This is a genomic window from Nocardia sp. NPDC004568, from assembly GCF_040609955.1.
Taxonomy (GTDB): domain Bacteria; phylum Actinomycetota; class Actinomycetes; order Mycobacteriales; family Mycobacteriaceae; genus Nocardia.
Genome location: NZ_JBEXLL010000020.1, coordinates 21,711 through 78,760 on the forward strand (window position 1 = coordinate 21,711; position 57,050 = coordinate 78,760).

General features: G+C 65.9%; 56 protein-coding genes and 3 pseudogenes (1 of these 59 only partly in view). 29 read left to right on the top strand and 30 right to left on the bottom strand.

Annotated elements, in window-relative coordinates; translation table 11 throughout:
* Window positions 1-412 (bottom strand): hypothetical protein (locus ABZV91_RS12150; protein WP_355239398.1); only part of this gene is annotated, 412 nt, incomplete at its 3' end.
* 565 nt (window positions 413-977) lie between these two features.
* The gene (locus ABZV91_RS12155; RefSeq protein WP_355239401.1) at window positions 978-2,675 is read right to left on the bottom strand and encodes a hypothetical protein; all 1,698 of its coding nucleotides are present in this window, start codon (window positions 2,673-2,675) and stop codon (window positions 978-980) included.
* Window positions 2,676-3,665: 990 nt separating this feature from the next.
* Here ABZV91_RS12155 and ABZV91_RS12160 point away from each other — a divergent pair.
* The 4 genes from ABZV91_RS12160 (at window position 3,666) to ABZV91_RS12175 (ending at window position 9,601) form a co-directional block, all read left to right on the top strand.
* Complete coding sequence (locus ABZV91_RS12160) at window positions 3,666-4,511, top strand: 2OG-Fe(II) oxygenase (RefSeq protein ID WP_355239404.1); 846 nt, start codon at window positions 3,666-3,668, stop codon at window positions 4,509-4,511.
* A 190-nt stretch (window positions 4,512-4,701) separates the two neighbouring features.
* Complete coding sequence (locus ABZV91_RS12165; RefSeq protein WP_355239407.1) at window positions 4,702-5,646, top strand: hypothetical protein; 945 nt, start codon at window positions 4,702-4,704, stop codon at window positions 5,644-5,646.
* Window positions 5,647-5,794: 148 nt separating this feature from the next.
* The gene (gene argS / locus ABZV91_RS12170) at window positions 5,795-7,516 is read left to right on the top strand and encodes an arginine--tRNA ligase (RefSeq protein ID WP_355239410.1); all 1,722 of its coding nucleotides are present in this window, start codon (window positions 5,795-5,797) and stop codon (window positions 7,514-7,516) included.
* A gap of 138 nt (window positions 7,517-7,654) precedes the next feature.
* On the top strand, window positions 7,655-9,601 hold the full coding sequence (locus tag ABZV91_RS12175; RefSeq protein WP_355239413.1) for an acyl-CoA dehydrogenase family protein: 1,947 nt from the start codon (window positions 7,655-7,657) through the stop codon (window positions 9,599-9,601).
* Window positions 9,602-9,856: 255 nt separating this feature from the next.
* Here ABZV91_RS12175 and ABZV91_RS12180 read toward each other — a convergent pair whose 3' ends face one another.
* Both ABZV91_RS12180 and ABZV91_RS12185 read right to left on the bottom strand, forming a co-directional pair.
* Complete coding sequence (locus tag ABZV91_RS12180) at window positions 9,857-10,789, bottom strand: alpha/beta hydrolase family protein (RefSeq protein WP_355239415.1); 933 nt, start codon at window positions 10,787-10,789, stop codon at window positions 9,857-9,859.
* Between the two features lie 341 nt (window positions 10,790-11,130).
* A complete protein-coding gene (locus tag ABZV91_RS12185) occupies window positions 11,131-11,925 on the bottom strand; it encodes an IclR family transcriptional regulator (RefSeq protein ID WP_355239418.1) in 795 nt (264 codons plus the stop codon).
* Between the two features lie 152 nt (window positions 11,926-12,077).
* On the opposite strand from ABZV91_RS12185, the gene ABZV91_RS12190 reads away from it, so the two are divergent.
* From ABZV91_RS12190 to ABZV91_RS12210, 5 genes are read left to right on the top strand one after another with little or no spacing between them, the layout of a single operon-like run.
* The gene (locus ABZV91_RS12190) at window positions 12,078-12,944 is read left to right on the top strand and encodes an isocitrate lyase/PEP mutase family protein (RefSeq protein ID WP_355239421.1); all 867 of its coding nucleotides are present in this window, start codon (window positions 12,078-12,080) and stop codon (window positions 12,942-12,944) included.
* Window positions 12,945-12,961: 17 nt separating this feature from the next.
* The gene (locus ABZV91_RS12195; protein ID WP_355239555.1) at window positions 12,962-14,206 is read left to right on the top strand and encodes an aconitase family protein; all 1,245 of its coding nucleotides are present in this window, start codon (window positions 12,962-12,964) and stop codon (window positions 14,204-14,206) included.
* Window positions 14,203-14,736 carry a 3-isopropylmalate dehydratase gene (locus tag ABZV91_RS12200; protein ID WP_355239424.1) on the top strand — a complete coding sequence of 178 codons (534 nt, stop codon included), beginning with the start codon at window positions 14,203-14,205 and terminating at the stop codon, window positions 14,734-14,736. Before ABZV91_RS12195 ends, ABZV91_RS12200 begins: the two co-directional genes overlap by 4 nt.
* Window positions 14,733-16,082 (top strand): MFS transporter, encoded by a 1,350-nt coding sequence (locus ABZV91_RS12205; RefSeq protein WP_063060880.1) that lies wholly within the window; start codon window positions 14,733-14,735, stop codon window positions 16,080-16,082. Before ABZV91_RS12200 ends, ABZV91_RS12205 begins: the two co-directional genes overlap by 4 nt.
* Entirely contained in the window at window positions 16,079-17,764 is a 1,686-nt protein-coding gene (locus ABZV91_RS12210; RefSeq protein ID WP_355239428.1) for an AMP-binding protein, read from the top strand. Before ABZV91_RS12205 ends, ABZV91_RS12210 begins: the two co-directional genes overlap by 4 nt.
* A gap of 234 nt (window positions 17,765-17,998) precedes the next feature.
* On the opposite strand, the gene ABZV91_RS12215 is transcribed toward ABZV91_RS12210, so the two are convergent.
* The 3 genes from ABZV91_RS12215 to ABZV91_RS12225 all read right to left on the bottom strand — a co-directional run bounded on the left by ABZV91_RS12215 (window position 17,999) and on the right by ABZV91_RS12225 (window position 21,923).
* Entirely contained in the window at window positions 17,999-19,957 is a 1,959-nt protein-coding gene (locus tag ABZV91_RS12215; RefSeq protein WP_355239431.1) for a hypothetical protein, read from the bottom strand.
* A gap of 132 nt (window positions 19,958-20,089) precedes the next feature.
* Complete coding sequence (locus tag ABZV91_RS12220; RefSeq protein ID WP_355239434.1) at window positions 20,090-20,635, bottom strand: GNAT family N-acetyltransferase; 546 nt, start codon at window positions 20,633-20,635, stop codon at window positions 20,090-20,092.
* Complete coding sequence (locus ABZV91_RS12225) at window positions 20,628-21,923, bottom strand: helix-turn-helix domain-containing protein (RefSeq protein ID WP_355239437.1); 1,296 nt, start codon at window positions 21,921-21,923, stop codon at window positions 20,628-20,630. Before ABZV91_RS12225 ends, ABZV91_RS12220 begins: the two co-directional genes overlap by 8 nt.
* A 207-nt stretch (window positions 21,924-22,130) precedes the next feature.
* On the opposite strand from ABZV91_RS12225, the gene ABZV91_RS12230 reads away from it, so the two are divergent.
* Both ABZV91_RS12230 and ABZV91_RS12235 read left to right on the top strand, forming a co-directional pair.
* Window positions 22,131-22,310 (top strand): hypothetical protein, encoded by a 180-nt coding sequence (locus ABZV91_RS12230; RefSeq protein ID WP_355239440.1) that lies wholly within the window; start codon window positions 22,131-22,133, stop codon window positions 22,308-22,310.
* Window positions 22,307-22,609, top strand: coding sequence for a hypothetical protein (locus tag ABZV91_RS12235; RefSeq protein ID WP_355239442.1), 303 nt, complete (start codon window positions 22,307-22,309; stop codon window positions 22,607-22,609). The genes ABZV91_RS12230 and ABZV91_RS12235 overlap by 4 nt, the downstream gene beginning before the upstream one ends.
* 153 nt (window positions 22,610-22,762) lie before the next feature.
* On the opposite strand, the gene ABZV91_RS12240 is transcribed toward ABZV91_RS12235, so the two are convergent.
* Window positions 22,763-23,083: a helix-turn-helix domain-containing protein gene (locus tag ABZV91_RS12240; RefSeq protein WP_033247721.1), complete on the bottom strand. Its 321-nt coding sequence runs from the start codon at window positions 23,081-23,083 to the stop codon at window positions 22,763-22,765.
* Window positions 23,080-23,448: a type II toxin-antitoxin system RelE/ParE family toxin gene (locus ABZV91_RS12245; RefSeq protein WP_355239445.1), complete on the bottom strand. Its 369-nt coding sequence runs from the start codon at window positions 23,446-23,448 to the stop codon at window positions 23,080-23,082. The genes ABZV91_RS12240 and ABZV91_RS12245 overlap by 4 nt, the downstream gene beginning before the upstream one ends.
* Before the next feature lie 142 nt (window positions 23,449-23,590).
* Here ABZV91_RS12245 and ABZV91_RS12250 point away from each other — a divergent pair, with 142 nt between their 5' ends.
* Together ABZV91_RS12250 and ABZV91_RS12255 are read left to right on the top strand one after the other, a co-directional pair.
* On the top strand, window positions 23,591-24,391 hold the full coding sequence (locus tag ABZV91_RS12250) for a helix-turn-helix transcriptional regulator (RefSeq protein WP_355239447.1): 801 nt from the start codon (window positions 23,591-23,593) through the stop codon (window positions 24,389-24,391).
* 397 nt (window positions 24,392-24,788) lie between these two features.
* Entirely contained in the window at window positions 24,789-25,205 is a 417-nt protein-coding gene (locus tag ABZV91_RS12255) for a hypothetical protein (protein WP_355239450.1), read from the top strand.
* Window positions 25,206-25,258: 53 nt separating this feature from the next.
* Here ABZV91_RS12255 and ABZV91_RS12260 read toward each other — a convergent pair whose 3' ends face one another.
* Window positions 25,259-25,546 carry a helix-turn-helix domain-containing protein gene (locus ABZV91_RS12260; protein ID WP_355239453.1) on the bottom strand — a complete coding sequence of 96 codons (288 nt, stop codon included), beginning with the start codon at window positions 25,544-25,546 and terminating at the stop codon, window positions 25,259-25,261.
* 359 nt (window positions 25,547-25,905) lie between these two features.
* On the opposite strand from ABZV91_RS12260, the gene ABZV91_RS12265 reads away from it, so the two are divergent.
* Window positions 25,906-26,208 (top strand): hypothetical protein, encoded by a 303-nt coding sequence (locus ABZV91_RS12265; RefSeq protein ID WP_355239456.1) that lies wholly within the window; start codon window positions 25,906-25,908, stop codon window positions 26,206-26,208.
* A 159-nt stretch (window positions 26,209-26,367) separates the two neighbouring features.
* The gene (locus ABZV91_RS12270) at window positions 26,368-26,901 is read left to right on the top strand and encodes an NUDIX domain-containing protein (protein WP_355239459.1); all 534 of its coding nucleotides are present in this window, start codon (window positions 26,368-26,370) and stop codon (window positions 26,899-26,901) included.
* A gap of 6 nt (window positions 26,902-26,907) precedes the next feature.
* Here ABZV91_RS12270 and ABZV91_RS12275 read toward each other — a convergent pair whose 3' ends face one another.
* The 4 genes from ABZV91_RS12275 to arfB all read right to left on the bottom strand — a co-directional run bounded on the left by ABZV91_RS12275 (window position 26,908) and on the right by arfB (window position 29,345).
* A complete protein-coding gene (locus ABZV91_RS12275; RefSeq protein WP_355239462.1) occupies window positions 26,908-27,354 on the bottom strand; it encodes a hypothetical protein in 447 nt (148 codons plus the stop codon).
* 75 nt (window positions 27,355-27,429) lie between these two features.
* Entirely contained in the window at window positions 27,430-27,921 is a 492-nt protein-coding gene (locus ABZV91_RS12280) for a hypothetical protein (RefSeq protein WP_355239464.1), read from the bottom strand.
* 347 nt (window positions 27,922-28,268) lie between these two features.
* On the bottom strand, window positions 28,269-28,634 hold the full coding sequence (locus tag ABZV91_RS12285) for a hypothetical protein (protein WP_355239467.1): 366 nt from the start codon (window positions 28,632-28,634) through the stop codon (window positions 28,269-28,271).
* Window positions 28,635-28,916: 282 nt separating this feature from the next.
* Window positions 28,917-29,345: an alternative ribosome rescue aminoacyl-tRNA hydrolase ArfB gene (gene arfB, locus ABZV91_RS12290; RefSeq protein WP_355239470.1), complete on the bottom strand. Its 429-nt coding sequence runs from the start codon at window positions 29,343-29,345 to the stop codon at window positions 28,917-28,919.
* 309 nt (window positions 29,346-29,654) lie between these two features.
* Here arfB and ABZV91_RS12295 point away from each other — a divergent pair, with 309 nt between their 5' ends.
* Complete coding sequence (locus ABZV91_RS12295; protein ID WP_355239473.1) at window positions 29,655-30,476, top strand: CPBP family intramembrane glutamic endopeptidase; 822 nt, start codon at window positions 29,655-29,657, stop codon at window positions 30,474-30,476.
* A gap of 28 nt (window positions 30,477-30,504) precedes the next feature.
* On the opposite strand, the gene ABZV91_RS12300 is transcribed toward ABZV91_RS12295, so the two are convergent.
* The 3 genes and pseudogenes from ABZV91_RS12300 to ABZV91_RS12310 form a co-directional block, all read right to left on the bottom strand.
* Window positions 30,505-30,954: a phosphotransferase gene (locus ABZV91_RS12300; protein WP_355239557.1), complete on the bottom strand. Its 450-nt coding sequence runs from the start codon at window positions 30,952-30,954 to the stop codon at window positions 30,505-30,507.
* Between the two features lie 92 nt (window positions 30,955-31,046).
* Window positions 31,047-31,400, bottom strand: a pseudogene (locus ABZV91_RS12305) (phosphotransferase); the annotation flags it as partial.
* Window positions 31,401-31,464: 64 nt separating this feature from the next.
* Window positions 31,465-31,887, bottom strand: a pseudogene (locus tag ABZV91_RS12310) (dihydrofolate reductase family protein); the annotation flags it as partial.
* Between the two features lie 312 nt (window positions 31,888-32,199).
* On the opposite strand from ABZV91_RS12310, the gene ABZV91_RS12315 reads away from it, so the two are divergent.
* Window positions 32,200-32,589 (top strand): hypothetical protein, encoded by a 390-nt coding sequence (locus ABZV91_RS12315; RefSeq protein WP_355239476.1) that lies wholly within the window; start codon window positions 32,200-32,202, stop codon window positions 32,587-32,589.
* Window positions 32,590-32,755: 166 nt separating this feature from the next.
* Here ABZV91_RS12315 and ABZV91_RS12320 read toward each other — a convergent pair whose 3' ends face one another.
* The 5 genes from ABZV91_RS12320 to ABZV91_RS12340 form a co-directional block, all read right to left on the bottom strand.
* Complete coding sequence (locus ABZV91_RS12320) at window positions 32,756-34,237, bottom strand: serine hydrolase domain-containing protein (protein WP_355239479.1); 1,482 nt, start codon at window positions 34,235-34,237, stop codon at window positions 32,756-32,758.
* Window positions 34,238-34,469: 232 nt separating this feature from the next.
* On the bottom strand, window positions 34,470-35,075 hold the full coding sequence (locus ABZV91_RS12325) for a dihydrofolate reductase family protein (protein ID WP_355239482.1): 606 nt from the start codon (window positions 35,073-35,075) through the stop codon (window positions 34,470-34,472).
* A 337-nt stretch (window positions 35,076-35,412) separates the two neighbouring features.
* Complete coding sequence (locus ABZV91_RS12330; RefSeq protein ID WP_355239484.1) at window positions 35,413-35,877, bottom strand: hypothetical protein; 465 nt, start codon at window positions 35,875-35,877, stop codon at window positions 35,413-35,415.
* A 22-nt stretch (window positions 35,878-35,899) separates the two neighbouring features.
* Window positions 35,900-36,640, bottom strand: coding sequence for a hypothetical protein (locus ABZV91_RS12335; RefSeq protein ID WP_355239487.1), 741 nt, complete (start codon window positions 36,638-36,640; stop codon window positions 35,900-35,902).
* 33 nt (window positions 36,641-36,673) lie between these two features.
* Window positions 36,674-37,804 (bottom strand): hypothetical protein, encoded by a 1,131-nt coding sequence (locus tag ABZV91_RS12340; protein ID WP_355239490.1) that lies wholly within the window; start codon window positions 37,802-37,804, stop codon window positions 36,674-36,676.
* A 306-nt stretch (window positions 37,805-38,110) separates the two neighbouring features.
* On the opposite strand from ABZV91_RS12340, the gene ABZV91_RS12345 reads away from it, so the two are divergent.
* On the top strand, window positions 38,111-38,542 hold the full coding sequence (locus ABZV91_RS12345; RefSeq protein WP_355239493.1) for a pyridoxamine 5'-phosphate oxidase family protein: 432 nt from the start codon (window positions 38,111-38,113) through the stop codon (window positions 38,540-38,542).
* A gap of 221 nt (window positions 38,543-38,763) precedes the next feature.
* Window positions 38,764-39,351, top strand: a complete 588-nt coding sequence (locus tag ABZV91_RS12350; RefSeq protein WP_355239496.1) for a DUF3558 domain-containing protein — start codon at window positions 38,764-38,766, stop codon at window positions 39,349-39,351.
* Between the two features lie 94 nt (window positions 39,352-39,445).
* On the opposite strand, the gene ABZV91_RS12355 is transcribed toward ABZV91_RS12350, so the two are convergent.
* Entirely contained in the window at window positions 39,446-39,874 is a 429-nt protein-coding gene (locus ABZV91_RS12355; RefSeq protein WP_355239499.1) for a nitroreductase family deazaflavin-dependent oxidoreductase, read from the bottom strand.
* 86 nt (window positions 39,875-39,960) lie between these two features.
* On the opposite strand from ABZV91_RS12355, the gene ABZV91_RS12360 reads away from it, so the two are divergent.
* The 4 genes from ABZV91_RS12360 to ABZV91_RS12375 all read left to right on the top strand — a co-directional run bounded on the left by ABZV91_RS12360 (window position 39,961) and on the right by ABZV91_RS12375 (window position 45,296).
* Complete coding sequence (locus ABZV91_RS12360) at window positions 39,961-40,923, top strand: AraC family transcriptional regulator (RefSeq protein WP_355239502.1); 963 nt, start codon at window positions 39,961-39,963, stop codon at window positions 40,921-40,923.
* Window positions 40,920-41,483, top strand: a complete 564-nt coding sequence (locus ABZV91_RS12365) for a DUF1707 domain-containing protein (protein WP_355239505.1) — start codon at window positions 40,920-40,922, stop codon at window positions 41,481-41,483. The genes ABZV91_RS12360 and ABZV91_RS12365 overlap by 4 nt, the downstream gene beginning before the upstream one ends.
* A 384-nt stretch (window positions 41,484-41,867) precedes the next feature.
* Window positions 41,868-43,319, top strand: coding sequence for an amidase (locus tag ABZV91_RS12370; RefSeq protein WP_355239508.1), 1,452 nt, complete (start codon window positions 41,868-41,870; stop codon window positions 43,317-43,319).
* 333 nt (window positions 43,320-43,652) lie between these two features.
* The gene (locus ABZV91_RS12375) at window positions 43,653-45,296 is read left to right on the top strand and encodes an NAD(P)/FAD-dependent oxidoreductase (protein WP_355239510.1); all 1,644 of its coding nucleotides are present in this window, start codon (window positions 43,653-43,655) and stop codon (window positions 45,294-45,296) included.
* A 66-nt stretch (window positions 45,297-45,362) separates the two neighbouring features.
* On the opposite strand, the gene ABZV91_RS12380 is transcribed toward ABZV91_RS12375, so the two are convergent.
* On the bottom strand, window positions 45,363-46,610 hold the full coding sequence (locus ABZV91_RS12380) for a cytochrome P450 (RefSeq protein ID WP_355239513.1): 1,248 nt from the start codon (window positions 46,608-46,610) through the stop codon (window positions 45,363-45,365).
* A 638-nt stretch (window positions 46,611-47,248) separates the two neighbouring features.
* Here ABZV91_RS12380 and ABZV91_RS12385 point away from each other — a divergent pair.
* From ABZV91_RS12385 to ABZV91_RS12395, 3 genes are read left to right on the top strand one after another with little or no spacing between them, the layout of a single operon-like run.
* Window positions 47,249-47,590, top strand: a complete 342-nt coding sequence (locus tag ABZV91_RS12385) for a hypothetical protein (RefSeq protein WP_355239516.1) — start codon at window positions 47,249-47,251, stop codon at window positions 47,588-47,590.
* A gap of 47 nt (window positions 47,591-47,637) precedes the next feature.
* A complete protein-coding gene (locus ABZV91_RS12390; RefSeq protein WP_355239518.1) occupies window positions 47,638-48,540 on the top strand; it encodes an SGNH/GDSL hydrolase family protein in 903 nt (300 codons plus the stop codon).
* Window positions 48,537-49,808, top strand: a complete 1,272-nt coding sequence (locus tag ABZV91_RS12395; protein WP_355239521.1) for an acyltransferase — start codon at window positions 48,537-48,539, stop codon at window positions 49,806-49,808. Before ABZV91_RS12390 ends, ABZV91_RS12395 begins: the two co-directional genes overlap by 4 nt.
* Before the next feature lie 94 nt (window positions 49,809-49,902).
* Here ABZV91_RS12395 and ABZV91_RS12400 read toward each other — a convergent pair whose 3' ends face one another.
* Window positions 49,903-50,712, bottom strand: coding sequence for an LLM class flavin-dependent oxidoreductase (locus ABZV91_RS12400; protein WP_355239524.1), 810 nt, complete (start codon window positions 50,710-50,712; stop codon window positions 49,903-49,905).
* Window positions 50,713-50,842: 130 nt separating this feature from the next.
* Window positions 50,843-52,048, bottom strand: coding sequence for an MFS transporter (locus ABZV91_RS12405; protein ID WP_355239527.1), 1,206 nt, complete (start codon window positions 52,046-52,048; stop codon window positions 50,843-50,845).
* Between the two features lie 96 nt (window positions 52,049-52,144).
* On the opposite strand from ABZV91_RS12405, the gene ABZV91_RS12410 reads away from it, so the two are divergent.
* Window positions 52,145-53,062: a LysR family transcriptional regulator gene (locus tag ABZV91_RS12410; protein WP_355239530.1), complete on the top strand. Its 918-nt coding sequence runs from the start codon at window positions 52,145-52,147 to the stop codon at window positions 53,060-53,062.
* Between the two features lie 57 nt (window positions 53,063-53,119).
* Here ABZV91_RS12410 and ABZV91_RS12415 read toward each other — a convergent pair whose 3' ends face one another.
* From ABZV91_RS12415 to ABZV91_RS12430, 4 genes and pseudogenes are all read right to left on the bottom strand, one after another.
* Window positions 53,120-54,214 carry an alpha/beta hydrolase gene (locus ABZV91_RS12415; protein WP_355239533.1) on the bottom strand — a complete coding sequence of 365 codons (1,095 nt, stop codon included), beginning with the start codon at window positions 54,212-54,214 and terminating at the stop codon, window positions 53,120-53,122.
* A gap of 343 nt (window positions 54,215-54,557) precedes the next feature.
* Window positions 54,558-54,725 (bottom strand): annotated as a pseudogene (locus ABZV91_RS12420) (MerR family DNA-binding transcriptional regulator); the annotation flags it as partial.
* 243 nt (window positions 54,726-54,968) lie between these two features.
* Window positions 54,969-55,502, bottom strand: a complete 534-nt coding sequence (locus tag ABZV91_RS12425; RefSeq protein ID WP_355239536.1) for a hypothetical protein — start codon at window positions 55,500-55,502, stop codon at window positions 54,969-54,971.
* A 205-nt stretch (window positions 55,503-55,707) separates the two neighbouring features.
* Window positions 55,708-55,785 (bottom strand): hypothetical protein, encoded by a 78-nt coding sequence (locus ABZV91_RS12430; RefSeq protein ID WP_355239559.1) that lies wholly within the window; start codon window positions 55,783-55,785, stop codon window positions 55,708-55,710.
* 218 nt (window positions 55,786-56,003) lie between these two features.
* Between ABZV91_RS12430 and ABZV91_RS12435 the strand changes: the two genes are divergently transcribed.
* Together ABZV91_RS12435 and ABZV91_RS12440 are read left to right on the top strand one after the other, a co-directional pair.
* Window positions 56,004-56,444, top strand: a complete 441-nt coding sequence (locus ABZV91_RS12435; protein WP_355239539.1) for a DUF2267 domain-containing protein — start codon at window positions 56,004-56,006, stop codon at window positions 56,442-56,444.
* A gap of 39 nt (window positions 56,445-56,483) precedes the next feature.
* On the top strand, window positions 56,484-57,050 hold the 5' portion of the coding sequence (locus ABZV91_RS12440; protein ID WP_355239542.1) for a DUF5996 family protein. 360 nt of this gene lie beyond the right edge of the window; the window shows 567 of its 927 coding nt (coding positions 1-567); it begins with the start codon at window positions 56,484-56,486; its stop codon lies beyond the right edge, outside the window.

The following is a 57,050-nucleotide window of genomic DNA, read 5'->3' on the forward strand; positions in this document are numbered from 1 at the left end:
GCCGGACCACTCGCCGGGCCATCACCCGCGGCCGGTTGCGGCGGATGCGCAGGCTGCGGCGGATGCGCAGGCTGCGGCGGATGCGCAGGCTGCGGCGGATGCGCAGGCTGCGGCGGATGCGCAGGCTGCGGCGGATGCGCAGGCTGCGGCGGATGCGCCGGTCGCGGCGGATGCGCCGGTCGCGGCGGATGCGCCGGTCGCGGCGGATGCGCAGGCTGCGGCGGATGCGCAGGCTGCGGCGGATGCGCCGGTCGCGGGGGATGCGCAGGCTGCGGCGGCCCGCCCGCAACCCGCACATCGCCAGGATGCGGAACCGCCTGCGCAGGCTGCGGCGGATGCGCAGGCTGCGCCGGTACACCCTGCCGGGCCTGCAAATCCGCGTCACGCCCCGCGTCGAGTGCCCGTTGGGCACGTTCGGAACCGTTGCGCCGCATCCAGGGCGGGATTCGATCGGAAACCATGCGCGCGGCCGACCCGAGCGCGTCGCCGACCGCTGACATCAGACCCCGTCTAGCCACTACATCCTCCAGCCCCTGAGAGGGCCCCTCCGCGCGCCCGTTTGCACATCACGCCCAAGCTGTATCCACACCGCCCGATGCCCGGGGGGTGGTGCGCCGCAATATCTCGTCGTCGGTGATATCGGTACCCAACCGGCGGGCTCGATCGAGTGAGAGCATTTCGACAACCGGCAGGACCGCGAATTTTGTACGACAGAGGCGCGGTCGACCACCGAGTTGCTGGTCGGCTCGCCCCATTTTCAACTATCCCCAAGGTCGGGAAGGTCACCTGAAATCGGGGACTGCGGGGCATCGAGTCAACAGCGCGTACTGCGTCGACCGAACCGTTCCAGCCGATGGCGTTCTCGAGTGGGTCGAGCGCGGTCGCGGACGTGTTGACCGGTGCGGGAGATGCTCCTGTATCCGCCAGAACCGACCCACCATCGAATACGGAGTGGCGTCCTCCGCGTCGAGGTCGTGTCATCCCGATCGAGGCCGACCGGTAACCGCGGATGGGTCGGGCTCCTTCTGTGGAGGATCGGCCGAGACTTCGCGATCCTGGCCGACCGGCTCGCCGCTGGACGATTGGGTCGGTGGCCCCCCGGTAGCCGGCGCGAACACCTGTGGCCCAGCACTCTGCGAATTTTCTGATCCCGACTGTGCTGTCTGGTTCGCCTCTCCACGGTCCCCGGTTTCTCCCACAGAAATCGCCGACGTTTTCTCGTCGGAGCCTTTCGCGGATGCCGCCACGCGGGCCGCCTTGCCGCCCGCACGTGACCAGGGTGTCCGCGATCCCTTGCCGACAGACGGCGGCTTGCTATCGGAAGCAGCGGTGGCCGCGGACCGGGCGGCCGCCCCTTGCGTCGGTCCAGCGCCGGCCGCGGATCGGGCGGCGCCCGCCTGCCCTTTGTTCGCCGCGTTGTTCGCCGCGGCGTCGGCGGGACGCTGTTGCCCACCCGAAGTGGACGACGTCTGCGACTGCGTCGTCGACGGAGTCGACTGTGTAATCCCCGTAGGAGCCATTCCCACGGTTTCGCCGACTCTGCTCTGCGCAGCATCCGATTCGGCGCGTTCCGGGCTGTTTTCCGCACTACCGGGAGCGATCGACACGCGATCTCCACCTTGCGCGACGGAATCGAGACCCTCAGCTTGGGTGTTCATCGAGGAGACGGAAGACCCTGGCGCGCCCGGCTGGACCGATTCAGAGGCGCCGGCCTCCGGCCCATTCGCTTGGTGGCCGGGCGAGGCCGTAGCCGGCGAACGGGTGTCGCCACCCGCAAGTCCCTCTCCAGGCGCCACAGAGTCGGCGCCCGGAGCGGAGTCCGCCTTCGGAGCACTCTGGGAAGACGTTTCGGCAGAAGGCTGTGGGCTTTCCGGGAACCCACCGGGGAACAACACGTTCAGAAGCGGATCAGGTCGAGTTTGCGTGAACGGTTGTTCTCCGGAAGGGTCCGACCAATCGGCAGGTGTCACGGGTAGGCCGGGAGTGGCGAAATCGAAGCCGTCCACCTTCTCGGCGAACTTCTCGCCGTGGGACTTCATATCATCGGCCTGACTGTCCAGGATCTTGATATAGCGCTCGACTTCATCAGGGTCGAGGCTGTAGGTCGATCCGGTGCCGGATGAAGGGACTTCGCCGGGTGGACGTAGCGCATCGCGAAGAAAGAGGTCGAACTTGTCCAGGAGCGGCTGAATGGCTTTCAACATGACCTCGGCCGCGATATACCACATCAACGCCTTGGTCACTTCTTTGAGCAGATAGCGTGTTGTGGCCGCGATCGCGGGACCGGTAACCGGTCCAGCCGGAGTCCCTATGCTCGCAATGAAACTCGCCGCGAGTGCTGCCAGTTCGATGAGCACGGCGATCTGTATCGCCTCGATGACATCTGCTGCGATATCGAGCGCTGTCGATGCAATACCGAATGCGGTATCCAGCTCCGACATCATTCCTTTGTTCTGCGCCCACATCACCAGAATTGCCTGGTAGGAATCCCCGGAAATAGCCGATCCCAAGGCTTCGACAGTGTTGGTCGACTCGTCATAGGTTTCTCTGACCTCGGTGGCGAGTTCCTCGACGGTCCGGCTCAGCTCGCGCACTTGATCCACATCGACATCCGGATAGGGGATACCCAGGATATTGAGAAAGAACACAACCTCGCTCGGTATGTGGATACTCAACTGTCGAACCTTCTCACAGCGGCGTGAACCGATCCGCCCGACCGCGATCTATACGCAGAGGGCAATGCACGGCAGCGACCGGTGCAACGGGACGGACTGACAATCGACATCAGCAGCACACTGCCAGGCCGGCCGCAGAGAGCATCGGCGCGGAGCATAGCCAGAGCTGCAGCTGCATTCGACCTCACGCACCTCGCTTCATACTGCCCGTACAGATCGCGCCGATGTACGCTACCGAATCGACGCCCGGATAGACTACCGAACTTCGAAAACCGACAGCTCGCTTCGTCTGCCATCCGGCGCCGACCGGACCGGTTCGAACTCGGATCCGCAACGCTCGGGCGGGATCGACACCGCGTGACCGAAGGATGTGTTGTACGACATCCGGCACCTGGGTGACCGACTCGGCCCGACACCGGCACCGCTCGGAACCGACCCGTCTCGAAGCACCGCACAGCACCATGACTTCGCAGGTCGACAGCGCTCGGCTCAATACTTGACAGGGAATCGATTCGGGCTGCCGGATCAATACGAAAGCAGGCAGCGCCTGCGACCGCATCTCTCCACGGGAGCACGGAGAGAGGAACCGCGAATGCCGAAGAGGTAACGCGCGACCCTCCCTCCGGGCCGTCCACTATCACCAACACAGGGAATAGACAGGTTCCCCGGCCGGACTCGTCACGCCATCCGGCAACCGGCCGAGGCGGCCCGGCCTTGGGCGCCGGCCACCCCCTCGGCTTACATCAACAGACGCCAGGAACCGGGAACCGGTAGCAAACCCACAGGTCAGGAACCGGTACCTCAGAAGATCCGCGGACCGGGACCAATACTCGGAAATCATATGCGCCGCGAGACGGGCCTTCGGGCGGCAACGAGGGCCGATCAGGTACGACACCGCGCTCTCGATCACTATCGATGACAGACCCCCAGGACGTTCGGTCACCCTCCGCACCGAGGCGGGAAGTGAAAAGTCAGTGTTAGTCTGCGAACATGACGGCGGCACTGGATGATTCGACGCAAAACAGAATCAATGCCTGGATCAATGGGAAACTCGAACAGGGACATTCGCCCGAGTCGGTCATCGAATACATCGCAGACCAAGGCTTCGACAAGAATGCGGCCATGACAGCAGTGCACGCATTGCTGCGGGGAGAAATGTCCGGCGCCGTGCCGTATGAATACGACCCCGGCCCCATTTCAACGGACCGGGTCGTTCACACTCACGATCGCACGGTCCGCGTACTGATGCGAGTAGAGCGGCCGCAAATAGCCTTGTTCGACAACGCGCTTTCCGCCGAGGAGTGCGACCGGATAATCGAGATAGCCGAGAACCGATTACGACCTTCCGCGACCATCGACCCCACCACCGGCCTCTTCGAGGAAGCGGAGACCCGGACCAGCGAGAGCCTTACGCTCGGAATTTCCGAGAATCCGGTTATCGATTCGGTCGAGCGACGGATCTCTGTACTGATGAACTGCCCGGTGGAGTACGGAGAGGGTCTACAGGTCGTACGATATCGAACGGGGGGCCAGTACATGCGCCATTTCGATTTCTATTCACCGAACGATCCCGGCAGTATCGCCCACCTCAGCGGCGGCGGCCAGCGGGCCGCGACACTCATAATATATTTGAACGATGTCGAAGCCGGCGGCGAGACATTTTTTCCCGACCCCGGTATATCATTTTCCCCCCGCAAGGGTCAGGCACTCTACTTCCGATACTTCAACAAGAGAGGTCAGCTCGATCCGGCTACCATACACGCCGGACTTCCGGTGCTCGCCGGCGAAAAATGGATTATGAACAAATGGATGCGCCGCTATCCTGTCCCGCGGTAGGCCACCGCGAGCCGGATCGGCCAGGGACAGCAGAGCGACAGACACAACAGGCGGGTCGATTCTCCGCAATACAATAGTTCCCACGCCGAGCATCCCTCCGATTCATGAGCATTTGCGGAGGGCTCATGCTCCTTCCCACCGAAGAAGGCAACCTTCCAACCGGAGAGCTTCGAATTGCTAGACTTCGGCCGTGAACACGAATTGCTCGGCCTCGATTCAGCAAGGCCTGCTCATCTGTTCGACGATTATGGATCCGGGCCCGAGCCTTCACTACTGGATCGAGTATCACCTGCGCCGTGCGGATATCATCATGATCTTCATGGATGACCCCGGCCAACGACCGCTCTTCGAACCGTTCACAGAGGATGATCGAGTTCTGCTGGTGCCCGGTGTCACACCTCGCACCGACCTGACGCCGTCCGGGCTTTTCAACCGCGAAGTCGCCAACTACAGGGAGGCCGTCTCCTACGCACTCACCGAAGGAATCTCGTGGCTCATTCCCCTTGACGGCGACGAGATCTTCTACGACAGAGGTGATCACAGTTGGCAGACGATGGACCACGTGGGACACATCACCTTCATGAACCATGAGGCGGTTCCGCTGAACCACGATGTCACCAATTGCTTCACCCAATGCACCCTCTTCCGGGTCAACGGCCGGGCCGATTTCATGGCGTACGGCAACGGCAAGAGCGCTGTCCGCGTGTCACCCGGAGTGAAAGCAGGAGTGCATTCGTTCAGCGGTTACGAGGGTGAGCAACGCACCGTCGACCACCCGGTCATCCTGCACTATCCGAATCCGTCATTCGACAGCTGGGTTGCCAAATTCGGTAAGTTCGAAGCATTCTCGGATTTCTGGTGGGACAACCCGGACTGTCCCATCGTCATACAGTTCATGCTGCGGTCCAGGGATTTGCTGCGCGCGGCCAGGGAAACCGGAAGCTGGGACGAGGCGCGTGAATACTTCACCTCATGGAGTCTCGATGCCGCGACCCGCGAGGAGCTGGTGCAGGCAGAGGTGTTGCGACGCTACGACCCCATGGCGGAGCTGCGCGCCAGCCGGGGAGCCGACGTGGTCAACAGCCCGGAGTGCCGAGAGACGCCTTCGCGTCCGTCGACCAGCAGGTCGCTGTAGGTCGTACAGGAGAGTCGTCGAACCGGTGTAGGTAATGGAACCGGCGCAGTGGCGAGCCACGCTGGTCCACACCCGATCAGCGCGATCGGCAAGTCCGGAAATGGTTCCCATCGATCCCGCGGTGCGGCGTTCGCTAGGGTTCTGCTCCGTGGGTACCCCCGAGCAGATTCTGTCCGATCGCCTCGCGCACGCGTTCGAGGCCGTGGTCGGTGAACCCGTCGACCCGCTGGTCCAGCGGTCACAGTTCGCCGATTATCAGTCGAATGCCGCCCTGGGATCGGCCAAGCGCCTGGGTCGCAAACCTCGCGATGTCGCCGCCGCGATGCTGGCGGCCGCCGACCTCGATGATCTGGTGGAGCACACCGAGATCTCGGGGCCGGGGTTCATCAATATGACACTGCGAGCGCAGGTTCTCGGCAGCATGGCCGGCGCGGTCGGCGCCGACGACCGCCTGGGTGTCCCGCCCGTGGAACCGGAAACCGTGGTGGTCGACTATTCGGCACCGAACACCGCCAAGGAGATGCACGTCGGACACCTCCGCAGCACGATCATCGGGGATGCCGCGGTGCGGATCACCGAGTGGCTGGGTCATCGGGTGATCAAGCGGAATCATTTGGGCGACTGGGGGACTCCGTTCGGCATGCTCATCGAGCATCTGCTCGATATCGGCGAGGCGGAGGCCGCCGCCGAGCTCTCCGTCGGCGACCTGAACACCTTCTACACCGCGGCCCGGCGCAAATTCGACGGCTCCGACGAGTTCAAGGAGCGGTCGCGGCGGCGGGTGGTCCTGCTCCAGGGCGGTGACGAGGCCACGCTGCGGCTGTGGCGGCTGCTGGTGGCCGAATCGAAGCGGTACTTCATGAAGGTGTACGACAGCCTCGGCGTCCGGTTGGTCGAAGCCGATTTCGTCGGCGAGAGCGCCTATAACGATGAACTCGTCTCGGTGATAGCGGAATTGGACCGGCTCGGGCTGTTGCGCAGCAGTGAGGGTGCCGACTGTGTGTTCCCCGCGGGGTTCACCGGCCGCGACGGCGAACCGCTGCCGCTGATCGTCCGCAAGAGCGACGGCGGATACGGCTACGCCACCACCGATCTCGCCGCGATCCGCGACCGGCTTCTCACCCTGGGCGCCACCCGGCTGCTGTATGTGGTGGGGATGCCGCAGCAGCAGCATTTCGCGATGGTGTTCACGACTGCCCGGGAGGCGGGCTGGCTCGCCCCACCGGCGCGGGCCACGCATATCGGGTTCGGGTCCGTGCTCGGCGCCGACGGCAAGGTGCTGCGCAGCCGGGCCGGGGGAACGATCAAACTCGTCGACCTGCTCGACGAGGCGGTCGACCGGGCCACCCGGGCGATCGCGGAGAAGAATCCCGAGCTCGGCGCAGCGGCCCGCGCCGAGGTCGCCCGCGCGGTGGGTATCGGGGCGATCAAATACGCGGACCTGTCCACCGACCGGCTCCGCGACTACACCTTCGACTTCGACCGCATGCTCTCCTTCGAGGGCAACACCGCCCCCTACCTCCAGTACGCGCACGCCCGCATCCGGTCGATCTTCCGGCGCGGCGGCGTGGCCCCTGTCCGCGACGGCGCCCCCGTGCGGATCGGGGAGCCGGCGGAACGCGCGCTGGCGCTCGAACTCCTCGCCTTCCCCGATATCGTCGCCGCGGTATCGGAGAGTATGGAATTCCATCGGCTCGCGAACTATCTCTACGGGCTGGCGTCGGCGTTCACCACGTTCTACGAGCGCTGCCAGGTCCTGAAGGCCGAGGAACCGAGCCGCGGCAGTCGCCTGGCCCTGTGCGATCTCACGGCCCGAACCCTGGCGACCGGCCTGGGCCTGCTCGGCATCTCCGCCCCCGACGAGATGTAGGGCATTCCGACTCGGCGACAGTGGCCGGCTGCTCGGGCTCCGGTCGACACAAATCCTTCACCATTCGAGGGCTACCGACGGGTAACAAAGGCTCCTACACTCGGCTGTGACCGCCATCACTTCCGAGGAGGGCATGCCATGTCCACTGCCGCGAAAGTCGACGCCACCGAGGAGCAGGCCCGGCAACTGGTCGAGGAATCACGCGAGGTCACCTGGACCAAACCGTCCTTCGCCAAGGAGATGTTCCTCGGCCGCTACCGGGTGGACCTCATCCATCCGTTCCCGAAGCCGAGCGCGGAGGACACCGCCCGCACCGAGGCGTATCTGGCGCGGCTCCGGGCCTACTGCGAGACCCTCGACGGCAGCGTGATCGAGGAGCAGGGCCGGATTCCGGAGCATTTCGTGCGCGGCCTCGCCGAACTCGGCTGCTTCGGTCTGAAGATTCCCGAAGAGTACGGCGGGCAGGGCCTGTCCCAGGTCGGCTACAACAAGGCGTTGATGCTGGTCGGCTCGGTACACGCCAGTTTGGGCGCACTGCTGTCCGCACATCAGTCGATCGGCGTTCCCGAACCGCTGAAGCTGGCGGGGACCCCGGAGCAGAAGCAACGATTCCTCCCGCGCTGCGCCCGGGGCGCGATCAGCGCGTTCCTGCTCACCGAGCCCGATGTCGGCTCCGACCCGGCCCGTATCGCCAGCACCGCGACCCCCACGGCCGACGGCGCGGCCTACGAGCTGAACGGCGTCAAGCTGTGGACCACCAACGGTGTGGTCGCGGAACTGCTGGTGGTGATGGCGCGGGTGCCCAAGGGCGACGGGCACCGCGGCGGTATCTCCGCCTTCGTCGTCGAAGCCGACAGCGAGGGCATCACCGTGGAGCGGCGCAACGCGTTCATGGGGCTGCGCGGTCTCGAGAACGGCGTCACCCGCATGTACAACGTCAGGGTGCCCAGGGAGAATCTCATCGGCCGCGAAGGCGACGGATTGAAGATCGCCCTCACCACGCTCAACGCGGGACGGCTCGCGATTCCGGCGCTGTGCACCGCGGCGGCCAAGTGGTCGGTGAAGATCGCCCGCGAGTGGAGCACCGCCCGGGTGCAATGGGGACGGCCGGTCGGAGAGCATGCCGCGGTGGGCGCCAAGGTGTCGTTCATCGCCGCGACGACCTACGCCCTGGAAGCGGTACTCGATCTCTCGGCGACCATGGCCGACGAGAACCGCAACGACATCCGTATCGAGGCGGCGCTCGCCAAACTGTGGGCCTCGGAGATGGGCTGCCGGATCGCCGACGAGCTCGTGCAGATCCGGGGTGGCCGCGGCTACGAGACGGCGGCGTCGTTGCGGGCCCGCGGCGAGCGCGCGGTCGGCGCCGAACAGCTGGTCCGCGATCTGCGGATCAACCGCATCTTCGAAGGCTCCAGTGAGATCATGCGCCTGCTCGTCGCCCGCGAGATGGCCGACGCGCATATGGCCGCCGCCGGGGCACTGGTGGACAAGAACGCGGAGTTCAAGGAGAAGGCCAAGGCGGCGGCGGGCGCCGGCGGCTTCTACGCCAAATGGTTCCCGCAGTTGGCCGTCGGCCCTGGCACGGCACCGGCCGGGTTCGCCGACTTCGGGCCGCTGGCGCGGCATATGCGCTTCGTCGAGCGGATGGCGCGGAAGCAGGCCCGCGCCCTGATGTACGGCATGGCGCGCTGGCAGGCCAAGCTCGAGTACCGGCAGGTGTTCCTGGGGCGCCTGGTCGATATCGGGGCGGAGCTGTTCGCGATGTCGGCAGCCTGTGTGCGCGCCCAGGCCGAACGCGCCGACGGCACCGCGGAAGGGGAAGCCGCCGCGCAACTGGCCGACGTGTTCTGCCGGCAGGCCCGGATCCGGGTACGGCAGCTGTTCGACTCGCTGTGGGAGAACACCGACGACGAAGACGTGCGCCTGGCCCGCAACCTGTTCGACGGCCGCTACCGGTGGGTGGAGCAGGGCGCGCTCGACCCGAGTGAGGGCACCGGTCCGTGGATCGCCGAATGGCAGATGGGCCCCTCCACCGAGGAGAACCTGCTGCGACCGTGGCTCCGGGTGGGCGCGTCGCACTGACCGGTCCCGGCGACGACTCGGGGCGGGGCCGGCAACGCGGATCGCCGGCGCGCGGTGGCACTCCGACGCACCACCGGCCGGCGAGATGACCGAGCTCGAGCGGTGTGACTCCGCCGCACCGGGCCCGGTGCCGCGACGTCGAGCGGCGGTGCGCATTCGCGGTCCATCTCTGTCACGGACTTGGCGTGATGCGCATGGTCGCGGAGACGCTGACCTACGGTGGGCATACTGGTCCCAACGCTCGCGTCACCGTCGTCAGCCCGCGCCGAGTGCGTCCAGGATCATCGGGCGGGCGGTGGTGATCGCCTGCTCCCAGTAGGGCCAGGTGTGGGTGCCGGCGACGAGGTCGACGCGGGCCTGGATCCCCAGCGCGGCGAGCCGGTCGCGGAAGATCTGCGCGGCCACTGTCGCCAAGGCCTCCAGACCCATCGCGTTCACGGTGTTACCGACGCCGTGGGGCAGGTCGGGCGCACCGGGCACACCGTTACCGGCCCAGATGTACATCGGCAGGCCGCGCAGCCGTTCGGCCTGCACGGTGGGATCGTTGCGGTGCCACGCCGGGTCACCGGCCGGACCCCACATATCGTCCACATTGAACCGGCCCTCGTCCCACAGCGCGGCGCGGACCGCTTCGTTCCACATCGGGAACGTCGGATTGAGGAATCCGGAGAAGGATCCGGCGAACTTGAACTGGTCGCGGTGATGCGCGGCGAGGGCCAGCGCCGCCCCACCGCCCATGGAAGCGCCGACGATGGCGTTATTACTGCGTGAGACACCGTATCTCGCGAGGAAGGCCGGCAATTCCTCGGTGAGGAAGGTCTCCCATTTGTATGTCGTGGCCTGGCCGTTCGTACTACTCGGCCGGTACCAGTCGGCATAGAAACTCGAATGCCCGCCGACCGGGAACACCAGCGTCACATCGTCTCCGGCGAACCGCCGCAGCACATCGGTATCGCTGGTCCACTGATTGTGGTCGTGCGGTGCGCGCAGACCGTCGAGCACATAGAGTGCCGCCCGCCCGCCGCGCGCCGCCCACTGCACCTGGACCTTGATCGGACCCATATCGGACGGCACCACGAGTTCCTGGTACCCCCCGGCCGGGGCCCGGAGTGCCGGCGCGGCGATCGGGGCCGCACCCGCCACCGCCCCGCCTGCACCGGCGGCCAGCACCACCGCCGTAACGAACACACCGAGTTTCCGCAGCCGCCCCAAAGCCGCTCGCCACTTTTCCACTGCCACCCCGTACTCAGTCGTCGATCGCGAATCGTCCGCAGAGCACGCTACCGACGAACTCCGCACCGCGCCCGCACGGGACTTCCCAAGAATCGTAAGAGTCAATGGACTGAAGCGTCCTGTGACGAATCGTCCCTCACGCAGCCCCCGGTGCAGGGGTAGCGCCTGCACGGTCCGTGTGATTCGCGGCGCCGGTTTCATGGTGCCGCGGCGACGGTGGCGGGCACTCGAGTGGGTGACTTGTCCACGAGTCCCAGTCCGGTTGGGCGGTACCCGCTTTCGTGGGCCGCGTGACCTCAGCCCCGCGGCAGGGCTTGCACTATCCGCGAGATCCGCGCTCCCGCGTCGCACACCTTCTCGATCTTCGCGGCCAGGGCGTCGCCCTCGAATTCCTCCGCACGCCCGCCCACGCTGATGGACGCGACCACCGATCCGTCCCGGCCCAGGATCGGCGCCGCGACCGCGGCGACCCCGGGCAGATAGTCCGCATTGCTCACCGAGTAACCGGCTTCCCTGATCGCGTCGAGGTGTGCGACGAGCCGGTCCGCATCGGTGATGGTCCGCTCGGTGATCGCCGGCAGATCGGCGCTTATCCATCTGTCCCGCAACGCTTCCGAATGCGCGAGCATGACGACCGGCCCCGCCGCGGCGTGATAGGGCATCACCGATCCGATATTGATACCGGCGACGACGAGTGAGTTGCGACCCTCGAGCAGGTCGATGCACACCGCGCCCTGTTCGGCGGGAACCATCAGATAGGCCGTGTTACCGAAGGTGGTCGCCAGATCGGACATGAAAGGTTGTGCCGCGGAACGGATATCGAGCTTGGACAGTGCCGCGGAGCCGATTTCGAAGACCGGCATCGCGATGCGGTAAGCGCCTTCTTCGGTGCGATCCACCCACCCCGCCTGGATCAGCGTGGCCATCAGGCGGAACACCGTCGTCTTGTTCATCCCGCTCGCCACGGTGAGGTCGTTCAGCGTCCAGGCGGGACGGTCCGCACTGAAGTGGCCGAGCAGCGTGCACGCCTTGAGGACGGCGCCCACGACATCGCGCCCGCCCGGCGCCTCGGACTCTACGGGCACAGCCACTGCTACTCACTCGCTTCCACAGGTCGTGCGATCGATGTCGCCACCATACGAACACATCTCTCACTCGGGGTTGACTTTGTGACCTGAGCCACCTTACCGTCTCATATCGATATACGAAACGCATTCCGCATTGCGAAACGGAGAGTGGACTGGTGCGCAGCCCGACCTTGAAAGACCTCACGTCGAACGGACTCGTCTACGCCCCCGGCGTATGGGACGGCCTGACCGCCCGCCTCGCCGAACAGGCCGGTTTCAGCGCCCTGTGCGCCTCGGGCTTCGCCGTCTCAGCGGCGCTGGGCCTCCCCGACGCCGAGCTCTACACCCAGACCGAGAACCTGCAGGCGGTCCGCACGATCCGGGAATCCTCCAAGCTGCCGCTGGTCGCCGATATAGACACCGGCTACGGCAATGCCGTCAATGCCGCCCGCACCGCCACCAAGTTCGCCGACGCCGGCGTCGGCGGAATGTTCATGGAGGACCAGGTCTCCCCCAAGTCCTGCCCCATCTGCGTCGGCGACCCTGTCGACCTGATCAGCACCGCCGAGGCCACCGGCAAGATCCGCGCCGTCCGCGACTCCATCCCCGACGACGTCCTGCTCATCGCCCGCACCGACGCCCGCGGCGACGACGCCATCCGCCGCGCCCAGGCCTACGTCGAGGCGGGCGCCGACATGATCATGCCGGTCACCAAGACCTTCGAGACCGTCGAGCAGTGGCAGCGCTGCCACGAGGAGGTCGGGGTCCCGCTCATGGCCACCCTCACCGCCTCGACCTGGACCGAACGCGATTTCACTCCCGAGATCCTCGACCAGATCGGCGTCCGGCTCGCCCTGCTGCCCACCCAGGTGCTGATGGCGGTGGCCGGCGCAGCCCGGGAGACACTGAAGCGGCTGGCCGCGGGCGAGGCCCCCGCCCAGGTGAGCGCCAACGCGCTCCAGCACCACGAGTTCGTCGAACTGATCGGTTTCCCCGAGGTCGAGGCCATGCAGAACAAGTACCTACCCGCGAAGGAGCAGTGACCGCCGTGGGTTACACGATGACGGAGAAGATCCTGGGCCGCGCCTCGGATCAGCACACGGTCCACGCCGGTGAGAACCACGCCGTGCACCCCGCGCGCATGATCGCCTACGACTTCCCCGGCTACACCGATGTGATGTTCCGGCAGATGCGCGAGGACTTCGGGATCACCGAACTCGCGGACCCCAGCCGCTACATCGTCTTCATCGACCACATGCTCACCAAGGGCAACGACAAGGAAACCGAAGTCCACCAGGTCACCCGCGACTGGTGCGAGTTCTACGGCATCGAACTGCACGAGGGCCGCGGTATCGGCCACCAGCTCACCGCCGAGCTGGGCTTGGCGATCCCCGGCGAATTCCTGGTCCATTTCGACGGCCATATCAGCGGTATCGGCGCGTTCGGCGCCCTCGGCTGGGGTATCCGGCGCGACCTCATCGAAGCCTGGGTCACCGGCCGCGTCTTCGTCGATATCCCCGCCACCACCCGTTTCGACCTCGTCGGCGAATTCCCGCCCGGCGTCGACAGCCGCGACCTCGTGCACACCATCATCGATATGGTCGGCGCCGACGGTTGCGCCCATCAGGTGATGGAATTCGGCGGCCCCGGCGCCCGCGCCATGACCATCGACCACCGCCAGGGCCTGTGCGGAATGGCCATGTTCACCGGCGCGGTCTCCGCTCTCTTCGAACCCGACGAGACGTCCCTCGCCTACGCGAAGTATGTCGCCCGCCGCGATTTCGACCCGGTCTACCCCGACCCCGACGCCACCTACGCGGCCCGCCACACCGTCGACCTCTCCACCCTGACTCCCCGGGTGGTGCTCCCCGGCTCGGCCCGCGCCGTCAACACCAAAACCGCCCAGGAACTCGCCGGCACCCCCATCACCAAAGCCTTCATCGGCTCCTGCGCCAGCGGCCGCATCGAAGACCTACGCGCCGCCGCACTGGTCCTGGACGGCCGCAAGGTCGCCCCCGGCGTCGAACTCAATGTCGTCCCCACCTCACAGAAGGTGTACGAGCAGGCCGAGAAAGAAGGAATCCTCGATGTGCTCCGCGCCGCAGGTGCGCATATCAATATATCGAGCTGCGATTTCTGCTTCGGCTATCAGAAACCCCTGCAAGCCGGCGAGAACTGCATCTCCACCGGCGTCCTGAACATCTCCGGCCGCATGGGCAGCCCCGACGCCAATATCTACATGGGCTCCCCCTACACCGTCGCCGCCAGCGCCCTGGCCGGCACGATCCAGGAGTCGGTCCAGTGAGCGCCTATCCCCCACCACCGGACATCATCGAAGGCAAGGTCGCCTGGATCTTCGGCGACGATTTCGATATCGACCTCGTCGTCGGCGTCGCCAATATCAAGTCCTACGACCCCGACCACCTGCGCTCGGTATGTATGCAGGCCTACGACCCCACCTTCACCGACCGCGTCCGCCCCGGCGATATCATCGTCGGCGGCCGTAACTTTGGCTACGGTCATCCGCACTATCCACCGATGGTCGCCCTCCGCAACGCGGGTATCGCGGCCATCGTCGCGGAATCCTTCTCGCCCGGCTTCTGGCGCGGCGAGACCTTCAACGGCATGCCGTTGATCACGATCCCCGGCGTCTCGACCGCAGTCCGGGTCGACGACGCCGTGGCCCTCGACTGGCGCACCGCCACCCTGCGCCTGCCCGAGGGAACCGACCTGGTCGGAACCCCACCGAACCCGCGGACCGTTCAGGTCATCGAGGCCGGTGGTTCGTATGAACTCCTGCTCGCCGAGCACGCACGCCAAGGACAACCGCAATGACCAATGTCGATCATCGCGTCGAGAACCCTGACAGCCGGCCCGCCGGGCAGCTGCCGGTGACCGCCCCGAAGAAGTCGAACTCCGTGGCCCGCCGCGCCGCCATCGCCGGCGGCGTCGGCACCCTCATCGAGTACTACGACTTCGCGGTCTACGGCTTCCTCGCCGTCACCATCGCCCCCCTGTTCTTCCCGTCGGACAATTCCGGGGTGTCGATCCTGTCGACCCTCGCCGTCTTCGGCGTCGCCTACGTCGCCCGCCCCCTCGGCGGCATCTTCTTCGGCCGCCTCGGCGACCGCCGCGGCCGTCGCCACGCCCTCGTCATCACCGTCGTCAGCATGGGCGTGGCCTGCGGCATCCTCGGTCTGCTCCCCACCCATTCGACCGTCGGCGTCCTCGCCCCGATCCTGCTGGTGCTGGTCCGCCTCGCCCAGGGCTTCTCCGCGGGCGGCGAAGTCGGCGGCGCCGCGACCTATATCGCCGAATCCGCCCCGCCCCGCAAACGCGGCTTCTTCGGCTCCTTCACCCCCGTCGGCTCCACCCTCGGCTTCGCCGTAGCCGCGGCCGTGGTGGGTGTGGTCGCGCTGATCACCACCGACGAGCAGATGGAGTCGTGGGGTTGGCGTATCCCGTTCCTGCTCGCCCTCCCCCTCGCCTACGTCTGCCTCCGCGTCCGGATGAAACTCGAGGACACCCCCGAATTCGAGGAGATGGCCGAGAAGCAGCAGGTCACCAAGAGCCCGCTGCTCGACACGGTCACCAAGAACCCGTGGTCGGTCCTGCGCGTCGTCGGTGTCGCCATCGCGATGAACGGCTCCGGCTACATCGGACTGACCTACTTCAGCGTCTACCTGATCAAAGACCTCGGCTTCTCCAAGGACGCCGTCTACTGGACCTCCGCGATCGCCATCGCGCTGGCCTGCGCCACCTTCCCGATCAGCGGCATGCTCACCGACAGGTTCGGACGTAAACCGGTACTCGTCGGCGGGTACCTCGCCTATGTCGTGATCGCGCTTCCGGCGTTCATGATCATGGGTGCGACCGAGAGCATCCTCGTTATCGGGATCGTGTACTTCCTCTACATGGTGCTCAACGGGGTTGTGCAGGTTCCGGCGTTCCCCCTGTTCACGGAACTCTTTCCGCGGACGGTTCGCTACACCGGCGTCTCGCTGGGCTTCAATATCGGCACCATCGCCGCCGGCGGCACCGCCCCCTACGTCGCCGCCCAGCTCGTCGAATCGACCGGTAACGCGATGTCACCCGCCTACTGGGTGATGGGCGTCTGCGCCATCGGCCTCCTCACCGTCGCCACCATCCGCGAAACCAGCCGCAAGGAACTGCCTGCATGACCACCGGTAATACCGGGAAGGCCCCGTCCGCCGCATTTGATGAGGGTGCGGCGGACGGGGCGTCCCGCCCGCAAGAAGAGCTCGGCACCCTCGTGGCGGCCTGGCACGACCGCGTCCGGCACGAACCCGACGCCCCCGCCCTCGTCTACTTCGACACCACTTTCACCGTCCGCGAGACCGACGACCTCGCCACCGCCCTCGCGGCCGCCTTCGCAGACCGCGGCGTGGGCCACGGTGAACGGGTGGGCATCCACCTCCAGAACATCCCGCAATACGCACTCGTCCTGCTCGCCATCTGGAAACTCGGCGCGATCGCCCTCCTACTCAACCCGATGTATCGCGGCCGCGAACTCCGCGAACTGGTCACCGATGCCGAACCGGTCGGGATCATCACCACCGACCGCGATGTGCGGCAGGTCCGGGCGGACGTCGAGGGCACCACAGTCGGCTGGGTACTCGGCACCGCGGAGTCGGACCTCCAGTCCCGCAACGACTCCCGCGTCTTCAAACCCGAAACCACCCCTGCCGAAGAGAGTTCCGCAGACCTACTCACTTTGGCCCACGAGTACACCGGCCGGAAACCTCCGACGATCCAGGTACACGGCGACGACCTCGCTTTCCTCGCCTACACCTCCGGCACCACCGGCCCGCCCAAGGGCGCCATGAACTCGCACGCCAACGTCCGCGCGGTAACCACCAGCTTCGCCGAACTCGCCGGCATCACCCCCGGCGACGTCGTCTACGCCCTGGCCCCGCTGTTCCACATCACCGGAGCGGTCGTCATCGGCGCCCTCGCTCTCACCGAACGCACCTCCCTGGTCTTCACCGGCCGCTTCACCACCGAGGTGGCCGTCGACGCCCTCCGCGAACACGGCGTCACCTACACCATCGGCTCCATCACAGCCTTCAACGCGATGATGAACTCGGAATACGTTACGGCCGAACACTTCTCCACCATCAAAACGCTGTACAGCGGGGGTTCGCCGGTACCCCCGAGCACGGTCACCCGCTTCCAAGAACGGTTCGGCCACTACATCCACAACGCCTACGGGATGACCGAAACCTCCTCGGCCGTCACCGCGGTCCCGCCGGGAACGAGCGCACCAGTCGACCCGGACAGCGGCACTCTGTCGATCGGGCTACCACTGCCGGGAGTGAAGGTCGAGGTGGTCGACCCCGAAGGTCAGCCCCTACCATCCGGCAGCCAAGGCGAACTCATCGTGACTGGTCCCCAGGTCATCGGCGGATACTGGCGCAAACCAGAAGAATCCGAGACCGCCCTACCCGATGGTCGCCTCCGAACCGGCGACAGCGCGATCGTGGACGTAGAGGGCTGGGTCTACCTGGTCGACCGGATCAAGGACCAGATCAACGTTTCCGGGTACAAGGTCTGGCCACGCGAAGTCGAGGACGTCCTCTACGAGCACCCGGCGGTCCTCGAAGCAGCCGTCGTGGGCGTCCCCAATGAATATCAGGGTGAGTCGGTCGCCGCCTACGTTTCCTTGAGGGACGGATACACCGTCCAAGCCGACGAACTGGTTTCGTTCACTCGAGATCGCCTTGCGGCCTATAAGCGCCCCAGCGTGGTTAATATCATTGCGAATCTGCCGAAAACACAGACCGGTAAGATTCGCAGACGAGCGCTGCGTGATCAAAGCAGAAAATCTGAAACCACAGCATGAGCTCTGCGCCGCCGACATCGCTTCGCCTCTGCGAAACTGCATGAAGAGTCACACTGACTGGCCCGTAAACGTTGACTCCAGTCAACTGCATGCGAAATTACTTGATAACCAGATGTCACATTATTCAATCAAATCCTGACCTAAAGAAGGTCCACCCAACCAATCAAACGCACATTTCACTCCACCAGAAGGAAAGCAGACACACACAATTTTCCAAGCGCTAAATCATGGCCATCAAAACAAATGGCTATAATGCCCAGTTTCCCTCAAGAGACTGAGAGCTTGAGCGTTCCGAATCCGACGCTCCTGCATATACTCGGAAACAGGAACCCCTTCCACCTTTGCACGAAGAACTTGGACGAGCGCGTTCTCCGCCACCAAACGTGCAAATCCCGCTATAGAATCACACGCCGCGTACGATAGCGGGCCACCATGCACTGCAGCATTACGTGCTCGAGTCAACCGATCTACACGCGCAAGCACTCTTGTCTGAATATGGTTTATCGTAGCGCCAATCGCCTTCCCTCGCTTGAGGGTAGAGTCCAACTCGGCCAGAGGCCGAAATAGTGGGTGTCTAGAATACTTTTCCTTCAAGACCGATACATTTTTCAATGCCACGTCAAGGTTGAAACTATGCTCCCAGTACTCACCCGTTGCTTCGTCCCTGATCTTTGCCAACTCCGGATCCTCGGGCGAGCTGGGGGAGATATCTGGACGAGTCACGACAATCGCTTTGAATAAGTAGTCCGAAGCAGAAGAGATTAGCTCGAACCGTGTGATCCCGTCGAGCAAGTACGCGCGAATAAACCCTGCCCAGTCCTTTCGGCCAGCCGTAGCCCAGCTGTTGCAATGCTCGATTGCACGAACAGCAGCCATCACAAGCGCTTCCGAATCGGGCACATCTCGGAGATCCCGTAGTAGGTTTAGCGCCGCATCCATCTCATCAGACACAGCGCTTGACACCATGAAGCCGCTTTCACGAATATCCTTAAGCTGCCGGTAAACTGTGTCATTGTCAGGATAAACCGGCATTTGCAACGGATATTTTGGTCCCCAATCGTAGGAAAATTGCGACCATGGGGCAGAATCCGGCTGGAATTTTAGCTCACCCCTAAGTATCTCCCAAGTTTCAGGCTCGACGTCGAGGTAAGCAAGGAGATTTCCGAGAAACTTACGGGCATGATTCCCGGCAAGATGCTCCTCCACGCCTCTCAGAACAATACGCGCATAGACCATCCCGGGCTTGTGTTCGAAACCCAGATTCTTCGTACCTTCATCGTGGCTGGACTGAGCTTCCTGAGCAGCCTCGTTTATCAACTCCGTTGGGACGATGCTGAATTCTTCACGGATTCGCTCAGGGCTTCTGATCACCCCAGCGAGAACTACTGCCGGATACAGCGTGATATCTCCAAACTCGACGTTTCCAATCGACGGAATGTACGCCTTATCCACTCTGAGCCAGACAATATAATCCCCCACTAGAGGAGGAGAGACAATAAGCCTTTCAGCCAAATCGATACGATTGTCCAAGCTGAGGCCCGATGGTAAATTACCGTTTCCTGCTTGAACCTCTATGGGCTGATCTCCGACTATGCGCTGCCCCCGCGCCACACCTGCCCTACTGTCGAACAGTACAGAACACGCAGTATCAAGTATGCCGAAGTAGTCGTGGCGGTGTCGACGATGTTTTTGTAGCTCAACAACAGTGTCGCGCAGAAAAGAAACTCGATCACACGGATACTTCGTAAAGTCGTCCGTCTGACAAGCAGTTACAAAATCGCGCCATGCCGCAACGACCGTGCCATCCAGGACGAGTTTCGAAAGTAACTGATCCGCATTTGCTTGCAGCACGCCCCTTCTGGCCTCATCGAAGTAGGGCTTCCGAGTGCCGTCTGACATGGTCTTCGTCTGCATTACATCATCCAATGCCGTGATCAGCGCACCGATACACGCACCTACTTCTCTATGAAGTTCAGGGCCGAAGTACGATAGAGAATCAGTAAGGTCTCTGCGCAACGACTTCCAATTCGGAATATGCAAAGATGTCTGCTTCCGCTCATCCGATGCAGCATTGACAATTTCTGACGTAATCGAAACCAAATCCATATATCCTAAATGACTGGTGACAGACTCCTTGCGTTGAAGTTGCTCCCGCATCTCCTCGAGCCAACGGTCATGTTGCTCAAATATCATCAGCATCACCTTCCATCACCGAGCGCCCCGAATTTTCTGTGCCTAAATTCTGCGCCTGATCATTCCGACTTGATCGCACCCATTTAATACAGCACGAATTCCTAACCATATGGCCGGCTCGTCGCACCCTAGTTACAACAGAGGTAGGAGCAATACATCGAATATGGGCGCTCCCTCCCAATCAGGCCGCTGGACGCCGACCTTGTACCAGCCCCAACGCCGATACCGCTCGTACGCATGTTCATTGCGTGGATCCACCAACAGCGTCGCCCGCTGCTCTTGCCGAGCACCCAGCAGTTCATCATGCAGCGCCCCGGCGTAGCCCCGGCCAGTGTGCTCAGGGACCACCATGATCTCCGAGAGCCCAAATGTCCGAGTCCCGTTCTCGCGGGTGAACTCCGGATCATCTTCATCGAGCTGCAAGCCATCCCAGCCAGCAGTGTCCTTGCCGAGTGGCCACCCCCATGCCTGTCCTGTCGGTTCTCCGTCCAAGTACAGCACCACCAGGTCGAAGCCCGGCGCACGGAGGTAGGCGTCGAACCGATTCATTGACGCCTCCAGCGACTCGAAGGGATCGCGGGTCGCGATGGCCTCCGCGTAGGCGCGCGCATACACGTCCTGGACGGTGCCGTGTATTTCGCGCGCACCGATGTGATCGAAACGGCGGAATTCAATCAATCGAAGATCCTTTCGTGGTGGCGAGTGCATCGAACCGAGTTCGGAAATTCTCACCTTCGGAAACAGTGACGGCCAGCCGTCGCACCGGTTCCAGCGCTCTGAGTGCCCGCGGCGATGCAAGCCACCCTTCCAGCGCATCAAGCACCGGTGCTCCCGCTTCGATCGCTGACCTCGTGTCGCCGGTACGGGCGAGCGCCGCCGACCACCAGGCCGACGCGTGCACGGAATTGCCAGCGCTTGCCGGCTCGCCCGCCACAACCTCGTGCAGAACGAGTGCTCGGCTGTGGTTGCCGGTGTCAGTGCAGGCCCGCGCCTCATGGAATCGAATTTCGGAATGGTCGACGAACCGCAGCCATGGGGGGCACTCGCCCACCGGCTCGTGCTCGGCTGCATTGTCCATTTCCCGCCATGCCGCTGACATGGCTCGCTCCACACTTCGCCGATCACCGGCTGTGCCGTACGCCGCGGCTTCGCGGGCTGCGATCAGCGCGTGTATCCGTCCTGCGGGTCGCCTCCTTACCAGGTCCGCAGCCCGTCGTATCAGCGCGAGTGCGTAGGAAGGTGACGCATGACCGCTGCGTGCCAAGCTGATGGATTGCAGCGCAGCATTCATACAGGCGTGAACAGCCAGATCGTCGTCTTCGGCCATGGACGCCAGCGAGAGCGCATCGGAGTAGCACCTCCGCGCCAATTGAACTCGATCCGCGTCGTATGCGAGCCACCCGGTTTCCACGGCCAGCGCCCCTACGGCGGACATCCACGCCCGGCCTGTTGCAGCGTCGAACACGCTGCTGTGCAGCAAGCTTTGGCTACGTTCCAACGTGTCAACGGCGGAGGACAGTAGGCCCGCTCCACCGACAGCCTGATCGGCGGCTTCCAGTTCCGCCGTGAATGCGTTCAGACGTTCGACGTCGGCCATACCGATCCGGGAGTGGCTGACCGTCGGCAATGTCGCGGCGGTAAGCGCTGCGGCTTTACCGAATTCGCGGCGGTTCACGTCTGCCTCATCGTCAATACTTCCAGGGGTTGGATGTCCTTGCGCTGATGGCCGCGCGGACGATACAGCGAGCGCAAATCGGCGCATCGCCTCCGGGCTCAGCTTGGCGAGCCAACTATCGAGGTCGGCAGCACGTTGCCCGCGCACCGGCCGCGATTCGGTGGCACGTTCCCATTTTCGCACGGTCGCAACGGACCACCCGATCTGTTCGGCGAACTGCTCCTGCGTCATCCGCAACGCCGCGTCACGCAGCGCCCGCACCTCGACCCTTGTCCAAACCTCCACGATCACGCGAAACCCCCTGTCGCTGCGGACTTAGCGGAAGCGTAGCGGTTCTCTATGACTGCTGTCCCTGGGACCGCGAACACCGGTCGATGAGGCTTGAACCAGCCCCGGCGCCGGGTCGAACCACCAGGCCGGCCAGCACCTTACAAGGCCGCCGACCACGGAAATCCTCGGCGCCGGGTGCACGCCATGACACCCCACCCAGGAGGCACTGTGCGCGAACGACCACCTCTGCCCAAGCGACCGGCGCGAAACCGGGCAATGGAAGCGACCGTCCGGCTGTTGCGCGACCAATACCGCATCGATATAGCAACGTTGGAACGAGTGGCGGCCGGGCTCCGCGCCACTCACGATGTCCCGGAACCCGCCACCGACGCCGATATCGCGCCATGAGCCACTCGATCGCGTTCGGCTGGATCAACCACGACATCAGCCGAGCACCCGAGACCGACCGCGACCGCGTACACCGCCTCGCCGACCGACTCGGCTACCACCTCGTATGGCCCGGCGAACACTCGGTGCTACGCGTGGCCGACCAGGCACGCAACGTCGGCGCCGACCTGGTGATCCTGCCGGCACCCGACCACCTCGGCCCGCACGAACTCGACGCCGTACTGGACGTCTGCGATGTGGAGACCGTGCTACCGCGTCTCAGCTTCCCACGCTGGACCTCCACGCAGGGCACACCATGAGCGCCCTGGTAGTGGTCGGCTTCGCCACCGCGATCGGCCTACCGCTGCTGGTGATCGCGGCAGCGATTTGGTGGCCCTGATCGTCACATCGTGAATGGGCCACCGGCAGTATCACTCGTGCAACGGTGCAGCCCGCTGTCGGAAACAGTCACCTCACGCCGCGGGGTCGGTCGGCATCTTCAACAGATGTCCACCGATGTCCGCCAGCAGTTCCAGCTTCCCGCCCAACGCGGAAACATACGCGGCGAGAGCTTCGACCGTCGCGACCTCGCCATGCTCGATCTGCGACACCCGCCCGGGGCTGACTCCCATGATCTCGGCCAAACCCGCCTGCGTGAATCCCAGCCGCTTCCGCTCCTCGGCAAGCTGGTAGCCCCACTGCTCGGCCATGATCGACCGACGACGGCGCGCGGCCTCCTCCTCACCCACGCGGCGGCGATAGCCTTCACGATCCCATTTGGAGAAGCTACTCATCGCCCTTCCTCCTCTGCCCGTTCCTTCAGATACACCCGGTACAGCTCTTCTGCGCGAGGAATCGCCTGCTCATACCAGCTCTTCCAGTGCCCGGTCTTGTCGCCGCCGGTCAACAGGATCGCCGAACGCCATGGGTCGAACGCGAACAGCACACGGATCATCGTCTGCCTTGGCCGTAACTCCTTCAAGTTCGCAAGTTGCGAACCGGTCAGCGTGTCGACCAGGGGTCGCCCCAGCGTCGGCCCGTACTCAGCGAGCACATCAACGGCCGCCTCGACCCGTTCAGCAGCTCCGGGGTCGGAGCCCCGCAGATTGATCATCCACGCGGCCACTTCATCGGTCTGGTAGATCTCCCATTGACCCACCACTGGACTATAGCAAATCCTATAGTCCAGCTCGCTGGCCATAGCGTGAAGAACCGCGACGCCGGCCCACCGTCGACATCCGCCTTCTCTATTCTCGCGGCACCAGGTAGGGTACGTACCCGGTACTGACCGGCCACTAGGAGTGTCCGATGCCCCCGCGCACGAAGAACGCAGCCTCGAGCTCGGATCAGCAATCCGGGATCGACGATTAGCCCTCGACCTCAGCATCGAAGAAGCCGCAGCCAAAGCCGCTATCGGTACGAAGTCGTGGAGTCGCTACGAGTCCGGGGGAGCAATTCGAGCGGACAAGGTTCGGGGCATTTGCAAGGCGTTGGGATGGAGCCGGCTCCCTGAGGCAGAGCAGGACTATCAGAAGTCCGATGACGAAGACTTCCTCGGCACAGTCGATCGAGATCACCGCGCGTGGTCTGCCGTATTGGAAGAGAAGTTCGGGCAGGAATGCGCGGTGACATTCGCGGTGGGAAGCGATGTGCTCAGCGACCAGGTCCGCGATGACCTTGCGAAACTGGCCGAGCAACCCCGGGGAGCACATTTGGGCCAGCTCTCGACATCGTGGCTCGATGGCCATCTTCCGCCTCAGTTCGTGCCCCGATACGACTACGAACTCGTCTACGCTCTGCAGGCCGCAGTAAATACGCTTCGCGCGCGTTTCTCCGCCGGCCACTTGGTCGCGCACACGGTGCTGGAGGAGTTGGCTCTGTACCTCATTCTCAGCCAAGCCGAACTATTCGACGACCTCTACCCCGAGTTCGAAGGTGGGACCGAATGGCGCGAATGGCTGGGCGACATACTCGATGATCTCGACGTCGAGTTCTACCTGTTCACCTCGGGCTGGGCATTGACGCCCGGCCACACCTACCACTTCGATCGCTGGAGCGAAGGGCAGTTCCACACTGGCAAAGATCAGCCCGAGGAGGAGTAATCCACGCGCGGAGCAGGTTCGGCAAGCATGAGCAGCACAGCGCAAGCCGAGGCAGGAATGGCCACGTGCAAAGGTGTACTCGCAGATTCTCACCGGGCCTGCGTCCTGGAGACCAGGCCACGTGGTTTGACGTTGACGCGCTGAACACGCTTGTGCCCGGCGCTGCGCCACCAGCCGACAGCTTCGTCGCTCTGTCCCCCGGAGACGGAGGCGAATCGCCAGGTTGTGCATCGCATCTGTGTGGCCGGATTCGGCCGCCCGCTGATATCAGGTGATGGCATGACCGGACGCGCTGACAGGCCACCAGCAACGGGCGGCACCAAACCTCCACCGACCGATACGGAGTTCACCTCGGGCGGATACATCCCGGGAAGCGACGGCGAAAGTTAAGGCACCTATGACAGCTGAGAAGGTCCTGCTCGCGGTGCTGGTGTGCGCTGTGATGTCGCTGACCGCATGTTCTGACCACGGAGTCGTTACTTTGGAAAAAGATCAAGCCCTTTCGGCCGAACTCGCCGAACTGCGCCAGAACGGTGGATCGGTCAGCCTGCACGAGCTGACCGGCGGCGACTGGGACTCCGTTCATGTGTCGCACCAGCCTGTCTCCCGCGACTACATCGAGCGCGAGGTCGGGGGGAAAATCGACATGGACGAGACGTTCATGCAACAAGGCAATATCCTCGTCTTCCTCAAGAACGGCGAGGTTGCTCGGGCAACCTACATCATTCCTGATCTCCTTCAGCCTGGTGAACACTCCAGCAGTGTTCGAATCACGGCCGATGGATACCCCGCGCTGCTCCAGATGTCCGATTAGGGCATTCGACCCCCGTACGATTTCGAATGTGGGAACGGCGCCGCTGGCTGGCATCAAGCGGCGAGTGTTGCGGTGCTGCAGCCGACGCGGTGGAAACGACGAGCGAAGCGACGCATCTGCTCCGGACTGAGCCTGGCGAGCCAGCTGTCCAAGTCGGCGGCTCGCTGCGCACGCACCGGCCGTAATTTGGTAGTGCGCTCCCATTTTCGCACGGTCGCGACGGACCAACCGATTTCTTCTGCGAACTGCTCCTGCGTCATCCGTAGGGCGGCGTCACGCAGCGCCCGTACCTCAACTCTTGTCCAAAGCTCCACGATCATCAGCGCCCCCTGTTCGTGCATACCTAGCGGAAGGGTAACGGTTCTTTATCACTGCTGTCCCTGGGATGGCGATCGCCGGTCGATGACGCTTGAGCCGGCCCCGGCGCCGGGTCGAACCGGCTGTTGGACGGCACATTACGTCGCCACTGACTGCGGAATTCCCCGGCGCCGGGTGCATGCCATGACACCCGACCAGGAGGCACTGTGCGCGATAGACCACCTCTGCCCAAGCGACCGGCACGGAACCGAGCGATGGAAGCGACGATCCGGCTGTGGCGCGACCAATACTGCACCGACCCGGTGGTATTGGAGCGAGTCGCGACCAAACTCCGAACCCCCCTTGGTGTCGCAGGGTCGGCCGCCGACACCGACGTCACGCCATGAGCCATTCGATTGCGCTCGGCTGGATCGACCACGACATCAGCCGCGCACCCGAACACGATCGCGACCGGATACAGCGCCTCGCCGACAAACTCGGGTACCACCTCGTATGGCCCAGCGAACGGTCGGTACTACGGGTGGTCGACCACGTACGCAACGCCGGGGCCGACCTGGTGATCCTGCCGGCACCCGACCACCTCGGCCCGATCGAACTCAACGCGGTAATGGACCTCGCCGACGTGGAGACCGTGGTGCCGCGGCTCAGCTTCGCACGCTGGTCGTCCGTGCCGGCGAAACCATGATCGACCTCGTAGCGGCCGGTTACGTGATCGCGGTCGGGCTACCGCTGCTGGTGATCGCGGCGACGATCTGGTGGCCCTGATGATCGGCATACTGAACCGCCCCGACAGCTCCGTCGAATGCATACCGGGTGCAGAGTCGGCCCCACTACCGTCAGGGGTGTGAGCGATACCCAGTGGACGATCCTCGGTGAGCGCTTGGTCGACGAGAACCGGCACATCCGGTTGTCGACAGCGGATATCCGTCTCCCGGATGGGGTGGAGTTCACCCAGTATGTCGCCCGAATGCCGCGATGCGCGATGACGCTGGTACTCGACGACAACCGCGAAGTACTGCTGATGTACCGGCATCGGTGGGTCATCGACCAGTGGGTGTGGGAGCTGCCCGGTGGCTACGTCGACCACGCCGAAGACGTCGCCGCCGCGGCAGCCCGAGAGGTCGAAGAAGAGACCGGCTGGCGCCCACACACGATGCAGCATCTAGTGACCTATCAGCCCGCAGTCGGCACCCTCGATCATCCACAGGAGGTCTACCTCTCCCGCGGCGCCGACCTCACCGATACCCGACCGGACGTCAACGAGGCCGAGACGATCCGCTGGGTACCGCTCGACGAAGCGATGCAGATGATCGACTGCGGCGAGATCATCGGCGCCGCGACCGTGGTCGGCATATACCGCGCGCTCACCCTGTATTAGCAGTGGTCAAGCACGTGCGGCGCCCTCAGGCCACACCACGTCCACGGCCACCCCGCGCTCCCGTGCCAGCTTCACCACGCTGCCGGTGCCGCCGGCCTCGCCGCCTTTTCCGTCCCATACCGCGACCAGCCGGTCGGCCGACTCGAGCAGTGCCTCGTTCGCCGCCTCATACGCCTCCCGGCCGGCCTCCTCGAAGCCCATCACCCGAACCTCGGACGCTCGCGCGACCAGCTCATCGAATACGGGAGCGTGATCGGGCTTCACCTTGGCTGCACGGTAATTGCGGGAGGGCAACACCACCTCGAGCCGGCCATCGGCGTCGAGCACCGCTTGCGCGAATATTGAATCGGCTCCTCGCGCGATACAGCTCACCCCCACCAGATCGGGAAACTCGGCGAGGCGACGAGCAATTTCCGCACGCACCAACACCGCGGTCTCCTCGGTGATGTTCATGTGCCCGGTCACAGCGACCCGCATAGTTCACTCCCGTCCGTTGACCAGCGGGCGCCTCCGAGGGGAGAACAGCCGTCAGGGTCCTGAGTCCTCTGGATCTGCCAGCAGCACGACACGGTCGGCTGCCGGGTCGAACCCGAGGTGTGGATAACCGTATTGCCCTTCGGCGCACATGAACACCGGCTTGCCCAGTCGACGGCCGATCGCACGCATGAAGTCGCACAGGGTGTCCACTCCCGCCTGACCTTGCAGCTCGCGAAGGTCGACGTCGAAATCGAGCTCTGTGGCGGACATCGGCCAAAAATTCACCTGCACGCCCGGGACGGGCCTGACCCGCAGCAGAACAGGCTCCGCTTCGGCAGGGCGTGGCAGCACCTCCGCCGCAGCCGGTAGCGGTCGTGTGGTCCCGTCTACCTCGTACTCCCATGCCCACCCATTGGACCGGATCAGATCGAACACCGCCTGCCAGTCCTCGACCGAGGCGTCCGGCACCCACAGATCCGGCAGCCGGCCCATCCGGTTGGGGTCGAAGAAGTTCTCGACCTCGCTCCACAGCAGATCCGGCATCCGGCCATGCTGCCAGAGCGGCCCGGCGGACTGCAGCCGGATTTCTCGCTCCATCAATGCGGGTGCGGCGACAACTCTTCCCCCAGAGATGTCGATTTTCCATCCGGCTCGGGCTGGGGTTCACCCAACGAGGCCGAAATGATCCGGTGGGTTCCGCTCGACGAAGCGGTGCGGATGATCGACCGCGGCGAGATCGTCCGCGCCGCGACCGTAGCCGGTGTGTATCGGGCGCTGCCGGAGGACCGCGGGTCGGTGGCCGGGCGCACGCCCGGATCGGCGGACCTTCGTTCACCGAATGGCTCGACGCCACCTACCCCGTCAAGGGCTGACCCCGCGGCCCCGTCCGATCAGCAGCCCTTCGGAGCCCGCCAGGCGTCCTGCGCGTAGGTGGTCGAGCCGACCATGGCGCCGATCACGCCGCCGATGATCCCCAGCGGGATGGCCCCGACAAAGGCGAGGGGCAGCCCTGCGATCGCGCCGCTCCCGGTCCCGAGCAGGGCGCCCAGGCCGGCCCGGAGTTCGATGGAGTCGCCGGGCGCCATGCACGCCGCGATGGGCGCCACCGCCCCGGACCCCGGGGCATCGGGTGCTTGCACCGGCGCGACCGGCGCGGGCGCCGGGGCGGGCTCGGCCGCCGCGACGCCCACTGAACCGACAATGAGTTGCACGGCAATGACGCTGCCGAGCATGGTGCGGGTCGATATCTTCAACATATGCACGCAGATCCCTGATCAGTCGAAAAACGCAGTGTGCGACCTGAGTAGTCAGATCTGCGACCATGATGTCGTATCGGCCGGTGCAATGCTCGCTTTCGAGATCTGGGTCGGAGCGGGCCAGAAACCGTGCTCGCCGATGATCCGGCCTACCCGCCTGCCCGTCCTGCGCAGGTAGACCCGGTTTCCGGCCTCCCCCATGTCGTCGGCTCGGAGGAGTTGCCGTCCGATTCTCGAATCGGCCGCCGGCACCTCGCAGGGTCGGGTCGAGCCGAAGTGTTGCTAGTCGTCGGGAAAGGCGCGGCGGTTTCGCTTGGTGACGCCGCGCCGCTTCTTCGCGGCGATGCGACGCTCCTTCGCGCCGCGCGAGGGCTTGGTGGCGCGGCGAACGGGCGGCGGAGCGGCAGCGGCGTCGCGCAGTAACGCGGCCAGGCGTTCGCGGGCGGCTGCGCGGTTCTGCAGCTGTGCGCGGTGCTCCGAAGCGGCGATCGTGAGCACGCCGTCGACCAGGCGGGTCGCCAGGCGGTCGAGCATCCGGGTGCGCAGCGACTCCGGCACGGAGGGCGAGTTGGCGAGGTCGAACGACAGCTCGACCCGGCTGTCGGTGGTGTTGACGTGCTGCCCGCCCGGGCCGGACGAGCGTGAGAACCGCTCGCGTAACTCGGCGGCGGGTATCACCAGCGTCCGAGTCACGGTCAGGTCTTCTGCCATGATCCGATGCCGTCTTTCCGATTCGCGAGGCCACTATCCCGAGTGGCTGAATGGTGGACTCTCTCGTTCACGATAGTGACGACCTTGTGTACGGGTGACAGGCAGCACGCGGTCGTCGCGTTCTCGCCGATGTCGCCGACGCCGGACTCGCACGCCTCGCGAAGCCTCGCCTCGAGGGCCTGACCGAAGAGCGAGCGGACAGTACGGTGTCCCCCTCGAGTACTACCGGGCGGTCTCCCGTGGAGTGATGCGACGCGGCTCGGCTCGTTCATAGTCTCGCCGTACTGCACAACGGCGAGAGGACTTTCGATGACCGCCCCCACCGAGCGGAAACTGCCGATGCAGCGGTTGCGGGTGCCGATTCTGCTCGTCGGAACGGTCGTGTTGCTCATCGCCGCCCGGGGTCTGGACGCGCTCGTTTCGAGTGTGCCTGTGCTGCGTTTCTCCTTCGGGATCGGCGCGGCCGCCGGGGCGATCTTCGCCTACACATGGCTGTCCCGGCGTGTCGAGAACCGGCCGGCGGTCACCGAGCTGGCCGCCGCGGGGCGGTGGAGCGGGCTCGGGCGTGGCGCTCTCATCGGCGCCGGGGCTTTCCTCGCGACGATGCTGCTCGCGGTCCTGTTCACCGACGCCGACATCACCGGTGGCTCGTTCGGGGCCTGCCTGGGCGTGGCCGGCGCGATGGCCTCGGTGGCGGTCACCGAGGAACTGCTGTTCCGTGGCGTGGTGCACCGCATCCTGGAGGAGCGGACCGGCAGTATCGTCGCGATCGCGGTCTCGTCCCTGATCTTCGGTCTGACGCACTCGGTCAACAGCAACGCCACGCTATGGGGCGCCCTGGCCATCGCGGTCGAAGGCGGCGCGCTGCCGGCCATTGCCTATACCGCCACGCGGTCGCTGTGGCTGCCGATCGGCCTGCATTTCGCCTGGAACTTCACCGAGTCCGGCGTGTTCGGCACTGCGGTATCCGGCGCCGACGGCGAACCCGGCCTGCTGCGCACCGTCCTTACCGGACCGGAGGTACTCACCGGTGGGACGTTCGGTCCGGAAGCGAGCCTCTTCGCGCTGCTGTCCTGCCTGGTCCCGGCGGTGTGGCTCCTCCGCAGGGCGAAGCTCGTCACCCTGCGCTGACCGGTTCACCTCCGGACCTCGTCGTGTGTCACAGGCCCTTCAGAACACGCTCGAGTGCCGCTCGGCCTACCGGTCCCCAGTGCGGTTTTCCGCCCGGAAGGCCCCGATCTCCGTTCTGCCCCATGAGCATCAGGAACAAACTCTTCATGGCCGCCAGTCCGCGGGCCCGCCGGATCGCCGCCTCGTCCGCGAGCGCGTAGCTGTCGAAGAACCGTGCGGCCATGTCCGCGGGCAGCAGGACCCAGGCGGCGGCGAGATCCCACGCCGGGTCACCGGCGAACAGGTCACCGAAGTCGACTATGCCCGAGAGCGTTCCGTCCGAGACGACGACGTTCGCGGGATGGAGGTCGCCGTGCACCCACACCGGCGGGCCCTCCCACCCGCCGGCGGCGACGGCATCGTCCCAGACCGCCCGGATGTCGGCGGCGCGGTCGGCAGGGTCGACGGCTCGGAGGAAGGCTTCGAAGCCATCTGGCAGTCACCGGGATGGGCGCCGCGGTCGGTGGCGATCGGCGCCTCGGCGGGTGCGGGAACGTGCAGCGCCCGGAGGAATGCTGCCAGCGTATCGGCCGCATGGGCGCCGCGGCTGATCGTGGCGTGGTCGAGCGGCTCGCCGGGAACCCACGTCATCACGGTCCAGTGCTTGGGGAAACGCTCGGACGGTTCACCGAATCGCACCGGGATCGGCACCGGCAGCGGCAGGTGCGGGGCCAGCGCGGGTAGCCACCGCCGCTCCTTCAGCTGCAGGTCCGGGGTGAGGTCCATGCGCTGCATACGTACGGCCAACTCGTCCCCGAGACGCCACATCTGGTTGCCCCAGCCACCCGACACCTCGCGGATGGTCAGGCCCGCGAGGTCGGAATGCTGCTCACGCAGCAGGTCGCGGACCAGGTCCGTGGTGATCTCCAGCTCGGTCCCGGTCATACGAAGTCACTGTACCGAGGCAGCATGCAACGTGAGTGTGGGCCGGACCGGCGGACAGGAGTCGTCACGCGGGGCTGCCGAGCGGCGGGTGCTCGAGCACGCGGGGCCGGTACTCGACCAGCTGGATGCCGCCGTCGAAGGTGCGGTGCTCGATCATATCGAGAGCGACGTCCGGATAGCCGTCGTAGATGCGTTCCTCGCCGGTCGCCCCGGTGATCACCGGGAACATCACCACTCGGAAGCGGTCGACGAGTCCGGCTCGCAGCAGGGACCGGCACAGGCCGAGACTGCCGATCGTGCTGAGCAGCCCCGAACCACTCGACTTCATGGCACCGACCACCTCGACGGCGTCGTCCCGGACCAGCGTGGAGTCGGCCCACGTCAACGGCTCCTCCAGCGAGGAGGAGAACACCACCTTGGACGCTTGCGTGAGCTCATCGACGGACGCCTCTTCCTCCGACCTGAACTCGTCTTGGCCCTCCGGGACCACACCGGCCGCTCCACGAGTGTATTCGCCGTGCATAGACCCCGAATATAAGGCTTGCAGCCGAATGCTCCGATACGTATCGTCGGATGTCTTCGACGAGACAGGATCTCGCACGTCGACCATCGGGGGAAGACGGCTGTGAACATGAGCCATCCGGACGCACACCGAGCCGGACATTCAGGAGACGTTCCGCTGCACGTCACATTCACCTGTGGCAGGTGGACCCGGCGCAGAGTCAGCCGCATTGCCACGCTGATGATGTGTCGGAAGCCTGCTCTGTGGCTACCTATCGCCGGCACCGGGGTTCTGGCGGTGGGCTACAAGTTCGTCAGAGACGACGAGTCGACCATTCGTGATGTCCCGCTCGCGTTCGCCTTGGGTGCGGGGTTCGCATTGAGCCTCGTACTCGCTCTGGTCGTCTGGAGGTTGCTGATCGGCCGCTTCCCGTTCGTGAGCGAATACACCAAGCGCGGTACGGTTCTCTCCGCCGAATTCGGCTACGAGGCGGTCGATCTGAAGCTACCTCCACGTGTTCACGGTATTCCGGATTCCCTGTCGTACAGTCGGATCGAACGCGTCAGCCGATTCCGGCATGTTGTCTATCTGAACACGGGCAGCCATGACGATATGTTCGTGTTGCCGCGTGCGCTGTTTCCGGAATCAGCGCTCGACCTGATGCGCCGCGCCGGAGTACGGACGTAGCCGCGCAATGTCCGAGGATGCAGGGGCTTTCGGCGTGCGCGGCGGCCATTCGGTGGCCCTGAACCATCACCGCGGTCCGGCGCGTGCGGCGCCTTGGGCACCGAACGCATCGGGACCGGCCGGGCGAGCCCATCGGCTCCATAGCCGGCGACCTACCGCCGGAATATCACGGTAGGACCCTCGGGGCAGCGCGCATGCCGGCGTAGCAGCATTCGGTGCCGTCGTTGAGGGTGGCGAAGACGATGGGCATGTAGCCTTCGGCGAAGGAGGGCCCGGCGCCGGAGGCGGCGAAGATGTTCTCGGAGTATGGGAGCAGGTCCATTTCCAGCGGCGGGGACAGGTCCGCCATATCGTCGACGAATGCGTAACGCATGTGGGCGTTTCCGTCGTCGTCGCGGCTGACCGTGATGACGACGCCTTCTCGCTTGTAGGTGCCCAGGAACGGTGTGATGTCCACCTCGATGGGCGGATCCGCCGGTGCGAACGGCTCGGGCATCCGCACGCCGGCGAGCTCGGCCAGCAGTTCCCGGTACACGTCGCCGTAGAGCTGGCGGGCGCTGCCGCCGTTGGTCATCAGCGCGACCACGACCCCCGCGTCGGGAACCACCCGCAGGTACGCGTACTGGCCCACGGCCGCACCGTCATGGCCGTAGCCGCGGATTCCGTCCCAGTCGTAGAGCGTCCAGCCCAGCCCCCAGGCATCGGAGAAGACGCTCCACTTGTCGGGCGTGTCGATCTCGTGGCGCTGCATAGCGGTCACCGCGTCGGCGGCCAGCACGCGAGTGCCGTCCGCCGCGACTCCGCCGTCGAGATGCATCTTCGCGAACCGGACCATATCGCCCGCGGACGTGATCACCCGCCCGGCCGGGCCCACCGACCGCGGCATGAGATCCCAGGCCGGCGCCGGATCCGGATAGGCGCCCGGCTCTCCCAGATGCGACATGGCGACACGGAAACTCAGCGCTTCCTCGGGCAGAGTCATCAGGCGCTCGAGGCCGAGCGGGGTGGCCAGGTGATCGCGGATCGCCTGATCCCAGGACATACCGCGCAATACCTCGACGATGCGGGCGAGCACGACGTAGCCGACGCCCGCGTAGGACAGAGCATTGCCGGGCGGGCAGTCCAGCGCCACCTCGCCCGCCGCGGCGACGAATTTCTCGAGGCAGTCGTCGCCGCGCCCGGTGTCGCGGTTGAAATCGTTGGTCAGGCCGCCGGTATGGCTGAGCAGCTGACGCACGGTGATGACCCGTGTCGCCTCCGGGTCCGGCGTTCCGAACTCGGGCAGCACGTCGACCACTCGCGCGTCCAGGTCCAACAGGCCCTCGCCCACCAGCTGCAGAATCAGAGTCGCGGTGTAGACCTGGGCGATCGAGCCGGACAGGAACACCGAGTCGGTGGTGACCTCGACTCCGGTACCGCGGTGCAGCACACCGCTGGCCAGTTCGTAGACTTCACCGTCGACCAGCACCGCCAGCTGCGCGCCGGGCACATGATGCGCCGCGCGCAGATCGTCCAGGCGTTTCTGCCAGCGGTCGACGGAGAAGCCGCCGCCCTGTGAATCGGCCCTTCCCCAGACACCTTTCGCCGTCCAGTCGCCCTTGTCATCCCAAGTAACCGTGTCGGACACCGGCTTCGTTTTCTCGTTCATGCCCACCATGCTCGAACCTTGTCCCAGGGGCAAGGTCAAGCCCGAACTCGGGACGAAACTGCCGTAGACCGCCGACTCCGACCCGACGGCGGGCGTTCGGATTGCTCAACGATCCGGACACACCGGCCGATGGCGGCGTCGGCGAGAGCGATGAGGGCATTGCCAACGCGGGCGCGTCGTCCGATGATGGCGCACCTGCGGAACCGGCCGGGACCGGCAGACAGGAGCGACGTCACGCGGGGGCGCCGAGCGGCGGGTGCTCGAGCACGCGGGGCCTGTACTCGACCAGCTGGATGCGGCCGTCGAAGGTGCGGTGCTCGATCATCTCGAGAGCCACGTCCGGATAGCCGTCGTAGATACGTTCTGCACCCGTGGCCCCAGTGATCACCGGGAACATCACGACCCGGAAGCGGTCGACGAGTCCGGCCCGCAGCAGGGATCGGCACAGGCCGAGACTGCCGATCGTGCTGAGGAGCCCCGAACCACTCGACTTCATGGCGCGGACCGCCTCGACGGCGTCGTCGCGGACCAGCGTGGAGTTGGCCCACGTCAGTGGCTCCTCGAGCGAAGAGGAGAACACCACCTTGGATGCTTGCGTGAGCTCATCGACCGACGCCTCTTCTTCGGGCCGGAACTCGTCTTGGCCCTCCGGGACCTCGCCGGCGGCGAAGCCCGACATCAGGCGGTAGGTGTTCGCTCCCATCAGGTAGGTGACCTCGGGCTGCTCGCCGAGCCACGCGAGGTACTCCGGGCCCTCCAGGCCCCAGAACCCGGGCCATCCCTCTCCCGATGCGTAGCCGTCGAGAGAGGTGATGAAGTCGACGAGAAGCTCCGACATGGCGATGTCCTTTCCTGAGGTGTCACGAGCTTGGACCGGCCGGGTGTCACAAACTCATCGGCCGCGCTGTTGGGTAACGAGAACACCTGCGCTCACGAGCGAGCCGAACTACGGCGGCATGGCTTCCTCACGTCGAGGGGCTATCCATGCCGACCGGCTGTGTCCGCGACATGCAGAACTGGATCGGCGGCAGCAGTTACTGGCCACTCGGCGCCGCGAACCTCCTCCATATGCGCCGGCAGTTTTGGTGTCCTGGTTCTCGGCGAACTGGACGCGCTCGGGGCGCGCATCGAGAAGACGGCAACCCCGAGCCGTGCCCGGCGGCGGATCCCGTAGTTCAGATGTTCAAGAACTCGAGATGGACGATACGAGTCTGCGCGTCACGCTCATCGACCAGTACCTTACGGAAAACGAGGTTCCCCGACGGAGACGTGATGTTGTCGCGAGCGTAGAGAAGCTTCGGCGAAGAGTTCGGATCAGGACCGGCGATCGTCGAAATGGACAACGCGTGTCCGGGCCCGAGAGGAGTGGAGTAACGGGACTCCTCCAGCATCCACACCAGATCCGGCGGCGACATCTCGACGGCCAGACGGAACCGGGGCTCGCGACCGGCTTCCTTCTTCACCAGCAGAACCTTCCCGTTCGCCGGAAGAGTCCAATCGCCGTATTCGGTCGCCTCACGGATCAGGTCCGGGCCGGTTCCGGTTTCGGTATCCGCCGCACGGTCAACGGACTCGGCGCATCCCACGCCGGCCAGCGAAACGAACATGAGTAGACCGACGAACAGGACGCGCAGCGACACCCGGACCCTCGGCGACCCGCTGTCATCGGGTCGGATCGGTGCGGTCGCCCTTCCTGCTGTCCGGTGGGTCCGGAAAATCGATAGCGCCATGGGTGGGTACAACCCCCTCGTAGTGTTGGACCGACGAAGTTCCGAACATATTGAATTCCTTGGCGTAGCCCGCCGTGTGCAAGCCGCCCATCCGCTTGTCACTGATGTCGAAGCCGAGCAGTTCGACGCCTTTCGGGCTGGGCCCGGAGCTGTCCCAGTTGTAGCGATCGAAGACATAGCACTTGTAGTCGACCACGACGGAGGGCTGCCCGCCGTCGGTTTCCGGGGCCCGGACCGTGACCACGCCACTCGCGGTGAAGTGCACTGCGTTCACCGCGAAGTACCAGTCCCCCTGCGTGTCCTGATCGAAGGTGTGGTCCTCGGTCCACGGCTGTTGGAATGTGACGGTTCTTCCGTGGTTCGCGGGATCGAAAGCGATTTGCTGCACAGTGAGGGTGACGAAACTGTCGACGCGTCGCTTCATGATGGGATCGTCGGTCATCATCTCGTCCGGGCTGATCGTCAGATCTTTGCCGCTGTTGCCCAGGTAGTGGCGGAGGTGCCGTGCCGCGTTCGTCCATCCCGCGGCATCTGCCGCTACTGCTCCTCCGAGGGCGACCTTCGCGAATGCGGCGTCGTCCGCCCGGCTGTACCAGGGCTGCGACCCATGTGCCCCCTGCCCGGGATCTGTCGGCGGCAACGGCGTCGGCATTCCGGGGATCTCCGGCGCCATCAGAACACCGCCCCCATCCCTACCACCAGGTGCTCAACCTGCGGATGCATTACTTTCCTCCCACCACACGTTGTCACCGAACCCATATTTCGCGACACCCGGGTCGACCACGATTTTCTCCGGCACCTCGAAATCGTCCGGGCTGTATACCGGAGCCTTCCGCTCAGGGGCGTAGTCCACGGCGGCGGAGATCTTCTCCAGCATCGTTGTGATGGTCGTATGCCGGGATTCGGCAGCGCTTCGCAATCCGTCGAGCGCCGACCGGATCTCTGTCCTCAGCGATTCCGGCATCGGATTGTTGATCAGTGACGCCCACACACCGAGCGGAAACGACGCCTCTTGGTGGCTGATCGACTTCAGCACCAGATCGCTCAAGCCGACCGCCTGGTTGTAGACCAGCCGGGTCAGTACGAGCCCGCCGTTCTCGACGATCTTCGCGACGGCATCGAGATCGATACTTCGGTCGGCCATCGTCCGCGCCGCGGTGCCGGTGCCGGTGCCGAACGACTGCGCGGCCTCACCGGTCCAACTGCTCTGTAACCATCTCGTGCCGTTGACCAGGTTCTCCGAGGTGACATAGTCGTTGATACCGAGCCGGCCGATCCGCTGGCCGATGGCTTGTAAAGCCTCCCAGTCCGCAGCCAGCGGTACAAGGTAGTCCGCGACCGGTTTCAGCCCGATCGCCGCGGCGAAGTCGTCGTCGTAGACCTGTATCTGATCGATCGCCGCGGTCAGCACGTGGCGGACGGCGTACTCCATCTCCGGAACGTCTGGAAAGCTGGGCAGTTGCAGGCCACTGAATCTGTTGACTTCCTGCCCCGCACCGACCGGGTCGGCGGCGCCCGAACCGCCGAGGAGACCATTCGATGCGGTGGAGACCGCGTTCGCCGTGGCACCATCTGTCGCCCGATAAGAGGCCATTGTCGCAGAAAGGTTCGTTCGGAACGTCTCGATGGTGGTCGAGTCTGTTTGCTGGGCAGTAGAGATCGCTGCCTGGAACTTCTCGAATGACGGCGTCAGCGTAGCCATCAGTCCCGTCGCTCCGACTGGAAGGGCCGTCCCGGGGAGAAACCGGGAAGCGTTCGAGACGAGGTTCGCTCCCATATCGGTGAGATCCAATTCGAACCCGGCGAGGGCTGCCGGATCGACCGTCACATCGGTCACAATGTGTCCCCCGTACTTTCACACGAACTGATGCAGACCCATCGCCTTCGACCGGAACAGCCGTATGACATGCGGGACATGCTGCTGCACATATACATCGAATCCCCCGTTCGAGCCTGGAGCCGAGGATACCTCGCCTACAGGAGAAGGGAACGGCGCAGCGCGACTTTCTGACCGGCGATCTGTCCGTGCCGCTCGTAAACGCCATCGTGACGAGAACGACGGTCGAGCCGGCAAAGCAGGGGGAGGGGCCGCACCGATGGGCCATACGGGAAGAGAGCCATCGACCGGCCGGTTACATGCTGTATGCCGAAACCTTTCACCGAAGCCGAACGCCAAGAATTCCTCGCGGGCAAGCACATCGCGGTGCTGTCGGTCGCGGCGACCGATGGACGGCCGCCTGCCTCGGTCCCGATCTGGTACGACTACGTCCCGGGCGGTGACATCAGGGTCAATACCGGCGCGAACCGGCGTAAGGCCAGGCTCATCCAGGAGGCCGGTGTAGTGACCTTGGTCGTCCAGCGCGAAGAGCTCCCGTATCAGTACGTCATCGTCGAGGGCACCGTCGTCGGTGCCGAGACCCCGTCACCTCATGCGGCGCGGGAAGACATCGCCGTCCGCTATCTCGGTCCCGAGGGTGGACGCGAATTCGCCGACAAGATGGACGGCAGCCAATCCGTCCTGTTCACCATCCGCCCCGATCGCTGGATCAGCCAGGACTACTCGAGCGACTTCTGACCGGTATTGCCGGCTCACGCCGCGGGATCGGTCGGCATCTGCGGAAGATGACCACCGATACCCGCCGGCGGAACTACTGCCTCGCCGGCCAGGTCATGCCGACCGCACTACGCCCGGCTGCAACGGCAACAGGTCTGCCTCAGACCTCGAGTACTCGCCTCCGACTGGCACGGAGTATGGAACTGAGGACGGTTTCGGCTGTCGGCTGTCTGGTGGCGACTGTGCTGACACTGACGGCGTGTTCCGGTGGTTCCGCCGACCAGGAGGCGACGGTGGGGGTCTCGGGGGTGACCGCCTCGCCGACAGCGTCCACTGGAGCAACCGTCTCCGTGCAGGTGAGCGTCCCACCGGCGCCGGTGCAGCCCGGCGCGAAGCCGGTCCGGTTCGACCCGTGTGTGAGTGTGGGCGACGACCTGGTGATCAGAGCCGGATTCGACCCCGGGACCCGCAAAAGAGCTACCACCGAAGGCGTCGGCGTCTTCACCGAGATCGGCTGCCAGTTCTGGCGCGAAACCCTGGTCGACGGCGAGAAGTACCCCACCGGCGCGGTGTCGGTGACATCGAGCGATCCGACTCTCGACGATATCCGGAAGAACTCCGGTCACGAGGTTTTCGGCTCGGACCCGATCGGTGGACGCGAGGCCCTACTGTACCGGACTCCCGCGAATACCGGCTCGTGCTCGGCGGCCGTCGCATCGACCGACGGGATATTCCGGGTCGGCATCATGGCGCTGCCCGCAGGCCCGTCCACGCGCGTGCGCCCTGCGACGAGATCCACCGGACTACAAAGATACTGGCCGAATCGCTAGGCACCGAATAGGGCTTCATTCGTCGACCACCCGAATGAGCCGATAACTCGGTCGGCGGGAAGGCAACGACGAAGCGAACGGAATACGAGTCGCGTCAGTGGCCCGTCCGCCGCAACTCGACGACGGGGATGACCCGGTCGGTCTTGCGCTGGTACTCACCGAACTGGGGCTGCACAGCGACCTGTTTGGCGTAGATCTCGTCGCGCTCGGCCCTGGGCAGCACCCGAGCGGTGACCGGGAACGTCTCCGTGCCGTACTCGACGGTGGTGTCCGGGTTGGCCACCAGGTTGTGGTACCAGGCCGGGTGCTTCGGGCTGCCGCCCAGGCTCGCGAAGACGAAGATCCGGTCACCCTCTGTGTAGGGGACCAGAGGCGCGATGCGTTCGACGCCCGATTTCGCGCCTTTGTGATGCACGAGGATCAGCGGAAAACCCTCGAACATGCCGCCGACGGTGCCGCCTTTCTCCCGGAATTCGGTGATGACCTGGGTGTTCATCTCGATGATCTCGTCCACGTCTGCCATGGTTCGACCCTATGCGGTGTCGAGCGAGTTGATCGATAGCCGAATCGACCAGAAACATATCTGTTTGTCGCACTATCATCGATCATATGGACATTCTTGCCGATGTACTCGCGGTCGGCGGTGTCCGCGGTACCGCGGGTGCGCGCATCGAGGCGGGCGGCACCTGGGGGATCTCGTGGGACGCGCGCTGCGACGCCGCGTTCTATGCCGTCGCCTCGGGCACCGCCTGGTTGTGCCTGCCCGGGGAGGAGGCGCAGCAACTCATGCCCGGCGATGTGGTGCTGTTGCCGAGCGGGGCAGCGCACGCGTTGAGCAGTGCGCCCGGCGTGCCGTTGGCCCCGTGCGGCGGGTGCGGTGGCGACGCGGCCATGGCGAACGGCAGTGTGTTGCGGTTGGGCACCGGTGTGGTGCAGACGCATATCCTCGGCGCGAGTTACGAATACGACCGCACGGTGTCGACGCAGGTGATGACCTCATTACCCCAGGTTCTGCACATCAGGGCCGACCACGGCGGCAACTGTCTCGATGACACCGTCCGGCTGCTGTCGCGGGAGTTGGCCTATCCGCAGATCGCGACCGCGTTCGTCCTCAACCGTCTGGTCGACATCCTGTTGGTGCAGTTGCTACGGGTCTGGTCGGCGAAAAGCCCGGACGAGGCGCGCGACTCCTGGCTGGGCGTGCTGGCCGACCCGGTGGTCAACGACGCGCTCGCCAAACTCCATCAGGAGCCGGCCCGGGCATGGACCATCGACTCACTCGCCGCGGAACTGACGCTCTCACGTAGCACGCTGACACGGCGGTTCCGTGCCGTGACCGGTACCGCGCCGGCCGAATACCTGACGCGATGGCGGATGGATCTGGCCGCGATCCGGCTGCGGGACAGCGACGACTCCCTCGATGCCATCGCCCGCTCGGTCGGCTACACCTCGGTCTACGCGTTCAGTCGAGCATTTCGCCGGGCGCGCTCGCAGGCTCCGGGGCAGTTTCGTAGCGCGGTACGGGCGACCGAGCACGTCCGGACACGTCCTCGTGGGGCGGCCACCGGATGAGGCGGTCCTCCCCGGCGCGCGCCACCGACAGCGAGCGCGATAACGCCGCCGCGCTCATCCAGCAGGCACACGCCGACGGACGGCTGGATCTCACCGAATTGGACGAGCGACTCGCCGCCGTGTACTCCAGCAGAACCCGACCGGAACTCGAAGTGCTCACCGCCGACCTGTCGCCTGTCGCGCACGGGAGTACGGCGGACCGCCTGGTACTGCGCTCCAAGGGCAGCAAACTCGCACGGCAGGGCGCCTGGTTGGTGCCACCGCGGATCGTGGTGCACTCCGAACACGGCAGAGTGGTACTCGATTTCACTACCGCGGTGCTGCGGTCGCGGGAGATCTCGGTCGAGGTGGACTCCGCACACGGCGGCGTCGAGTTCGTCGTGCCCCAGGGCTGGATCGTGGACCTCGACGAGGTGGTCACCGAATGGGGCCGCATCAAGAACGACGTAGTTCCACCGGTAGCCGGGATGCCCCGGCTCCGGATCAGCGGTCGCATCGAACACGCCCGAATCACTGTCCGTCACCCCCGTCGCCGGCGCTGGTGGTGGCCGTTCCCCTGAGGAAGGGCCGGCGGTGGTCGCGGCCGCCGGCCGACAGCAGATCGGCTGAGTGGACTCGGGGACCGGGCCCGGTATGGAACAGCGGTCGACCCCGCCGGCATTGCGCGGGCCGGTGACCGAAACATCACCGGTGGGCCTCCGACCGACGCGCTGAGGTAATCATCGACACGAGGAGAATTGAGACATCCGTCCCGTTGCGCGGCATGGCATTCTCATGCCCTGTGCTCAGGGAGTCGGCCCGCTGCCGACGCTGTGAGCTGGGGCGAGACGTTCTCGACGGCAGAACTGGGGAATGACCTCACCGGTGCATGTAATCCGCTCGACTCTCCATTGTGCGAAGCGGCATTTTATGCCCTCTCCGGCAGACCAATACCGTCGGATTCCATGAATCGGAGTTTTCATTCCGCGGAAGAAATCGCGGCCGCATTGCATGCCGGTGAAGTGACATCGGTGGAACTGACCGAGGAGGCGATCGCCCGTATCGAGCGGGACGACAGCGCGATCAACGCGATCTGTGTGCGGGATTTCGACCACGCGCGGGTCGCCGCACACGAGGCCGACCAGGCGCGTGCCCGCGGCGAGGATCGGCCGCTGCTCGGCATTCCGGTGACGGTCAAGGAGTCCTACGATATGGCCGGGCTGCCCACGACCTGGGGCATGCCGCAGCACGCGAAACACGTACCGGCCGAGGACGCGGTACAGGTGTCGCGGTTGAAAGCGGCCGGTGCGGTGGTTCTCGGTAAGACCAATGTGCCGGTGATGCTCCGAGATATCCAGAGCTTCAACGAGATCTACGGCACCACCAGTAATCCGTGGGATCACGGCCGCACGTCGGGTGGATCGTCCGGCGGTTCGGCGGCGGCCCTGGCGGCCGGATTCGGCGCGCTGTCCATCGGCTCCGACCTCGCCGGTTCGCTGCGCACCCCCGCGCATTTCTGCGGCATCTACGCACACAAGCCGACACTCGGGCTCGCGCCGACCCGCGGTATGGTCGCGCCGCCCGCGCCGGCCTTGCCGATCGACCTCGACCTCGCTGTCGTCGGCCCCATGGCGCGCACCGCCCGCGACCTCACGCTGCTGCTGGACGTGATGGCCGGACCGGACCCGCTGACCCACGGCGTCGCCTACCACGTCGCGCTGCCGCCCGCGCGCCACAAGCGGCTGTCGGACTTCCGGGTCCTGGTCCTCGAGGACCATCCGCTCATTCCGACCGGGTCGGCGGTTCGGGCGGGGGTGAACCGGGTCGCCGAAGCGCTCGTCGACGAGGGCGCCCACGTCGAACGGCGCAGTCCGCTGCTGCCCGATCCGACCGAAGCGGCGACGATCTACATGCTGCTGATGATGTCGAACGCCGCCGCGAGCCTTCCCGCCGAGGTATACGAACAGCTGCGGACCCGCGCCGCCGCCCTGAACACGGACGACCGGAGTCTCGATGCGGCGCGGTTGCGCGGCATGGTGCTCGGCCACCGCGACTGGGTCGAGGCGAACAACCGTCGCGAGCTCCACCGTCACGGCTGGCGGCGGTTGTTCGCCGAGTTCGACGCCGTGGTCTGCCCCATCACGCCCACTCCCGCCTTTCCGCACGACCACACCGGAGATCTGGAGGACCGGCGCATCGATATCGACGGCGTCGAGTACCCGTACTTCGACCAGCTCGTCTGGGCCGGCACGGCCACCATGCCCGGCCTGCCCGCCACCGCGATACCCGCGGGCCGGTCCCCCGCTGGCCTGCCGGTGGGAGTGCAGCTCATCGGTCCGATGTTCGAGGACCGCACCCCGCTGCGGTTGGCCGAACTGCTCGAGCAGAAGATCGGCGGATTCCTGTCACCGAAGTAGAGCGGGTCTCGAACTACCTCGATCCATCCGACGACCGGAGTCGGTGAAACTACGGGACCCCAACGCGTGCAAGGTTGTTCCGTCGAACTGCAACCTGTACCAGTCTGGAATACTCTGGCTCGGCGAGTCTCGTTCGCGCGCCGATGAGCTCGTGACATCGACCGAGCTGTAGCGATCTGAGGGAGGGGGCAGGAACTTCTGCGGTGTCATCGTCTACCACGTCCGACCACCACATCACGCCTATCTTTCCTCGACCGGGTAACCGCCGGCTCGCCAGTCGAACCGAACCGCTGTGTCCCTCCCACGGCGACCGATGGAAAGGCAGGTCCCACGATGACAACGACCTCGGAGCGATCCGCGTTCTCGACCGGGCAGGAGGCTCGTGAGATCGACGCAGTCGTCGTCGGTGCCGGATTCGCCGGCCTGTATATGCTGTACAAGTTGCGCGAACTCGGACTCTCGGTGCAGGTGTACGAAGCGGGCGGTGGACTCGGCGGCACCTGGTACTGGAACCGTTATCCCGGCGCACGCGTCGATGTGAAGAGCATGTACTACAACTACTCCTTCGACCCGGAGCTCGAGCAGGAGTGGGAGTGGACGGAGAAGTTGCCGCCGCAGCCGGAGCTGCTCCGCTACATCGACCATGTCGCGGATCGTTTCGATCTACGTAAGGACGTGCGCTTGCGGACCCGGGTCACCGCCGCCGTCTACGACGAGTCCGCCGCGCGGTGGCGGATCACGACAGATCAGGGCGAGACGGTCTCGGCGCGGTTCACGATCATGGCGACAGGCTGCCTGTCGGCACCGAAGAGGGTGGAGGTCCCGGGCATCGAGACGTTCCGCGGTCGCAGCTTCCACACCGGCGAATGGCCCGACCAGCAGGTGGACTTCAGCGGCCGTCGGGTCGCGGTGATCGGCACCGGTTCCTCCGGGGTGCAGGTGATTCCGCTGGTCGCCGAAACGGCCGAGAAGCTCACCGTGTTCCAGCGGACCGCGAACTATGTACTTCCCGCCGGCAATCACCCGATCGATCCCGAATTCCAGCGCGACATCAAGTCCCGCTATCGCGATGTGCGCAAGGCCAACCGGGAATCGTCGTTCGGCATCGCGCGGCCCGAAGCCACCAAAGGCGCGCTCGAGGTGAGCGAAGACGAGCGAAATGCCTTCTACCGCAAGGTCTGGGAGGACAAGGACAGCGAGCTGGTCAGCATGCTGACCGGATTCACCGACACTCTCACCGACGAAGCCGCCAACGAGACGGCCGCCCAGTTCATCCGCGACCGCATCGCCGAGATCGTGACGGATCCGGCCGTCGCCCGGCTGCTTCAGCCTTCCGGTCTGTTCGGCGTCAAGCGCCCGGTTCTGGGTACCGGCTACTACGAAACCTTCAACAGGCCCGATGTCCGGCTCGTGGACGTCTCCGCGACCCCGCTCACCGAGGTCACCGAGTCCGGACTCGAGACGACGGAGGAGAGTTTCGAGTTCGACGACATCATCTACGCCACCGGATACGACGCGATGACCGGTGCGCTGGACGCGGTCGATATTCGCGGCCGGGGTGGTGCGTCGCTGCGGGAGAAGTGGACCGGCGGGCCCGTCACCTACCTCGGTCTCGCCGTGGCAGGCTTTCCGAACCTCTTCACGATCACGGGCCCGGGTAGCCCTGCGGTCCTGTCGAACATGCTGGTGTCCATCGAACAGCACGTCGACTGGGTGGCGGACGCGATCGATGTGCTGCGGTCCAAGGGCCTCACCACCATGGAGGCCCAGGGCGACGCGGAGCGGGAATGGACCCGGCACGTCGGCGAGGCCGGCGATATGACGCTGTATCCGAAGGTGGACTCCTGGTACGTGGGATCGAATGTGCCCGGCAAGCCGAGGGTGATGTACGCGTACATCGGCGGCGTCGGCGCCTATCGCGAGAAATGTGACCAGGTCGCCGCCGACGGCTACGCGGGTTTCACTCTGCGGCCGTGACCGGGAGGCTGCCGGTGGCGGGCGCCGCGCACGCCCGCCACCGTGTGGTGTCCGATGTCGTCCCTATCAGGCCAGACGCATCGGCGCGCACGGCGGAAACTCGACCGGTAGAGCTGCCAAGGCGCGGTGGAACTGGCCCTGCCGCCACGGGAGCTCCTGCGCGGGTACCTTCGATCGGATATCCGGTAGGGCGTCGAGCAGCAGGTCGATCCCCTGTGCGGCGATGGTCTGGGCGAGGGTCTGGGCCGGGCAGCCGTGCGGGCCGCCTCCCCATGCCAGGTGCGACCGGTTCCCTCTGCGGTCACCACCGGCGATGCCGGGATCGTTGTTGCACGCGGCCAGGCTGATGACCACCGGCTGATCGGCCGGCAGCCACACGTCGCCGACGAGCTGCGGTTGCCTGGGGTAGCTCACGCACCAATTCGCCAGCGGTGGATCCTCGAACAGCACCGCATCGATGGCGTCCCGGGTGGCCATGGCGCCGCTGAGAACCTCACCCCCGTATTGCTCGTCGGTCATCAACTGCAACAACGCGTTGAGGATGAGATTGCAGGTCGGCTCCGTACCCATGGAGAACAGGAGCGCGGCCTGATTCACCATCTCCATGGCATCGAGCCCGTCCGGGTGCTTCAAAAGCTCCGAGGTCAGATCGTCGCCCGGCTCGGCCCGCTTCTGCTCGACGACTCCGATCAGTGCCTCGACGAAACGCCGCTGCCCCTCTTCGGCGCCCACCCCCTCCAGCATCGCGGCCATCCCGTGATAGGCCTCGGCCGCGGCGTCCTCGGGAAAGCCCATCAGTTCACTCAGGACCCGGACGGTCAACGGATACGCGTAGTCCGTTCGCAGATCGGCGGTACCGCGCTCGCAGAAGTCGTTGATCAGCGCATCGGCGGCTCGCGCGACCGCACCGTGAACCCTGTGCATATCGACGGTGTCCAACGCCGCGATGATGGTGCGCCGGTACCGCTCGTGTTCCGGACCTGCGGTTCGCAGCGCGTTCTGGCGGTACCCCAGCATCGGCAGCATCGGGGAGTCCGCGGGGGCGTTCTTCTCCCATCGGCGTGGGTCGGCGGGGAAATGGGCTTCGTCGTTGAGGATCCGCATGGCCACCTGGTAACCGATCACGAGCGTCGCCGGTACACCCGGAGCGAGCTCGATCGGCACCAACGGGCCGTGCTGTCGCATATCCGCGTAGGCGCGGTGCGGATCGGCCGCGAACGAGGGGGTGTCCAGCCGCACCTGTGAGCCGGCGGGCACCGGGGACCCGTGCGCGATCAGGGATCCCCCCTGCGAACCCGGATCTGTAGTGCTCACCGCGTGACTCCCCCGAACGGTGCCGCGTCGCGACCCTTCCGCCCCGCTGCGGGACGGCCTGGCATTCGTAGTGTGGGCATGCTGGCGGAGCCTACCGGAAAGCGTTACGATTCAACGTTTTTGGCCAACCCGGCATCCCGGAATGCCCGCTCCGGATCACGGCCGCATCGAACACGCCGGAATCACTGTTCGTCACCCCGGCGCGGGTGGTGGCCGCTCCGCCGAGCGGTGGCGCGGCCGACCTTCACGACTGCCGCAGCGTCCGCTCGGCAGTACCACGCCGCGAACCGTGCGCCCCTGCCCGGGTCCCGATCGGCGGTGACGGCACCGGGGACATCAGCAGACCACCCGCGCGCTCGGCATCGAGCGTTCAACCTCCGGCGATGCTTTCCGCCCAGGTCACGGTGCCGACCGATCCATACCTGGCCGCGCCGACCGCGACCACCGGCGAAGCCCACGCCACGACCTCGGCGGCGCGGCTTCCCCGCCGGTCGAGCGTCGGAAAGCCCCCTTCCCTACCCGAGGAAATCCGGGCTGTAACGGTTCGGAGAATCCGGCGATACTATGCTCGACAACTCCGCGCCTGGGAATGGGTGGGGTTCAGATACGCCGGATTGCCAGGAGGATCGGAAATCGTCATGAAACGTTGCCTAGTGACCGTGTTCGCTTGTGCCGCAGTAGTTCTCGGCGTCACCGGGTGTGGCGACGACTCCGAATCGCACGAAGATCGCGGGACGACCTCCAGTGTAGCTCCGACCAGCGCGGTGGCGCCGTCGAGCGTTGCCTCGACCACCCCGGCGCCGGCTCCCCCGGCCGCCGTCGAACCTCCGCCCGCGGCGGAGCCTCCTGTCGCGGTACCGCCCGCCGAGGCGCCGGCACCGGAGCCTCCCGCGCAGCAGCAGGCGCCCGCCCAGCCCGAACCCGCCCAGCCCGAGCCGACACTCACCCTGCCTGATTTCGATCCGCAGGCCGGCTACTGACCGACGGGAAAGTCTTGATTCGCGAATTTTTTCGGCGCCGAGGTGGAGTGGCCGGCGCCGTGGTGGCGGCCGCACTCACCGTGACCACCCTGTACACACCGGCCGCGGCGGCGCCGGTCGAGAACAACCGGCCCGCGGGAAAATCCCTGGTGGTGCTCGGTGATTCGTTCACCGCGAACTATCCGAAGTTCTTCTCGGCGACCAAGGAGTGCCTGCACGCGCCCACATCGTGGCCGACTCGGCTGAGCGAGCGGATGGGGGTCGCGGGCACTCCGGACTTCGTGGATGTGTCCTGCAGTGGCTCCACCATCTCCACGGGGGACGGCTGGTGGCTGGTGCACGAGGTGGCCGAGGCCGCCAAGCAGCAGGCGTTCGGGCCCGAAACCGAGGTCATCGCTATTCAGACCGGGATGAACGACGTCTGGGCCCGCAACAGTACGGCGACGATGATCACGTCGTTGCAGCCCTGCGTGTTCAACCTTGTCGACGGGTGCGGGCTGGAAGCGGCCGAACAGGGACGATTCACCGACTACCGGAACGTCACGGGCCAGGTCTACGCCAACCGGATCCGTGAAGCGGTCACCTATATGCGCTACTACGCGCCGAAGGCTCGGATCATGCTGGTCGGTTACCCGGAACTGTTCCCCGCGGCGCAGGAGCACGTATGCGTGAACGTCCTCGGCGCCGGGGAGGTCGTGCAGCCGAGGGGTCGCGCGGTGACCGAATACCTGGACCGTCTCGACAACGCGCAACGGGACGCCGCAGAGCTGCTGAAACTGGAGTTCGTCGATATTCGCTCGGTGACCGCGGGTCACGGCCTGTGCGCGGACGACCCGTGGCTGAACGGTTTCTTCGATCCCGCGGCCGATATCGCCGGAATGCCGTTCCATCCCTCGGCGCACGGTGACGAGGTGACCGCTGAGACGGTGTACGAGCGGATCCGCCGGTGAGCCTGGCGCCGACCCGGACCGAGTCCGGATCGGAGTTCCTCGATGCGGCGGCGGCGCGACCGGCGCTGCCGTCGCTGACGGGGGCACGCTGGTGGGCGGCCTTCGCCGTCTTCGTGCTGCACGCCCTGGTGTTCCTGCCGGTGTATCCGTTCCAGAAATCGGAGTTGTTCCGGCAGATCCATCAGCTGATGCCGATGCAACTGGGCGCCGCGGGAGTGACCTTCTTCTTCGTCCTGTCCGGGTTCATCATCTATTGGTCGTTCCGGCCGGGGAGCTCGGTGCCGCGGTTCTATTGGCGCCGGGTGTTGAAGATCTACCCGACCCACCTGGTCGCGGCTCTCGCGTTCATCCTGGTGGCGAGCGTCCCCTTGACGCGGATGGTGGTCTGGGCACCGAACCTCGCGCTGATCCACACCTGGGTACCGAAGTGGACGACGGTCGGCGGGCTCAATGTGCCGTCCTGGTCGCTGGCTGCGGAAATTCTCTTCTACCTGAGCTTTCCGCTCGCGCTGCCGCTGGTGCGCCGGATCAAGAGCCATCAGGTGTGGTGGGCGCTGGCGGGGTTGCTGGTGGCGATCCTGATCCTGCACACCGCGTATTACCTGTGGGTGCCCGGGCCCAAGGGAATCGCGAACACCTTCGCACCGCGGCTGATACCAGGTGAGGTGTCGCCGTACTTCGAACTGCATGCCGCGCCGATCTGGTTCGAACAACCGGATATCCCGGTGGCTCCGTCCTACTGGCTCAGCTACAACTTCCCGCTCTCGCGGCTGCCCGAGTTCTTCCTCGGGGTGCTCGCCGCACGGCTGGTGCTGGAGGGCCGCTGGCGCAACACCCGGCTCGCGCCGCCCATGATCGTGCTGACGATCGCCTACGCGGCGACCTGGGTGGTGCCGCCGAACTACAAGATGTCGGCGCTGCTGCTCGGGCCGATGACGGCCGTGGTGGCCACGCTGGCCGCGCGCGACCTGGCAGGCATCCGGGGGTTCACCGCCTCGCCGCGGATGGTCTGGCTGGGCAATATCTCCTTCGCCTTCTATCTCATCCAATTCCCGGTCATGGCACTGATCACCCGGTTGTTCATCGGCGGAAAGCAGTTCGGGCCGCTGGGCTGGCTGGGATTCGCCGTACTGAGCTTGGTCGTGTCCACGGTGGTGGCGGCGGCCATGTACCACTGGATCGACGCTCCCTTGATGCGCCGGTTCGCCGGTCGCCGCACCGCGGCGCGGAAGAAGCCGGCCGGGTCGGCCGCGACACAGCCGGGATGACGTCCAGGACGGAGCGCGCGGCCGGTGGATCGGCCGCGCGCTCCGTCGATTCGTTCCCACTCATCACGCCCGGCCGTGCCGCGGCCCGGCGGCACTAGGCGACAGCGGGCGGGCCGGCCGCGATCCGCTTCCCGAGCTGCTCCGGCGTGACGGTGGACCCGTCACTGAACCACCAGGTCACGCCTGCGGCGGCGTACTCGCCGACGCGCGCGGCGGCGGGTTCGGTGCGCGGCGACCAGATCGCGATATCGCCATCCGCCCGACCGCCTGCCGCCACGAAATCCGCGCGGATCCGGACCAGTTCCTCCGGTGTCGGTAACCGGAAATCGTGCTCGGGGTCGCGGATCTGCGGGAACAGCCCGTTCGCATCCCGCGCGGCCCGCACCGGTGTCCGCCGAGGCCAGAACCCGCTCGCCCACACCGGCACGTCGATCGGCGCGAAGGGGACGCCCGACACGCGGTAATGCTCACTCTCGTGCTCGACCACCCCGCCCGCCAGGAGCCGTCGCAACAACCCGGCGGATTCGTCCAGTCGCGAGCCGAGCCGGTCGGCGGACTCGCCGTAGTTCGTGTAGTCCACCGGTACCCCCGCGCCCACTCCGAGGATCAGCCGCCCGCCGGACAGCTGCTGCAGGGTGCCGGCCTCGAGCGCCAGTTTCCACGGTCGCCGCCGGGGCAGCGGTACAACCATCGGTCCCAGCGCGATCGTGGTGGTCGCCTGTGCGATCGCCGACAGCACCACCCATGGATCCGCGACCGGCGGCGGCTCGTCGTCCAACGGGCCGAGTACGTCGTATATGAAGAACCCGTCCCACCCTGCCCGCTCGGCCTCGACCGCGAGATCACGCAGTACGCGCGGATCACCGTAGGAGCCGTACGAGGGAACGTAGACGCCGAATCGCATACCGGCTCGAACCCTTTCCGACGCCGAGCTATTCCGGGGATACCGAGGGTGCCTCGCCGCCGGCCGGCCACTTCTCGCCCTGCGGCGACCCTCCGCACCGCCGAACGCGACGGCCGGACCAGCGCCCGGTTCAGCCGGCGGCACCGGCACGCGCAGCCACAGCCCCGCCGGGCGCCGTGGCCAGGGCGGCCGCGGCCGCCACCGCCGCCGACACCCAGAGCAGCACGGACAGACCGGCGCCGTCGAGGATCACTCCGCCGAGGAAGGAACCCAGCGCGATACTGCCGGTGAAGGCGCCGACGAAGAGACCGTTGACGGCTTCACGCCGTTCGGGCACGGCCTGGACCGCCCAGATCTGGCTGCAGACCGAGACACCCCCGTAGGAGAACCCCCACAGCACCAGAACCAGCGCGGCGCCGATCGGGGCCGTGCCCAGCAGCGGCAACGCCGGCAGGGCAGCGGTGATGCCGCTGGCCAGGACGAACATGGTCGACCGGACGCGGCGCGTGGCCGCGGCACCGGCGACGAAGTTCGCGGCGATCCCGCAGAGTCCGTAGAGAAGGAGCAGCAGTGAGATACCGGCACCGTGCACGCCGGACAACTCCTCCAGCGCCGGCCCCACGTAGGTGTAGGCGGCGAAATGGGCGGTGACCAGGAGAGTCACCGCGAGCAGCCCACGGCGCACCGCCGGAATCGCCAGCAGTGAACCGGAATTCTCGCTCGAGCCGGTGTCCTGCTTCGGTGGTAGTGCGGGCAGGAGCGCGGCGAGCCCCGCGGCGAGCGCGAGAGCCGCCAGCGCGAGTGAGCCGAAGGCGCTGCGCCACCCGGCTACATCACCGAGGAAGGTACCGAGCGGGACCCCCAGAACCGACGCCACCGCGACGCCGCTGACGACCGTTGTCACCGCCAGTCCCGCGCGAGGAGCGTCGACCAGCCGGGTGGCGAGTGCCGCCGCGAGCGCCCATACCGTCGCCATCGCGAATCCGACGACCACGCGGCCGAGCGCGAGCACGGCGAATCCCTGGGCGGTCGCGGTGATCAGGTTTCCGGCGGCGAGCACGAGCGCGGCCGCCACCAGGACGTGGCGCCGATCCGCGCCGCCGATCAGCCGGGAGACGAACGGTGCGGCCAGTGCGGCCACGACTCCGGTGACGGCCAGGCTGAACCCGGCGGTGCCCGGCGTGACGCCCAGCCCTTCGGACATCGGTGTCAGCACGCCCACCGGAAGCATCTCGGAGGTGACAACGAGAAATGTGGACAGGGCGAGCACAACGATCGAGGACCAGCGGCCGCCGGATCGGGCTGCGGGTGCTCGCGATTCACGCACAGTGGACATGAATACAGTCAAGGATGCCCGCCGGGGCGGAACAACAGTGATCAGCTCATTGTTCGATCAGCTGGACTCATCGATCGCCGGGACGGAGGGAGCGGGATGCCGGACCTTCCCGTCCGCGAGCTGGAATGCCTGCTGGTACTGGCCGAGGAACTGCACTTCGGCCGGACCGCACAGCGGCTGCGGATATCGCAGAGCCGGGTCAGCCAACTCGTCGCCGCGCTGGAACGCAAGATCGGGACACAGCTCGTGGAACGCACCAGCCGCCGGGTGGCGCTCACCGCCGGTGGCGCGGAGTTCGTGGATTCGGTGCGCCCCACGTATACCCGGCTGGTCGAGCTGGTCGACACCGCCCGGCAGGCGGCCGGACGGGCCACGCCCGTCCGGATCGGTTTCCAGGGCCTCGCCTACGAGACGATCACCTGGACGCTGGCCCGGTTCACCGAGGAGAACCCGGGTGTGGCGCTATCGCTGCGGGAGCTGCCGCTCGGTGACCCGTTCGGTGCGCTGCTGGCCGGCGATATCGACGCCGCCGTCGCGTTGCTCCCGGTCCGGGAGCCGGGGCTCGCGGTGGGGTACGCCTTCCCACCCGCGCCGCGGATGCTGGCCGTGAGCCACGGTCATCCGCTGGCACTGGCGGAGCGGGTCGATGCCGAAGCACTGGCGGATGTGGATCTCGTCTCGGTGGACGGGCCGGCGCCCCGGTATTGGCGGGATGTGCATTTCCCGCGCTTCACACCGCTCGGGAAGCAGATCGCCGGTACGGTCCGCGCGGCGACCCTGCAGGAGGGGATGACTCTGGCCGCGACCGGTCGGTACGCGATGTTGACCTGCCGGCCGGTAGCCGAGCGCAACCAGCGCGCCGATCTGCGCTACGTGCGCGTCACCGGATTCGACGAGGAGTCCAGAATGGCGCTGATCTGGCGCTCCGCACAGCGTCCCGCGCAGTTGACGAAGCTGGCGGCCCTCCTGGGCGCACTCCCCGATATCGCTGGATCGACAGGACAGCGCATGTGAAACGTGCCGCGGCCGACGCACTCGCTGGTGCATCCACCCGAGCTCGGATGTGACGCCCTAGCCTGCGAGGAAGTCCTCGATATCGGCGGCGATCCGGTGCGGTTGTTCACCGTTGATCGCGTGGGACGCGCCGGGATAGACCTTCACCGTGCCGTGGCGCAGATTCTCCTGGGCGGTCCGGGCGGCCGCGGCGCTGTCGTGCATCGGCGAGTCGCCGGCGAGGATCGCCAGGACCGGTATCTCCAAAGCGCGCAGCCGTGCCGGCTCGATCAGGCTCGGTTGCGGTTGTCTCATCGTGTACGTCGACATCCCGGCCTCGATCATCCGGCCGACCGGCTCGTCTTCGACCGGTGCGCCGCCGGCGCTCCAGCTGTTGAAACCGTCCCGCCACGACTTCGGGAACCAGCTCACACTCGCCGGAATCGACCGCACCATCAACTCCGCGGAGAGCCCGGCGAAGGTCTGTACCGGCTCGACCAGGATCAGGCCGGCGACCTTCTCGGGCTCGTGGACGGCGAGGTTGGCCGCGGTCCAGCCGCCGATCGAGAGGCCGAGCAGGTGGAACGCCGGTTCGGGCAGCGCGACCAGGACTTCGTGCAGCCAGTGCGCCTGGTCCGCGTGGGTTTCGATGGGGCGGTCCTGCACACTCATTCCGGGTTCACCCAGCAGGTCCAGCGCGTACACCGCACGCTGCGCGAGCAGACCCGGCATATTGGCGGCGAATACCGGTGCGCCCGATCGTGTCCCGGGGAGCAGCAGAAATGGTTCCCGTTCACCGGCTTCCCCGGGGCCCGCGTAGCGGTACACCCGCACGATGCCGTAGCCGGTCCGCACGTCCAGAACACGCTCCGGTTCGGGCATCTCGCGCATCGCCTCGTGGTAGGCCTCCAGGTAGCGGTCCTTGTCGCCGGCCGAGTCGAAATGGCCCACCGGCGACGTGTCCCGCAGGATGAGCCAGGCCAGGATCGCCACGGCGACGAGGGCGGCGACGATCCGGAGAACTCCGCGGGGCCGCAACCGTGGCCGGCCGACCCGCAGAGTTCCCTTGCCGCCGCCCGCTCCGGCGGTGGGTTCCGCACCTCGGCCGGGCTCGTCCCGGACACGTCCATCGGACATATCGGTGGTCATCGCTGCTGCACGACGTATAGACATCGATCCAGGAATTCCTTCGTTTTCTGATGCAGGACACGGTCTTCCGGCGGCCAGCGGTGATCGGACCGTTCCATCGCGCGATACAGCTCACCGGTTGCGGCGGGTTGATCCCGCAGCGCGTGGCGGCGACCACCCCGGCCGGTACACGGGCATCGGGGTGTTCCCGCAAGACCTGCGTCACTGCGGCCAGTACAATCCGCTGACACCGCAACCGCAGCTCCGCGATCTCGAGCAGCCGGACCTGTTCACTGTAGGTCTCGACCATCGGCAGCCCGGCCTGCCGATCGAGCGCCGCGCCCACCTCGTCGAGCCGCAGCCCGGCACTGGTCAGCAACTGGATCCGGCGGAGCCGATCCAGCTGCTCGGGGCCGTAGCGCCGGCGTCCGCTCTCGTCCCGCTCCGCGACCAGCAGCCCGATTCGGTCGTAATACTGCAGCGTGCGCACCGTGGTCTCGCACCGCCGCGCGGCGTCACCCACGGCGCTCCATTCCATTCCGTCACAGCCGGGCATGACAGCGAGCCTGGCATATGACGCTACGTCACCTGCAAGGGTCGTCGGCGAGTCGGCTTCATCCGGGAATCTCCCACTGGACCGAGTCGAGGCCGACGACAGGGTTCGGCAGTACGCCCACGACGGCGCCAGGGAATGGAATCGGCGACGACGCCGGGTTCGGCCGCTCGACCTGCCCTCCGGTACCGCGCCGGCCGCTCGGGGCGCGAAGCGGCCCCTCGATACCCGGTGAGGTCGCGATGATCAGGGAACGAACACTTCCGCCGTCGCCGGAACACTCGGACGGTCGGTGCGCACGGTCAGCGCGACCCGCCCCGGCCCCGAGTCCACGTGCAGGTAGAACGGCCGGGAACTCGTATGTCCGGCGGGGACGAACTGGCTCACCGAGCCGGTGCGGCCGGTGTCGAGGTTGCGCCAGTCGACGATCGCCGTGACGTCACAGGCCAGTGCGGTCGGCGCCCAGTCGCCCAGCGGCGAGAATCCCTGTGTGATCCGCAGTTCTATCGAATGGGCAGTCCCCGGAAAGACGTGGTATCGATCCAGGGGGCCGTCGTAGGCGACTCCCGCGGTACTCAGCATGCCGACACAGATACCGTTGCCCAGCGTCCACGCCGGGGCCGTCCGGACCTCGTTCACAGCGCAGGTCCGGGGTCCGACATTCGACACCCCGAGCTGGCAGGGATCTGCGGCGGCGGCGACGCCCGGCGCCGTCACGGCCATTGCCGCACCGACGAGACCGGTAGCGGCGGTGGTGGCCAATTTCCGTGCGATCGTCATGCACTGATGATCGTGCACCACCTCATCTTCATTACCCCGTTCGAGGATGTGCGCGCCGACCGCCGGCCGCCGAGGCCGCTATCCGCGGGCGGCGTTCGCCGCCGTGACGAACTCGATCTGGGCCGGTGACGGTCCGCAGAACTCGCTCTCCATCCGGTCGGCCTCGCCGGCTTGCATCCGGTACAGGCTGTCCCGCAAGCCCGGGTCACCCCCCGTGGAAACCTTCCAAGAGGTCCATCCACTGCGCCGCCATCTGCTGCGCCTCGGGTGAAGCCGGGTCCATACCGGCGGCGATCGCCGCGTCGACCTTCGGGACCTCACCTCAGGTGCAAGCCGGAAAACGCCCATCGGCTCCGGCCCCGGGCACAGCGCGCCACGCCCGCCGACCGTTCCGGGCGGCCGTGGAGGCAGGAATCGAACCTGCTGTTCGCACTGGTTACGCCGTAGTATTACGGTATCGAACCGCGCATCGGACCGGCCACTCGGAAGGCAGGCGCACCAATGACGCACCACAATGATCCCCTGGCCGCCGGCATGCATACCGCACACGCTTGGTTGCGGGCCGTCGCCGACGCTCTGGGTACCGAAGATCTCACATTCGCATTGCGTGCGCTGCGCGCATGGATGCACACCGTCCGGGACCGGATAGGTGTGCCCAATTCCGCCCATCTCACGGCCCAGCTGCCCGATTTCCTACGTGGCATCTGGTACGAGGGGTGGGTACCGAGCCGGGTACCGGGAAACCACGGTGTCGCGGAGTTCGTCGACGAGTTTGCGGAGCGCGCCGGTATCCCGGCGGGCGAGGTCGCGTTCACCGCCGGCTGCGTCACCTCCGCGCTGGGCCGGATGATGTCGCCCGGCCAACTGGATCACGTGTTCGCGGTATTCCCGGACCGCCTCGGCACCGTGCTGCGCGGTGAGGGGGCGATGGCCGGAGCCTGATGCGCCGCCGCCCGAGCCCGCCGAGCCGAAGGGACGGATATGCGCACCACATCGAATGAGGCCTGGCCGGCCCTGCGGGTGGACGACTGGACCGACACCCGCGACACACTGCACATGTGGATGCAGATCGTCGGCAAACTCCGCCTGGCCCGCGCCCCGATGGTCAATCACTGGTGGCAGGTGGCCTTCTATCTCTCCGCCCGCGGCCTGACCACCTCGGCGATCCCCTACGACCGCGGGACCTTCGATATCGAATTCGACTTCATCGACCACCAGCTGCTCATCCGATCCTGCACCGGCGCGCGCCACCGGATCAATCTGGAGCCCCAAACGGTGGCCGCGTTCTACAACGAAGTGATGACCGCCCTGCACGCGCTGGGTATCGACATCACGATCCTGGCGCGCCCGGTCGAAGTGGAAAACGCGATTCCGTTCGCCGAGGACACCACGCACGCGGCCTACGACCGGGGCCACGCCAATATGTTCTGGCGTCAGCTGATGGCCGCCGACCGCGTCCTGAACCGGTTCCGTGGGGAGTTCACCGGCAAGGCCAGCCCCGTGCACTTCTTCTGGGGTGCGATGGACCTCGCCTACACCCGCTTCTCC

Coding starts and splice junctions, on each gene's coding strand:
- ABZV91_RS12160 (WP_355239404.1), top strand. CDS start 3,666: ATGACGGCGGCACTGGATGATTCGACGCAAAACAGAATCAATGCCTGG.
- ABZV91_RS12175 (WP_355239413.1), top strand. CDS start 7,655: ATGTCCACTGCCGCGAAAGTCGACGCCACCGAGGAGCAGGCCCGGCAA.
- ABZV91_RS12195 (WP_355239555.1), top strand. CDS start 12,962: ATGACGGAGAAGATCCTGGGCCGCGCCTCGGATCAGCACACGGTCCAC.
- ABZV91_RS12205 (WP_063060880.1), top strand. CDS start 14,733: ATGACCAATGTCGATCATCGCGTCGAGAACCCTGACAGCCGGCCCGCC.
- ABZV91_RS12210 (WP_355239428.1), top strand. CDS start 16,079: ATGACCACCGGTAATACCGGGAAGGCCCCGTCCGCCGCATTTGATGAG.
- ABZV91_RS12215 (WP_355239431.1), bottom strand. CDS start 19,957: ATGATATTTGAGCAACATGACCGTTGGCTCGAGGAGATGCGGGAGCAA.
- ABZV91_RS12235 (WP_355239442.1), top strand. CDS start 22,307: ATGAGCCACTCGATCGCGTTCGGCTGGATCAACCACGACATCAGCCGA.
- ABZV91_RS12240 (WP_033247721.1), bottom strand. CDS start 23,083: ATGAGTAGCTTCTCCAAATGGGATCGTGAAGGCTATCGCCGCCGCGTG.
- ABZV91_RS12255 (WP_355239450.1), top strand. CDS start 24,789: ATGACAGCTGAGAAGGTCCTGCTCGCGGTGCTGGTGTGCGCTGTGATG.
- ABZV91_RS12260 (WP_355239453.1), bottom strand. CDS start 25,546: ATGCACGAACAGGGGGCGCTGATGATCGTGGAGCTTTGGACAAGAGTT.
- ABZV91_RS12265 (WP_355239456.1), top strand. CDS start 25,906: ATGAGCCATTCGATTGCGCTCGGCTGGATCGACCACGACATCAGCCGC.
- ABZV91_RS12275 (WP_355239462.1), bottom strand. CDS start 27,354: ATGAACATCACCGAGGAGACCGCGGTGTTGGTGCGTGCGGAAATTGCT.
- ABZV91_RS12280 (WP_355239464.1), bottom strand. CDS start 27,921: ATGCCGGATCTGCTGTGGAGCGAGGTCGAGAACTTCTTCGACCCCAAC.
- ABZV91_RS12285 (WP_355239467.1), bottom strand. CDS start 28,634: ATGTTGAAGATATCGACCCGCACCATGCTCGGCAGCGTCATTGCCGTG.
- arfB (WP_355239470.1), bottom strand. CDS start 29,345: ATGGCAGAAGACCTGACCGTGACTCGGACGCTGGTGATACCCGCCGCC.
- ABZV91_RS12295 (WP_355239473.1), top strand. CDS start 29,655: ATGACCGCCCCCACCGAGCGGAAACTGCCGATGCAGCGGTTGCGGGTG.
- ABZV91_RS12320 (WP_355239479.1), bottom strand. CDS start 34,237: ATGAACGAGAAAACGAAGCCGGTGTCCGACACGGTTACTTGGGATGAC.
- ABZV91_RS12325 (WP_355239482.1), bottom strand. CDS start 35,075: ATGTCGGAGCTTCTCGTCGACTTCATCACCTCTCTCGACGGCTACGCA.
- ABZV91_RS12335 (WP_355239487.1), bottom strand. CDS start 36,640: ATGGCGCCGGAGATCCCCGGAATGCCGACGCCGTTGCCGCCGACAGAT.
- ABZV91_RS12345 (WP_355239493.1), top strand. CDS start 38,111: ATGCCGAAACCTTTCACCGAAGCCGAACGCCAAGAATTCCTCGCGGGC.
- ABZV91_RS12355 (WP_355239499.1), bottom strand. CDS start 39,874: ATGGCAGACGTGGACGAGATCATCGAGATGAACACCCAGGTCATCACC.
- ABZV91_RS12360 (WP_355239502.1), top strand. CDS start 39,961: ATGGACATTCTTGCCGATGTACTCGCGGTCGGCGGTGTCCGCGGTACC.
- ABZV91_RS12365 (WP_355239505.1), top strand. CDS start 40,920: ATGAGGCGGTCCTCCCCGGCGCGCGCCACCGACAGCGAGCGCGATAAC.
- ABZV91_RS12370 (WP_355239508.1), top strand. CDS start 41,868: ATGAATCGGAGTTTTCATTCCGCGGAAGAAATCGCGGCCGCATTGCAT.
- ABZV91_RS12375 (WP_355239510.1), top strand. CDS start 43,653: ATGACAACGACCTCGGAGCGATCCGCGTTCTCGACCGGGCAGGAGGCT.
- ABZV91_RS12385 (WP_355239516.1), top strand. CDS start 47,249: ATGAAACGTTGCCTAGTGACCGTGTTCGCTTGTGCCGCAGTAGTTCTC.
- ABZV91_RS12400 (WP_355239524.1), bottom strand. CDS start 50,712: ATGCGATTCGGCGTCTACGTTCCCTCGTACGGCTCCTACGGTGATCCG.
- ABZV91_RS12405 (WP_355239527.1), bottom strand. CDS start 52,048: ATGTCCACTGTGCGTGAATCGCGAGCACCCGCAGCCCGATCCGGCGGC.
- ABZV91_RS12410 (WP_355239530.1), top strand. CDS start 52,145: ATGCCGGACCTTCCCGTCCGCGAGCTGGAATGCCTGCTGGTACTGGCC.
- ABZV91_RS12415 (WP_355239533.1), bottom strand. CDS start 54,214: ATGTCTATACGTCGTGCAGCAGCGATGACCACCGATATGTCCGATGGA.
- ABZV91_RS12425 (WP_355239536.1), bottom strand. CDS start 55,502: ATGACGATCGCACGGAAATTGGCCACCACCGCCGCTACCGGTCTCGTC.
- ABZV91_RS12430 (WP_355239559.1), bottom strand. CDS start 55,785: ATGGACCCGGCTTCACCCGAGGCGCAGCAGATGGCGGCGCAGTGGATG.
- ABZV91_RS12435 (WP_355239539.1), top strand. CDS start 56,004: ATGACGCACCACAATGATCCCCTGGCCGCCGGCATGCATACCGCACAC.